We start from the raw sequence: 57,671 nt of genomic DNA on the forward strand, positions 1-57,671 counted from the left end.
AGGGCAGGTTCACCAACGCTATTGTCTTCCCACTGAGATTTTCGTGAACCTGCCCCTACAGAATGCCATCGGTTATTAATTCCCTTTTGCACTTCAACCGGTAATTGCTCAAACCTCTGTTGATAATCATCTCTAGACAGAGATAACCCCATTCCCCCATTCCCCCATTCCCCCATTCCACTACCCAACCGGATCTCATTCCCTTCCCAGTCATTCGTCACCCCTGCGGTTAAGCGACTTATGAGATCTTCTGGCGTTTCTGGAATATCCTGTAACTCGTATCCTGCGGTTTTCAGAGCTGCCAGAATTTCCACACAACTGGCGGGAGTATCTAAGCCGACACCATTAGCTAGCCGTCCGTCACGGGTGGGATAATTGGCGAGAATAACAGCAATTTTGCGATCTTGGGCAGGTTTTTGCCGCAGTTTCACCCAATTGGCAGCTAAGTCAGCGACAAAGTTAATCCGGTTGGCAACGGGTTCATATTGCACGACATCGGTTTGCAGTTGCTGATTATAGGTTTGTGCGGCTTTGAAAGAAATGGCGCGGGTGATGATTCTCCCATCTACTTCTGGTAGGGCAATATTCATCGCCACATCTCTGGGTAGGAGTCCTCGGTTGCCGTCTTGCCATTGCTCGACGGTGGAGCTACTGAGGATCGCTTGTAGGGTGGGAACATTGAGGGTGGAGAAAAATGAAGGGGTTGAGTCCTTACTTTGTAGGGAATGGATCGCGAAGCTGGTAGTATTGAGCAGAACTTGGATGGGTTTGTTGTCTGGGGGTTGGAAAAGCTGTAGAATTTCCTCTTGACATTGGCGATCGCGCAAAGAAGAGACAAAAACCGGTACTGGCATTAACTGGCGATCTATCAAAGCATGACATAGCGCCTCTATTGGAGCCGTATTTCCGGCACAATAATGGGCACGATAGAAGAGAATCCCCACGTTTGGCCAATTTTGCCCTAAACCTTGTTCTAGGGGCAACACGCCCACTTTAGGAACAGGTTGAGGTTCAGCAATATTTTCGCCTTCCCACAGAAAGCTTCGTGAACCCATATCTGCGTGGGAAATAAGGGCGGGTTCACCAGTTTTCTGGTTTCCATTCCAAGATCTCGGTGAACCCGCCCCTACGAAATCTCTCCCTACAGAACTGGCTAAAAACAATAATCCATTACGAATATTTTCCACTCCCCCTTCATTCCAATAGCGCCATAATCGATTAACCTGTTCCAAAGACACCGTGGAATGGCTCATTAGCTCCACATCGGGGGAATCATCTCCAGGCATCACCACCAAAGCAATGCCCTGATTTTGGGCTAATTCTTTCACTACTTCCAAACCATAAGACCAATATGCCCTTCCGCCCAACAGACGAACCAGAATCACTTGGGCGTGCTGCAATACTCGTTCGGCATAGTCATCAATCGACAGTTGCTGTACCAAGTGTAAGAGACTGGCGACCCGAATCTGAGGAAACTGGGCAGGAAGATGGGGAACCGTTGCGGCTAAAGTTTGAATATCTGTATCTGCTGCGCTGAGAATAACGATAGGGGCTGAAGTTTGTTCGAGGATAACCACCCCTTCGTCTTGGGGGTTCCATCCTCCGGGAGTTGCGGCGATTCGATGCATCGTGAGTCTAAACCTAATATTACGCTAAAGAGTCAAAACCTAAAAGTTTCCCAACGTTTCAGGGGGGTGGGGATCAAAAACAGAATACGATAAGTAAACCGGAGAATGGCAAGCCCTCTGAGCAAGAGACAGGAGTAGGATTCATTACTTGTGGAGTCCCATATTCCTCTGTTATCTGCCGTATCTTCATGTATCCTGAGAACCCTCCTGTCAAGCAATAGTAATGCTACCTCATCGAATTTTAGATTACAAGACCTTTAAGCAGCTTTATGTCTTGTTACAGGGTAAGGCCGATACTTTGGGAGAGGCTGCGATCTGTATCACTGAGAAGATTTTAGAGCAAACGGAGTCTTCTTGGAATTATGGGCGATCGCAGTTTTTAGTTTTAGTGTCTCCAGCATTGAGGGTGCTGTTAATTGGTACGCCCCTAGGTCAATCCTCCGTGCATGAATTGCCTTACCTTCAAGTTGAGTTGACTTTTGATACTCAACCGATTGCTGTCTTTCTTAAACAATTGGTGCGGGAACTATCTAATCCTTCGTTAGCCACTCAAGCTTTAAAGAAAGTGATTCGCACGCCTCAAGTTAATTCCGCTTATTTACAAGGGGAGTTGATGCTGCAAATTTTAAGCCGCATTGAAGAGTCGGAATCCGGATTCCAAGAGGGTTTTGCCGGTACTTTTATGCATCCAGCCAGGCAAGAGAGACTTTTTTATCAAATTATTGCCCAAATGCAACAGGGGGTTGAGTTACCGACGATTTTATCTACGGCTATGGAGGAATGGCGTAGTTTATTACAAGTCGATCGACTTTTAATTTATCAATTTGATGTCTTTCCCAACACAGAGGAGAGTTCTATTCCTTTCCCTCAAAATTGGGGATACATCACCTATGAAGCCAAGGGGGGGAACTCCATCACTCCAGTTCTTCATTTAACGGAAGAAAAGTCGTGTTTTGCCCATGGATGTCAAGGAAGGGAAAAATATAAGCAAGGATGGATGGCGGTAATTTCAGATGTGGAGATTAGTTATCGAGATTCGCCTTGTTTATTAGATTTATTACGCCATTATCATGTCCGAGCTAAGTTGGTGATTCCTATTTTGGTGCGTAAACAAATTTGGGGATTAATGATTGCCCATCAGTGCCACTATCCTCGACGCTGGTTGGAATGGGAAAAACATACTCTGAAACGCTTGGCTGATTATTTGGCGATCGCGATCGATCGATCCCAAACTCAAAAAGATATCAGTCTAATTAGTGTAGACTCTGAATCCGTTAGTGAAGAGTCTGAGAAATCCTTATCCGATCTACAGTCCGATCTCTTGAAAAGTCAGATTCAAAATCGGATTAAAAGTGAGTTTTTGGCAGCCATCAGTCATGAACTGCGAACCCCTTTAACCTATATTATTGGGATGTCTGCGACGTTGTTGAGATTGGCGTTTTCCCCGGATAGTGATGGACATAAATTAAGCATAGAGAAACAAAGAGTCTATTTGCAAAAAATTCAGGATAGTGGCAGAAATTTATTAGAATCGATTAATAATTTACTGGATTTGTCTCAATTAGAAGCTGGGAAAACAGTTCTCAACATTCGCAAGTTTTCATTAATAAACTTAGCTCGTAACTGCAAGAAGTCACTCAAAAGTTTGGCTGAAGAAAAGGAGATAAATTTGGTCATTAACATCGATGAATTGGAGGGTGAAGATACATTTTTTGCCGATCAGTACAGAGTTCAGCAAATTCTACTCAATTTAATGAACAATGCCCTTAAATTTACGCCAGAAGGAGGAGAAGTTATATTAACAATTTGGCGGGAAGAAGATCGGGCTATTTTCCAAGTCGAAGATACAGGGATTGGGATTAAAAAAAATGCTTTTTCTTTCTTGTTTGAAAAGTTCCAGCAATTGGAAACTGCCTATGAACGTCAATATCCGGGTATGGGATTAGGATTAGCGCTCACTCGCCAATTGGTAGAACTTCATGGAGGACTGATTGAAGTGGATTCAACTTTGGGTGTTGGGTCGATATTTACGGTGAGTTTGCCCTCTCAACCCCAAGGTACAGTGACCTTAAAGTCTTCTGGACATACGCCATTAAATCCCTGGGCAACTACTATCCCTCTAGGACGTTTGGTTTTAATTCAAGACAATGAACAAATGGCTTGGGAAATTTGTGATTTACTCACAGCAGCAGGATATCAAGCGATTTGGTTATTAGATGGCTCAACGGTCACTCAACAAATTGAAGTGTTGCGTCCTTTGGCAATTATTACAGAAACTCAATTGCCCGATATGAGTGTTCAAGAGTTAATTACGATTTTGCGAAATTCGACAACGACCTATAAAATTAAGGTGGTAGCGATCGCCGATTCCTCTGAACAACAAGAGTTATCTCAAGATCCCCTTACCGAACCCGATGTGTATCTGAATAAACCCTTACAACTCGAAGAACTTCTGCAAACCCTTAGCCGAATCCTCATGCCAAAGTAATGCAGCCACTCAATAGATTACCCCTACACGGATTAATTGTCTCTTGCCAAGCGCCAGTCTCCTCACCTCTCCATGACCCTTCGGCGATCGCCGCTATGGCTAAAGCTGCCCTCAATCAAGGAGCCACCGCAGTTCGTATTGATACCCCAGCCCATATCCGAGCAGTCCGAGAACAGACAGATGCGCCGATTATTGGGCTGTGGAAGCGCCAATTCCCCGATTCTGAGGTGTATATTACACCCCAGTTTTCCCAAGCCGTAGAACTGGCGCAAGCGGGTGCAGATTGGATTGCGATAGATGCGACGAACCGACCTCGCCCAGGAAATGAAACGCTACACGCCCTGATTGCTCAAATTCATCAGCAGTTAAATAAACCCGTGTTCGCAGATGTCGATACACTCGAGTCGGCAAACGTTGCTTTTGATGCCGGAGCCGATCTTCTGGCAACGACTCTCTACGGATATACCCCCGAAACCCGTCACCTCACCCCCCCAGGTTACGATCTCTTAGAGCAACTGGTGCAAAACTTCAGTTGTCCCATGGTTTGTGAAGGGGGCATCAGTTCCCCAGAAATGGCACAGAAAGCGCTAGATTTAGGGGCGATCGCCGTCGTAGTGGGGACAGATATTACAGGAATTGATCAGAAGGTTAAATCTTATCAACAAATTTTGTCTACGGCTAAATCCGTGAGATATCCTGAATAAAGTCGTCAATTGACTTGAATAATTATGGCCATTTCTCTAGCGAAAGGACAAAAGGTTTCTCTGGAAAAAGCATCCCCAGGGATTGAAGCGGCTTTTATTGGCTTAGGATGGGATATTAAAGCCACCGATACGGGTGTGGATTTTGACCTCGATGCCTCAGTTTTTCTCTTAGGGGAAAATGAAAAGTTGGTTTCCGACAAACATCTAATCTTTTACAATAACAAAAAAAGTTTAGATGGGGCAGTAGAATATATGGGGGATAACCGCACGGGTGCGGGTGAAGGAGATGATGAAGTTATTATTATTGACTTGCGAAAAATTGCCCCAGAGGTCATGAAATTGGTCTTTACCGTGACCATTTATGAAGCAGAACAACGCAAACAAAATTTTGGCCAGGTGAGTAATGCTTATGTTCGCTTGGTCAATGTGAAGACGAAGGAAGAAGCGATACGCTATGACTTAGATGAAGATTATTCCATTGAAACGGCGATGATTATTACAGAGTTGTATCGCAAAGATGGAGAGTGGCGGATGAATGCCGTAGGTGCGGGCTATGGAGGCGGATTACAAGCTCTTTTAGACCGCTATAGTTAATTAGAAAAGGGCTAGGGGCAGGTTTCAAACCTGCCCTTACTTATTACTTATCGATTTACTTATCGATCAAGACCTTCGCCACAATCAAAAATGGCTGGCTTCTTCACTCCGTGTTCCCTCATCCTCCCATCCCCCATCTTCCCATACCAGGGTGATATGGTGGGTAAAGGATCTCTATTGTCCTTCCCCTATGGTCTGGAAATTCTGTGGTCGTTTAATCAAGCCGCTGGTTTATCATCTTTCCCTGCGGACGCTACTAACGGTTCCCTTCATTCTGCAATTGGGAGTAGTGACAGTCGTGATTACAGGATTATCTTTCCGCAGCGGAAAAGAAGCCGTCGATGTTTTGGTCAAGCAATTGGGACGAGAAACGAGCGATCGCATTGCCCAAGTTTTAGCGATGGAATTGGCTCAACCCCATTCTGTGTATCAAACGATTCAAGGAGCTATTGACACCGATCAAATTGATATCGAAGATTTTGAGCAACTGCAATGCTATTTTCAACGGTTAGTCAAGCAAGATAATGGGGTAGACTATTTACTCTTTGGTCGTCCCACTGGTGAAGTCTTAGCCGTTCAGCAACTAGCCAATGGGGAAACCGTGGTTAAAGTGCGGGAAGGGAGTATTCCAGAGCGAAAAACCTATCGCTTAGATCGGATGTGCGATCGCCAAGAACTTTTAAGCACCCAACCCTATGATGCTCGGCTCAAAAATTGGTATAAAACGGCCGTTGAGAAACGAAAGCCCACTTGGAGTGGGATTTCTATTTCGTCCTACCCCTATCTCAACACAGGGGAATATTTTCTCTATGCTAAACCCGTTACCCCTGTGGCACGATCCACCGGTGAAATTCTAGGCGTATTAGGCGCAGAAATATCATTAACCTATATTAATGAATTACTCAAAAGTTTAAAAGTGAGTCCATCGGGAATCGCATTTATTGTCGATCGATCGGGAGCCGTTGTTTCCTCTTCAACGGACGAACTTCTGTATCAATTTGACCAAGATAAACCCAAAAGAGTGCAGGCAATTCACAGTACGAATCCTCTGATTAAAGACACCAGTCAGTATCTTCTCCATCGATTTGACAATTGGGAAAACCTCTCCAGTCAAAAACAGTTACTTTTTGATCGTCATTCTCAAAATCACTTAGTTCATATTGCCCCATTAACCGATAATCACGGTTTGGATTGGTTAGTGATTGTGGTGATTCCCATATCGGACTTTATGGGCCCCATTTATACCAATCTATCTCATACACTGATCCTCTGTTTAAGCGCATTATTAGTCGCTAGTTTAATCGGCAGTATCACCGCACAGCGTGTAATTAATCCGATTAAGAAACTCAGTGAATCTGCTAAAGCTGTGGCTCAAGGAGAATGGTATAACCGGGTAACTTTGCGGCGATTTGATGAGTTGCGAGAATTGGCCGATTCCTTTAATCGAATGGCCGATCAAATTCAACTGTCATTTTCTGATTTAGAGACCAAAAATCAAGAATTAGAACGGATCGATCGGCTCAAAGATGAATTTTTAGCCAACACATCCTATGAACTCAGAACTCCCTTAAATGGAATGATTGGTTTAGCCGAATCGATCTTAGAGACCGCATCTGTAAAATTATGCGAACACACTCAGTTTAATTTATCTTTGATTGTTTCTAGTGGTCGTAGACTCGTCAATTTAGTCAATAATATTTTAGATTTATCAAGGCTGAACTACGATGAATTGACGCTCAACTGTAAGGCAGTTGAGTTACGAGCGATCGCCGAGGTTACTTTAACCCAATGCTATCCCTTGATTGGGACTAAAAATATTAAAATCAAGAACCAAATCCCCTCCGATATCCCCCTAGTCTGCGCTGATGAAAAACGACTGGAGCAAATTTTTTATGAACTCATTAATAATGCAATCAAGTTTACTGATTTTGGATGTATAGTCTTAATTGCTACTCGCGTTGACGATTATTTAGAGATTACAGTTCAAGATAGTGGTATGGGAATTTCTGAAGATAAAATCGATCGTATCTTCAAGCCTTTTGAACAAGAAAATGAACAGATCGCGCAGATGTATGGTGGTCTAGGATTAGGTTTAGCGTTAACAAAACGTTTAATTGAATTACATGGGGGAGAGTTACACGTTGTCTCTACCCTAGGATTAGGCTCAAGTTTTATTTTCACTTTACCTATTACTGATAACGTAAATTTTAAGGAGTCAAAATCTCAAGAGGAAAGAATATCCGACCTCACTCAGGTTTCCTCAATGGCACAAATCTGGCAACCCACAGATTGTCAGAATGAAAAGCACAAAATTTTGATCGTTGATGACGAACTGACCGATCTTCAATTTTATACGAGCTATCTAAATTCAGGAGATTATGGAATTATTTCAGCTCAAAGTGGCGAAGAGGCTTTAGATCTTTTAGCCCAAGGATTAATCCCAGATTTAATGGTTGTCGATGTTATGATGCCTCGAATGACTGGATACGAAGTTACTCGCCAAGTTCGCCTCACTCAAAGTCCCACAGAGTTACCGATTATTTTGTTAAGTACAAACAATCAAGTGACTGATTTAGTGATGGGCTTAGAGTTGGGGGCAAATGACTATTTGACTAAACCCGTATCTAAGGATGGATTTTTGGCGCGAGTCAAAATGCATTTAAATCTGAAATCTCTAAAGTTGGAAAACTTGCGGTTAGCCACAGAAGTCGAAATTACCAGTCGCCTGCAAAAAATCCTGTTGCCTAACACGGAATCTCTCCCTGTTATTGAAGATTTGGAAATTGCCGGTTTTATGGAAACAGCCGATGAAGTCGGAGGAGATTACTATGATGTTTTCTTACAAGATAAAGGCATCATTGTCAGTATTGGTGATGTGACGGGACATGGACTCGAAAGCGGTGTTTTAGCGATTATGGTACAAACGGCAATTCGGTGTTTGAGTTATAGCCAGTTTGCCGATATAAAGGATTTCTTTACGATTTTAAATCGGACTATTTTAGAGAATATCGAGCGCATGAACTCTGATAAACACTTAACGTTGTCCCTTCTAGAATACAATGAGGGCGTTTTAAGGTTGAGTGGACAACATGAATCGTTAATTATAGTGCGCTCAATGGGTGAAGTAGAATGTATTGATACTCTGGATTTAGGCTTTCCTATTGGGTTAGATCGGAATGTGGGGACGTTCTTTCATCAACTGGAATTAGCTCTAAATCCTGGAGATGTGGCTGTATTGTATACGGATGGAATTACGGAAGCGGAAAATCTCGATAAGGTACATTATGGAATCGATCGCCTCTGTACCATCATTAAGAGCGATCGCCATCAGAGCGCCGATGAGATTAAAACCGCTATTATCGCTGACCTCAAGCACTACATTGGCACACAAAAGATTTATGATGATATCACTCTCATCATCCTCAAACGCAAAGCAATAGCGCTCTCAGAAGGGTAATGGGTTAATTCATTTATATTAAATTTAATACATTAAAACAATGAAAAAAGTAGAAAAAATCCCTGATATCCCCCATAATGCTGCCCTAAGCTATCCTTGGACAGCCCGCTATGCCAAGTTTTTGGCGTTAGTTCTGCTCTATGGCGCAACCGTTCACATAGGCAATATGGCTGGGTTGACAGGGACTCCCTGGTTATCGACTCCCCTACTCTGGCGTGGCATGGATGTGGCTCTGTTAAGTTTTGATATCGTAGCGGCGATCGCCCTCTGGCGAGGTTTAGGCTGGTCAGTGTGGCTCGTATTTTGTGGGATTCTTGTACTACAATTCTTACCGTATACGATCTGGCGATCGCAGTTTATCCTCCAGCCTGAAGATGCCCAAACCTTGAACGGACTATTGGGAACTGAAGCCTTGCTCTTGGGGATACAGCGCTTTGCGCTGTAACGGAGTACAGTATCATTGAGATCAGTCATTGCGAATGGAACGAAGTGGAATGAAGCAATCGCAAAATCCCCCAATCTTGGCGATTGCTTCCCTGCGGTCGCAATGACAACTCACATCTATGATCAACAATGTACCTCATAGCAGCGCGAAGCGCTGTATTTGCCCTGTTGCTGTGGTTGAAGAAATAGAGTTGTCTAAATGCTAAAAGAACTTGACATAGATATTTGGGTTGCTCAACAACCCCTCCGATATCTTGGACTCAGCGTCGGAACGAAAATGACCGTGATTCGATTGGAAAATCGAGAATTAGTCGTGATTTCTCCCATTGAAGTCAGCGATACACTCGTCAGTCAGCTTGGCGAACTGGGAGTAGTTAAACATATGATTGCGCCAAACCTGTATCACCATTTATTTGCAGCTAATTTTAAATCTCTTTATCCCCAAGCGACATTTTGGGCGGCACCTGGTTTAACCTTGAAAAAACCAGAATTGCCTATCGATCGCACTATTGAGGGAGATAGGGGTGAGTTATTCCCTGGGTTAGAGTTTATCTTTTTCAAGGGCTTTAGGATTTTGGGTTTAAACGGAGTTGATGAACTCAATGAATGTGTCTTTTTTCATTCGTCCAGCCGAACTCTAATTTTGACAGATACAGCATTTCACTTTGACGAAAGCTTTCCACTACTGACGCAATTTGTAGCTAGAATCATTGGTGGATATAAACAATTGAGTCCATCTTTACTAGAGCGCATTGCCACAACCGACATAGAAGGAGTTAGATCAGTGGTGAAACAAATTTTACAATGGGACTTTGAGCGAGTCATTATGGCTCATGGCAGTGTTGTTGAGCGAGATGGCAAAGAGAAATTTAAGCAAGGTTATGAGCAATTTTTAAGGGGTTTATAAAATAGGATGAGTTGTCTAACGGCGATCGCGCACAGAAAACACGCTAGTTTCCTTAAAAGTGGTAGAATTTAGTTCGGATCTTGGTCGAATCCAAGGAGGGGCAATGGATATCCCAGACATTGAGTTAGAAGAATTAGAAGCTGAAGTCAGCCATGAGATCGTGCAAGAAATCCGGAATTTTTCATCAGACAATCCTAACGTTCGAGAACAAGCGATAGATAAAGTTTTTTACCGCATGTATCATCAGGGAGATCTACATTACCAAGTCAATTTTGTTATTCCATTTTTTATTAGACAAATTTATAAAGAGACAGATACAGAAGTCCTTTATAGAATTCTTTGTTGTATTGCTTCGATTGCTACATCCCATAATTTATCAGATTGTGATTATATCGATAACTCCGAAGAATACGATTGGAGCTATCTACGATGGGTTAATTCTGTTCGCCAACCCATTTATAAAGCTTTGGATTTTTATATTGGCTTGCTCGAACACGACCTACCAAAGATGAGAATAATTGCTGCCGATATTCTCGCAGCTTGTAAACCCCAATCTACCAAAGTATGCACAAAATTTTACGATCGCCTGAGAGAAGAACCGGAACCGAATATCAGAGCATCACTTCTCTTACTACTAGCGATATTAGATCGAGAAACCCCTCTAGATGGGGCATTCTGCGAAGAAATATTACAATCTGATGACGCAGAAATTGTCAAACTGGCTGTTGCAATTTCACTCATGTATGTGGCTGGAGAAAATCCATCACAGGAACTGTTAGAACAATTCATAGAGCTTGGCGATCGTCCCGATTTATTATTGCAGTTAACTGATTACTATGACGATCGCTATTCAGACGGACATGGATTGTTTGCGAGATTCTTTGAGCGATTGAGCGATCGTGCTTTAGAACAATTAATGCCCATTTTAACCTATCGATGGGCTTTTTTAGAATCTTACGATTTTTGCGATCTATTGTTTGAGATTATCGTTTTTCCAGAAGGTGTAATGAAACCAGGAACAGCAGTCAGCGATCTTACGAAGAGTCAACAATTTCTTTTGCGGGCGATCGCTGATAATAATGAAGCATGGGAATCAGGATTTACTATACACAGTGATCCTCAATCTTCACTTACATACATTGGAATAAAGGAAAAACCACAACGAGATAAGTTAATTCGATTTCTCAGTGGCGAAGCTCTCTAAGACAATCTCAATTTATCCCTATTTTTTTCAGGAGTTGTAAATACTATGGAAGAATTTTTGCAAGCAACTGACGCGATCGACTGGCAAAATCCAGAAGTTATGGACTGCGCTACAAAAATCACGTTGGAATGTACAACCGTATTAGAAAAAGCTCAAGTTTGTTTCGAGTGGGTGCGAGATGAAATCTTTCACAGTGTTGATTATCAAATGAATCCTGTGACTTGTCGTGCGTCTGATGTTCTGAGATACAAAACAGGATATTGCTACGCTAAGAGCCATTTACTCGCTGCGCTTCTTCGAGCCAATCAAATCCCGGCAGGCTTTTGTTATCAACGATTGAGTATTGACGATCGCGGCGCACCCTACAGCTTACATGGTTTCAATGCTATTTACTTGCCAGAAATCGGTTGGTATCGGGTCGATGCTAGAGGGAACAAGGAAGGAGTCAATGCTCAATTTTCTCCTCCCCAGGAATGTTTAGCATTTAAGATTCAGTTACCTGAAGAAGCCGATTTTCAGGTCATTCTCCCCGATCCACTGCCTGTTGTTGTAGAAGCTCTACAGTCATACAGAACCTGGGATTCAATGCTGGAGAATCTTCCCGATCTTTCGATAGGAATGCTTCCTGATTCAGATCAAGAGAATCTTAAGCAGTACCAATCGACTCAATACTCGCTATAACATAGCGCTTGACGTTGCCATGGGAGGAGAGGGAGATAGGAGAATCGCCAAGCTCTCCATCCCTCTATTCTACTAACTGGTCATCTGTTGAATCAAGGTCAACACCGCAGTCCGAGAGAGCTTTTCTTCTCCTGCTTGCAATACGTCTAAGGTTGCATGAGCTAGAGCCAGAGGAATCTTACAAAACTCCAATGCTGGTCCAGGAGGCAAAGCTTCCGTATACTGATTGGCTAACTCTAAATTACGACGGGCATAGGCTTGCATCTGAGAAATGGTCCAATCTTGGGGAAAAAAATCTACTCCACGGTGGAGATCCTCGTGGTGATTGCGGAGAATATTCACGGCTTGCAACCCTCGTCCAAAGGCGATCGCCTCAGTCCGATTCGTCTGCGTGCCATCATACCATGCCCACAGATCCGAAAGCATCAAGCCCACAGCCCCAGCGACACTAAAGGTATAACAGTCTAAATCCCGCTCAGTCAGGACATTCCAGTTACACTCAGCCCAAGAAGCCATCCGGTTCGCCATCGCTGCGGTAGCATCCCAAATGCGGGGAGAAATATCTTGGGGTGCTAAGGTTGCCCACTCATATAATCGCAAACTCACCTCTGGAATCTCGGACTCATACCTGCCCCAATTCAAGCGAGCTTGTGCCAATGTGCCATTATTGACCCCAGACTGTAATCCCCAACTCATCTGACGCAAAATCTGGCTTTTTACCTCATTGTCCAGAGTTGGATGATCCTCAACCTCATCAATGGCACGCATACATAAATAGGCAGAAGCCACTGCTTCTTGTAGATTAGGAGGAAGACGGATAATCGGAATATAAAATGTCCGACTCGTTTCTTCCAAAATCTCTAAGGCACTTTTAAGGGCGCTCATCCATTCAACTCCTCACATTTGCTTGTTACTAGCTTATAATTCATCAAGAGCAGACAAGCAAGTTTTTTAGATCGGTTTTAGGGTAAATGGGGAGAGCAGAGGATCGGGAGTACCGGTTAACTGATGGGCAAACCGGAGGGCGATCGCCAGCAAGCAGTAAGTCACGATTCTTAACTCCTTTCTTCTCTGCTATACAACAATCAAAGTGGAGGAGATTACCCCCACTCGATTGAGTTCTTCTACTATGGATTATACGCTCAGGAATAGGTCGGGAGTTAAGGCACTCACATTGGTTTGTTCCACCACTGCTAGGATTTGATTTCCAAATGAAAGAGTAACATTGGCTCCAGTTTGGGTAATTTGTAACTGTTGGACGGTTAACCCTCCAGCTAACCCAATCCGATCGCCTGTGCCAAAATCAGCGATGCGATCGGTTCCACGACCATTCTGTAGCACAAAGACATCACTCCCGACTCCACTGACGAGACTATCATTACCGATATCTCCATAGAGGAGATCATCGCCAGTACCACCGAGGAGAGTATCGCTGTCTCGACCTCCACGCAGAGTATCGTTACCCACACCGCCATCTAAGTAATCCGCGCCTTGATTGCCCAATAACCGATCGTTACCGGCATCTCCACGTAGACCATCATTACCTAAATTACCGATAAGGATATCGTCATTTTGACCGCCCCGTATTTGATCGTCACCTCGTCCGCCATAGGCCAAGTCGTTACCCGGCCCTCCATTGATGTTGTCATTACCGCTACCGCCAAAGAGTTGGTCATTACCCCCATTTCCTTGCAACAGGTCGTTACCGCGATCGCCACTTACCAGATCGTTCCCATCACCACCGCTGGCAGCATCATCGCCTTGACCGCCAAAAATAACATCATTCCCAGCATCACCACTGACAATATCACGGCCTTGATTACCAATTAATAGATCGTCTCCAACATCTCCATTGACGTTATCATCTCCACCACCAGCAACAACGATATCCGGGCCCCCTCTAGCATTGAACGTCTCATTCTGGTTGTCTCCCAGAAGAAGATCAAACGTATTGATTCCCGTGATAGTTACGCTGGCTAAATTGGGCGAGGGGAAAGGAGGAGGATTATCCAAAGCTGCCACTACAGCAGCAACCTGTTCCGCATTCAGACTAATTTCAACCGTTCCATTCCCAGGAGTCGGGGTTGGCGTTGGGGTGGGAGTCGGCGTTGGGGTGGGAGTCGGCGTAGGAGTCGGCGTTGGCGTTGGTGCAGACGCTCCTAGATTGAGACCAACAATTACAGGGTCGTGATCGGAGTTACGGAAGGGAACTGACCCATCAAAAATGCCAGTATTCCGACCAAAGTCAGTATTGTAGTCAATCGCATCCGGTTCATCTGCATTCACATGCCACTCCGTCGTTCCCGTCACTTGCGGGAGCAAGCTGGAGTTTGCCAAAGCATAGTCTAGGGTTCCCGTTTGTCCGTCGAAGACAAACGAATAGGCATCAGAGCCAATAAACTGTTGCGCTAAATCTGTATATCCTGCATTTTTCAGATTAGTAATCGCATCTTCTTGAGCATAGGCATTGAGATCGCCCAAAATCAAGAAATCACTATCGCCACTATTGGTGGGGTCAGTGTTCAGCCAATTGGCCAGAGCAGTAGCCGCATCAGCACGGGTATCAGACCAGAAGCCTTGACCATCCAATTGGTCAAAATCTGGATTACTGGTATCCGTCAGACCAGAACTGCCCTTAGACTTGAAGTGATTGACAACGGCGGTAAAGCTTTCCCCAGAAGCGGTTTCAGTGAAAGTTTGGGCTAAAGCGGCACGGTTGCGGTTCTGTCCAGAATTGTTCGGGTCGAGGAAAGCGGCTGTATTTAAGATATTGCTACTACCAGAGAGAGAAACTGCACTGGGTTTATAAATGAATCCTACCGCGATCGCATCATCCCCCACAAACTGAGTGCCCGGATTCACCCAATTATAAGTTCCAGCACCAACCGAGTTATTTAACTCATTCACCAGATTTTCGATAGCATTACCACTACTTCCTGCCAGGAAGTCATTTTCCACCTCCACTAACCCAACAATATCAGCATCTAAAGTGCTTAAAGCCGTAACCAGTTTTTCCGTTTGCCGCGTAAACTCTGTGGCATTATCTGCGCCACGAGGGTTATTACCATTAGCAGTGGTGTTGCTGCCTTCATCTACGGTAGTGAAGTAATTGAGAACATTGAAACCAGAAACTTTTAGGCTACCGCCAACAGCATCAGGCGTTACCGGTCGGGCGTTGGTCGATACGAACGTTGGTGCAACCGTGGGGTGAATGCGATAGTTTTCGTCACCAGAACCACCACTGCCTCGACTATAGCTCACAACTCCAGTCAAATTAGTTACGGTATCTCCCATGCGGAAGCCATCAGCAGTGGAGAGACTACCATCAGGAAAGATAATAGGGTCAGGATTCTGGACCGTTTGACCGTCATCAATAACAATATTGCGCCGGGCAATATCTTGCTGATGAGCGGTAAATCCTGCTACATCAGGACTGTTATTTTGGGTGAATTGTTTTAAGCGTCCCCCTTGGGACACTCTCAGCTCTCCGAAGCGATCGAGCTGAAACATTTCCGTTACACTCAAGGTATCGGTAAAGCGGACTAACATCCCTTCGTATGGTTCAAGATCCGGGATCAGTTCGCCATCGCTATTGGTTACCGTTGCGGCAACGGGAAGGGAGATATCCGTCGCGGTAGGCAGAGCATTTCCAGAAGAAACAACCGTAACATTGCTAACGCTAGTTAGCTCCGTGAGACCAAAGAATTCCTCAACTTCTCCAGTCACTTGCACTTTATCGCCCACCTGGACATTAACCGCAGGACTGAAACCATCAAAGACAAAAATTCCTTCTGAGGTGGCGGCATTTCCGTCCGCATCGGCATCTTCTTCTTGGACAAAAAAGCCATTGAGATCCCCATTGGTTCCGACTCCAGTTCCATCTTGGAAGTCGCCAACAACAATACCTTCAATAGTTACGGTATTGCCATCAAGGGCACTAGCAGCGCTGCTTCCCTGGATGTCGTGAATCAGAGTAGTAGAAGGAGTTGGAGTCGGAGATGGTGAGCCACTAACAGTAAAGCTTCCGGAGAAGGTTTGAGCAGCGCTCTGACTGCCCGTCCAGTTGGCAGAATTATTGATAGCGGCGAGTAAGTCAGCCTGAGTCCCGGATGTCGTGCCTACATACCGGGCATTATCGATTTCAGTCAAGGCTACAGCATTCGTGCCGTTAGTGAGTCCTTGAGGTTCTGCGGAGGTATTACTATTGGTGGCATCAGCTTGCCATACTCCTGCCCCTTCGTTGTTCAGAGCGGCGATAAAGGTAGATGCTCCCTGATAGGCGAGGATCTGATCTCCATCAGCGCTTAGTGCAGGTGTGGTTCCAGAGACTGTCCCAGAAGATGCTGTGGTTCCAGTAATGGTTACCACTGTTCCGGCAGTGATGCCGCCAGCGGGGGGAGTCCAGGTAATCGTGTTTTCATTAGCACGAAAAGTATTGCTCGCTTGCCAACCGTTATCGGTGAAGAGGATAGATTCGCTGTCAGCAATATCGACGAGAGCAACGAAGGCGAAGTTGTCTGGGTTATCGGCGTTGTATTGGACAAATGCGATGTCCCCTGGATTGAGTGCCATTGTTTTTTTGCTGTGCTTAGTTTGCTGTGATTGAGTAGATGGGTAAACGAATAGGGATCGCACTCTGGAGAAGTTCCGAAGGCGATTAATCCCAGCTTGACTTCTTAATTGTTTTTCTCTTAACTTGCGTCAGTACCCAAGACTAGGAGGAAGCCACACAGCTTTTTACAGTACGGTGCGATCGTTTATATTTCATAAAGCTCTGGTCAAGTGTTGCTGAAGACGAGATAAACTTTAGGTAAAGAATATCCCTTTTCTGTCACTTTACTTTTAACTTGAGGGGCTATATGGCGCTTTGCGCTTTGCGCTAGGGAATGGGGAATAGGGAATAGTACGATTCGTTCGCTAGAAACTAGACTAACTCGTTAGTTTAGGGGATTAGTGGCAAGGTTAACTACCTATGGGTTGATTGAAGATCGCTATCAACCCAGAAAAAATAGCAGAACCTTGACAGCTCAATCATCATGTAGATGCGATCCTTTATCAAGTCCTACCCTTTCTTGGAGTACAAGGATTTCTTGCTGCTGTAGAGGTGGTAACTCTCTGGTAGTGAGCGAGGAAAAAAGGCGGTATCTAATAGCCCGATTTGAAAACCCGTTGAGCAGGAGCTGATGGATAACTCCCATGAAGATGTGTCGGAAGCGTCGTCAATTCCAACCAGCCAAAGGGCTGATAGGCTGGAAACAAAAAGTTAACGGAAAGGGGTAAATAGATTTATTCCGCTATTTACAAGAAGACTAATCTTTCCCGGCGTACAGGATCATCCTAAAAGTTCAACTGATGGTGATTGGGAACGAAGTAACCCGCATCGGTTCTGTATAAAACAGTAGGAAAGCATCCGTAAGCCGATGGGGGAAAGGGTGTCTCTAGAAGCCAATGCCTTGAGTCATATCAAGGATATGCCCACAAGAGACGGATAATCAAGAAGTCTGGGGAGTCAGTAGCGATATTATGCTATGAACCCACTCATAAGTGAGGTATGGATGTAGTCGCCAAAACCGACCAGACAAGGAAAATCCAGAGTTTCTGCTGATGACAACAGCTTGATTATTCAGGAGCCGTGTGCGACTTTCATCGCACGCACGGTTTTGGAGCAGAGGGCAAGAAGGCGACTTCTTGCCCTCTGCTGTAACGGGAATAGAGAGATGTGGGGAGGTGGAGAATAGAATAAGTCTACTTTAAAGGTCTCCCTATCCCCCTATCTCCCCATCCCTAAAGGGCAGCAACTTGGATTTCAACAGTTGCGGTTACTTCAGGGTGCAGTTTAATTTCGGCACTATAGAATCCGAGTCTGCTGATTTCCGGTAGGGTAATGCCACGACGGTCTACTTCTTGGGCAGTCGTTTCCAGGATAACTTCAGCGACTTCTCGGTCAGTAACTGTTCCAAAAATAGCTTCTCCTTCGCCGACTTGTTTGCGAATAGTGAAGCGACCGATGGTTTCCAGGGCAGTTTTTCGGGCTTCAGCCTGACGTTTTTCTTCGAGTAGCCGTTGACGTTCTTTTTCTTTACGAATTTCGACTTGTTTGAGGATACCTGGGGTGGCACGCAGGGCTATACCGTGGGGAATGAGATAGTTACGGGCATAACCACGGGCAACATCTACCACATCCCCGGATTTGCCGAGTTTGCTTACATCTTTGTTTAATACAATTTGTACTCTTTTGCTCATGATGAGTTGGCTGTTCTCTAGTGAGTTAAGTTGGATCAAAGTCTTTCATTATATCCGACTTTGGGGGCGATCGCAATTCCTGTACTGATCCTTGATTGTTCAAAGCTCTAAAACAGGTCTTTTTTACCGCGAATGCGACTAAAGGTTTGCACGGGATCGGTGCTGTCAGCAGCCGCTTGTAAACTGGGTTTATCCCAACGCAGGAAGGGGTTGGTGAGTTTTTCCAGACCCAAGAAGGAGGGGACGGTGGGTTGGTTGTTTTGTCTGGCTTCCTTGACGCTGGCAAATCTCTCTTGTAATTTGGGGTTATCTCCATCTACCGTTAGGGCAAATTTGAGGTTGCTGAGGGTGTATTCGTGGGCGCACCAAATTTGGGTATTATCGGGAAGATTTCTTAATTTACTCAGAGAATTAACCATCTGGGCTGGGGTTCCCTCGAAGAGGCGACCACATCCACCGGCAAATAGGGTGTCTCCACAGAACAGATTTCCGGGTTCACGGGTATCTTTTGGAGAGAAGTAGTAGGCAATATGCGCTTTGGTATGACCGGGGACAAAGAAGATTTGTGCCTCTTGGCCTAAAATGGTGAGGCGATCGCCGTCTTCAAGAAAAAAGTGTTGTCCTGGAATTCTCCCCCGGTCTACAGCCCCCCCATAAACTTGCAGTTGGGGAAATCTCTCCATTAACTGTTGATTGCCTCCTATATGATCGCTATGATGATGGGTGTTAAGGATGGCGATTAGGTCTGCACCGAGCGGCGCTAGGCACTCTAAGACGGGCTGCGGTTGGGCGGGATCGACGACAGCAGCTTGGTTGAGGTGGCGATCGTGTAAAACAAAGATATAGTTATCGGAAAGAGCAGGAAGTCGGTAAACTTGCATAGGATCTTGAGGGTATACTTAAATGAACTTCAGAATTTTCCTCTTCTCTCCTATTGTAAGGGTAAGATGTGAGGTAAAGTTTTGATCCCCTAGAAAAGCCATCAAGATGACCCTTCCCCATGAGTAGCCTAAAACGTTATCACGCGATCGCCAACTAGACAAACCCTTTATGTCCCGTTCTCCATCTAACCAACCGAACTTGGTCGCCCATCAAGTGGTTAAAGGCATTCTTGAGAGAGGTCAACTGACACCGAAAGAATACTTGATTATCAGTTCTGCCCTGATCTCGAATATGAAACTGAATCAGGAGATGAAACAGGAGATTAACCGGATATTGGATGCTCTACAAACTGGACGGTTGAAATTAGTGGATTCTTGAGAGATAGAAAAAATGATACCAAAGATAGCTGTATTGATTCCGATCTATTGGGGCGATCGCCTGTGATGGAGACTACATCTAATGCCTTAAAAATTTCTATACTCGTCAGCGATCTTTCGCAAGCAGGTGCCGGTCGTTGGGGAGGAGCTGTCCGCACCTTTTTATTGGCCCAAGCATTAACTGAATTGGGGCATAACGTAGAAATTCTGGGCTTTAGTTTCGGTGAACCGCCAAATACCTCTGAGTCCAAGTATCCCATCGTTTGTGTACCTGGTGTCAACTATCCAGGTTTTTTCCGCTCTGCCCAAACCTTACTCAAAGCCATTCAAGGAGATATTCTGTATGCCCTAAGACCAAAACCTACCAGTTTTGGTTTAGCCTTACTCAAAAGAATGCAACGTCGTTGCTCCGTAATTGTAGATATTGATGATTGGGAATTAAGTTGGCACGGGGGAGACCAATGGCGCTATCCTCCCAGCTTAAAACAGTTTGGCCGCGATATTCTCAAGCCACAGGGAGCGCTGAGAATGCCCGATCATCCCCTCTATCTAAAATGGATGGAAAATCAAGTTTCTCTAGCTGATGCAGTAACGGTTCATACCCGATTTTTGCAGGAGCGTTTTGGTGGAGTTTATGTCCCCAATGGTAAAGATACAACCTTGTTTAATCCCCAGAATTATAATCCCGAAGTTTCCAGAGAGCGCTACGGACTTTCAGACTATCGAGTGCTAATGTTTCCCGGAGCGCCAAGACCCTACAAAGGCATTGAAGATGTTTTACTGGCTTTAGATAAACTCGATCAACCGGATTTGAGAGTCGTTATTATTGGAGGTAGTCCTTATGATAATTACGATCGCTATTTGCAAGAGAAATGGGGACGGTGGATTATTCAGATTCCCAAACTGCCTTATGAGAAAATGCCAGAGGTGGTGTCTGCGGCCCATGTAGTAGTCGTTCCCCAACGGAATACACCGGCAGCCTTAGCCCAATTCCCGCTAAAATTGACCGATGCGATGGCTATGTCCAAGCCAGTTTTAGCGTCTAATGTGGGGGATTTACCAGAGATTTTAGGAGGAACTGGTTATTTAGTCGATCCAGAGTCTCCCGATCAAATTGCCGATCGGATTGAGTCTATTTTCAAGGATCTAGATTTAGCCAATGAACAAGGCCAAAAAAGCCGCAAAAGATGTATGGAAAACTATAATATTGAAGCCATGTCAAAAGAATTAAAAACTCTTATTGACAATCTTCGTAAACATAAAACTATATAACATTGAGATCAGGTCAAGAGGTACAGTATGTCATCTAGAGAATTTCTATTTAAGTATTTAAAAAAATATCCCATCCCCTTAATTAGCAACATTATCCTAGGATTCTCTGGAGCCATTTTTAATGGGGTCAATACTGCCCTGATTATTCCAGTTGTTCTTCAGATTGTGGGACAAGAAGTTGAACTAAAAGGTGCGCCTCCTGCGCTAAAATTTATCTTTGCACCCTTTCAAGGTATTCCTGAACCGTACCGACTAGGAGTAATGTTAGCCGCTATTGTATTGACGATTATATTGAAGGAAGGGGTAAATTATTTGCGTGCTATTGTGGCAGCCGCATTCAAGCGAAGAATGACCAATTGTATGAAGATTGATATTATGTCAACTCTTCTAGAAACAGATATTGATTTTTATAGTAAGAATAAGTTGGGTGATATCACGAAACGTTTAGGGGGAGATACAACACAAACAACAACCGCAATTAATTCATATGTGGATTTGACCATCTACCTAATCACCTCGTTTTTTTTCTTGTCTTTCCTCGTTTCTTTGTCCTGGCAATTGACCGTTATTTCAACTCTAATGATCGTTATGGTTGCCGTGGTTAACCAAGGTGTGGTCAAACGTTCTAAGCAGTTGGGAAAAGAAGTATCAAATCAGCAAAGGATGTACTCGATTAAGGTGTTGGAAGTTTTAGGTGGAATTCGATTAGTTAAGTCAGTTGGAAATGAGCAGCAAGAGTTTGGTTTAATTAAGAGGATGATGCTTAAGCTGGAGAAATTTAACTTCTTAGCGCAAAGTAATAGTGCCCTAATTAAGCCCTTAAGCGAAATTACGAATATATTTACAGTGATTTCTATTTTACTGGTCGGCCGTGCGTTTTTCTCCAGTCAATTGGAAAATTTGTCAGCGATTTTACTCACATATTTGTTTGTTTTATTTCGGATGATGCCGGTGGTCAATTCGATCAATGGTGTCCGAAATACTTTGGCTAAAGCGTCAGCGAGTGTGGATTTTGCCTATGATATCTGGCGGCGTGATAATAAGCCGATTATGACTCAAGGAATTGTTCCGTTTAATGGGTTTCAGGATAAGATTCATTTCAAAGAGATATCATTTGCTTATCCCGGTCATAATCATTTGGTCATTAAGAAAGCTGATTTAGTCTTGCCTAGAGGGAAGAGTTTGGCGTTGGTGGGTTCGTCAGGAGCAGGAAAATCAACATTTGCAGATTTGTTGCCCAGATTTTACGATCCGACGGAAGGTTCTATTTTGATCGATGGCCGTGATATTCGTGAGTTTGAGCTGCGTAGTTTGCGAAAATCTATGGGGATTGTTAGTCAAACAACGTTTCTGTTTAATGATACAGTGAGAAATAATATTATTTATGCTCGTCCAGATGCTACGGAGGATGAGATGGTAACGGCGGCGAAACAGGCGAATGCTTATGATTTTATTATGCAATTGCCAAAACAATGGGAAACGGAGGTGGGCGATCGCGGTGTGATGCTTTCTGGAGGACAACGCCAACGGTTGGCGATCGCCAGAGCGCTGCTACAAGATCCGGATATCTTGATCCTAGATGAAGCAACGAGTGCGCTCGATACAGTGTCTGAGCGTATTGTCCAAGAGGCGATCGATCATCTGAGTCGCGATCGGACTACATTAGTCATTGCTCACCGTCTCTCCACCATTCAGAACGCCGATCAAATTGCTGTTTTAGATAAAGGTCAAGTGATGGAAGTCGGGACTCATCAGGAATTATTAGAAAAAAAAGGATTATATCATCGTCTGCATTCAATGCAATTTTCAGAAACAGAAGCATCAGAAACTACTGGACAGAAAAGGATTGACTATCAAACCCTATCAAAAGCATCTTACGAAGCTAGAACTCAACTCAATTCGATGATTGGTTCTTTACGATTATTAGCCGATGAGATTGTCGATACTCCAGAAGAACAATTAGAATTGACCGAAGAAGCCTATCGTTCAGCCATCAACTTACTCAGAACCTTTGAAGTATTTGAAAATAAGCTACGTTAAATTAAAACGGCACAACAAGAACACAACAAATTATGACCTTGATTTAAAGGCTAAACAACAGACTCCAACAAACTAATGTACTGTTGTGCTGCATCCGTCCAAGTCCAAAGAGATAGTTTTTCTTGTATTTTTTCTCGATTCAACTTACTCTTAGGATGATGAACAAATTTTTCTATACACGCAGCTAAAGCTTCTGCATCTCCTCGAGGGAAAAACTCAACTTGATCAAAACACTGATACAGTTTAACTTGCTCTTGAAATACCTCTAAATCTGAAGCAATAACCGGTAAACCTCTTGAAATTGCTTCCGAGAGAGCCAGACCAAAACCCTCATATTGTGACGGTATAATCACACAAGAGCAATGCTGATACCAATATTCTACCTGTTCATATTCTCCATAACCCAAACCGTTAAAATACTGCTCAATTAAATCTCTATTGTCTGAATAGACTTGATGGCATTGATTTAAATAATTAGAATATTCTTGAGTACTACTTTGCTGGGACAGGCTTAAACGCCCATTGACTAAAGCATCTGTTTCCTTACCGGTAAGTACAACCTGGAACTGAAGTTTTTTCTGAGCAACTTTTATCCCGCTTCTCAGTAACGTTAAGTGATCCTTATAAATTCCAAATGAAGAAGGAAAGTAAAATGTAATTCGATCGCTAGAGTTAACAGTTGTCTCTCTATCACTTTCCATCTTACGAATGGCAACCCCAGCATTAGGAATGGGTTTAATTTTGGATGAAAAACCAGGAAAAGTTGATATTATATCAGTCTTTGTCTTTTCAGAAACCGTAAAAACAAGATCGGATTTTTTCAGCCATGCTAACAAACTTTGATCGTACTCTCTCACATAATCTTCTGGATAGGTCATGGGGGCAAACCGCCAAAATACATCATGAGCGATCATTCCCAAAGGGATTTTGAGGTTAGGTGGCGTTAATCGATTGGTTAAAACATATAAACAATGGGTCGCTTGATACTTTTCAATTAATCCATTGAGTGCATTATGCTTGGACTGCTTGTTTCTAACTTTCTTTATTTTTTTCTCCAGTTGTTTGATTTTAAATATCTTTGATCCTGAAATTAAAATTCTTAAAAAAGATAAAAGTATATTCTTTGGCGGGACAAAAGATTCGTAAACTATGATCTCAGAAGAGGGTAGTATTTTTTGAAAATAATGAATATCTTTTTTAGGTAAAACTATAATAACTTTTTCTATTTTCTTAGAAAATTCTTCAATAAGAGAGATAATTACTCGCTCGACACCACCCGATCGATAATATTCAATGGGGATAATTAGTTTCATCTTAGTTGAGTGAGCCATATCTACAAAAAAATCCAATATTAAACTTAATTATACTGATTTTTTAACCAAATAGGTGCAACTTTTCCCCAGGTCTCTTCTTGAGCTAACTGCTGAAACTGTTCGCGAATTAACTGCAATTTTTCCGGGTCTTCCCGCATTAACTCAATTACTTTATAGGCTACTGCTTCTTGCGTTTCCTGAGATTCTGGATCTCCAGAAACCTTTATACCATAAGATTTTTCACCTAAAGCGGCTAAATCAGTCATGACTGGAATACAACCAACCATTGCTGATTCACGCACAGAAATACAATCAATTTCTGGATAGGTACAACCATAATAATGAATCAATGATTTTGCTTTTTCCTCTAGAATCTTATCTTGAGAAACACGACCGCGATCAAACACACCAGGCTGATTCATCAGATCGATCATTTTTTTTCTCCACTCAGAGTGTTTCGGGTGATTATCTCGCTTTGTAAACCCATAGAATAAGTGAAGTTCTGCTTCAGGAATTTCTTGTTTAATAATCGGCCACCCGTAAGTTAGCATATACTCTAATCCTCGATAGTAGCGCGAGCCATAGATTAATTTGTAGGGGGTTTTAGGTGTATTGTATAATGGGCTAATATCTTCACTCACTCCATTGTTGATGACGACAAATTTATCATCATTAAACTGGGGCAATAGTTGGCGTTGATAATGACTCTTAGAAAATATTTTATCAAAAGGTTCTAATCGTTCTGTTGTAAAGGCTTTAGCCGGGCCTAGAGTATCATGCCAATCTAACCAAAGGTTCTTGGCATTAATGGGATGCTGGAGTAAGGTAGAATGTCTCCAAATAATCACGGTATCAAAGCGATCGCACCAATTGAATTTATAATAGTTGACATATTCTACTCCATCATAAAGTCCCTCTTGATCGCCACAATTGCTATACACCGTGACTTGATATCCTAACTTCACCCATTCTCTGGCCAGATAAATAACAGCCGCATGAGAACCACTTGCACCAGTTTTCAAGCTATTTGGAGTTAATCCTTCATGGTGGTTCCCGGTATAATAAACGATTGAATGAGGAGACCATGTTTTAGCCATTATCTTCTTATAAAGAGTCTGAAGATTAGGGAGTCTTTGCTTAACCCATGCTTTGATTTTTTTCATTGGCCGTACTTTATGTCATGGAGATAGTGAAGATTTCTTTATTTTCTGTCTCTAGTCTAAACAGGTGGTCTATGATGAGCATGGATAATTAAGGGATGATCGAAACAGTCAATCACTTCGGAGAGTCTAACCAAAACTGGGTAATATTACAACTATATCATAACGGATGTATTCAAGTATGGGTTTCATGAACATCTATCAAAAAACGCTTGGGAAGGTAAAGTCACAAATAAAACTTATAAACCAGGGCTTAAAATCTAAACTATGGCCAGATAAGTCTATTGTATACTATACGGGAGATACTGATTATCAATGGTCTCCAGAAAGTCTAAAAACGGGATTAGGAGGTGCAGATGCCCGCATTGTCTATTTATCTCGTGAATGGATTAAATTAGGTTATTCTGTTACTGTCTATAATAATTGTGGATCTCAACAAGGATTGTATGATGGAGTCCAGTATTATCACCACACCCAATTTAATCCTTGCGATTCTTTTGATACGTTAATTATGTGGCAGTTTGCCTGGCGAATTAAATTCCCGATCAAAGCAAAACGGGTTTGGCTCGATTTAGGTTCTGTTCTATTGCCAGAAGAAGTGACCTATGAAAAACTAAAAGGCTATGATAAGGTATTCTGTAAAAATTTCTTCCATCGATCCTTATTACCAGAAATTCCAGATCGCCAAATTGCGATTATCCCCAATGGATTCGATCCCTCCTTCCTTAAATTTTGTGGACAAATCAAAGATCCCGATAAAATTATCTACGCATCTAATTATATCCGAGGTCTAGAAAGAATGTTAGAATTTGGCTGGCCCTTGATTCACCAAGAAATTCCTGAAGCCAAACTTCATATTTACTACGGTTGGCCGAGACAAATTAAAGAAGATTGGAAACAGAAAATGGAAACATTGATGCAACAACCGAGCGTAATTGAACATGGAAAGGTAGGTCGCGAACAGCTTATGGCCGAGAAAGCTACTTCTAATATTAATTATTATGGATGTACCTTTGAAGAGCTTGATTGTAATACAGTGCGAGAATCTGCCCTAGTGGGTGCTGTCCCTGTAACTACCGATTATGCCGGACTGAAAGATAAAGAATATTGTGTTAAAGTACCAGGGAATCCTTACACGAAAGAAACCCAAGAAGCAGTAGCTTGGAAAATTATAGAGCTGATGCGAAATCCTTCAGAACTGCAAGAGATCCGCGAACGGTTTTCCAATCTCGTTAAAAATGAGACTTGGGAACAGGTGGCCCAACTCTGGTTAAATGAACAATAGAAATTTAGAGATAAAACCATGACCCTACCTAACTTTTTATTGATTGGCGCAGCTAAATCAGGAACATCTTCTTTATATTACTACCTTAAGCAGCATCCACAAGTCTATATGCCAGCGTCTAGAGATCAAAAAGAACCTGATTTTTTTACTCTAGAAGGAGAAGATATTAATCGTATTGGTCCCAATGGCACTCATGCGATGACGAATGCTATTACTGATTTGGAAAGCTATCAGGAGTTGTTTGCAGGGGTAACCCATGAGAAAGCGATAGGAGAAGCATCTACGTCATATATTTACAGTGAAAAAGCAGCTCAAAGAATTCATCATTATATTCCTGATGCCAAGTTAATTGCAATTCTCCGACAGCCAGCAGAACGGGCGTTTTCACATTTTTTATTTTCTTTGAGTAATGGAAGAGAACCGGTTCCAGATTTTGCTAAAACTCTGAAAGAAGAAGAGGATAGGATTGCCAAAAATTGGAGCTTTCAATGGCATCATAAACGCCGGGGATTTTACTATGTTCAGTTAAAGCAGTACTTCGATATTTTCGATGCGAAGCAGATTCGAGTGTATCTCTATGACGATTTGATTGAAGATCCAACTGGACTGATGAAAGAGGTTTTTCAATTTTTAGAAGTAGAGGATAACTTTTTTCCTAATGTGAGCAAGAAACATAACCCTACTCGTGTTCCCAAAAATCAGACAGTGAATACTCTGCTGAATAGACCTAATCCTGTTAAAACAGTGGTGAAAACTTTATTACCGATGAAGTTTCGTAAAAGCATTGCTGATAGGCTGAAACAGCAAAATTTAGGGAAGCCTAAATTATCTCCCAAGCTACGCAAGGAACTGACAGAAGAGTATCGGGAGGATATTCTGAAGCTTCAAGAGTTGATTGGACGAGATTTATCGAAGTGGTTGGAGGGTTGAGGAGTTAGCGAACATGAGCAATTATGATAACTTACCTCCCATCTATTTTTACCTTCCTCAAGCAGACTGGCTAGAAGATATGCCAAATAATGCTAAGAGTTATTGGGAAGAGTTTGGTCGTGGAATTTACTGTTGGACTTTGCAAACTTATTTACATCTTAAGTCCGATGGCTTTCCTTGTAGCTTAGTAGGATCGATTCCAGATGAAGGTATTGTGTTAGCTCATCGGGATTCGTTTAAGTATGAATTGAGACCAACCCCCAAAGTCTTGATGGTCTGTATGAAAGCCGATCAAGCAGCTCATCCTTATGCACAAATGCATGTGGTTCAAAATCCACAGGAGACTGAAGTGGTTAAAAATAGCCATTATATTCCGCTTTGGTCTCAACCTGGATTAATTCCTCGCGATCGCGATCGCGACGATCGCTTTGAAAATATCGCTTATTTTGGCATCAGTTATAACCTGGCTCCAGAATTAAAAGATCCCTCCTGGTCTCAAACCCTTGCAGAGATGGGGTTAGAATGGAATATTGTACCCAAAGAGCGATGGCATGATTACAGTGATGTAGATGCTGTAATTGCAGTCCGTACCTTTGAAGCAACCGAAAGCTATCTGTGGAAACCGGCAACTAAACTCTACAACTCTTGGCGTGCAGAGGTTCCCGTCATTTTGGGAGCTGAATCAGCGTTTCAAGCAGAACGGCGCAGTGAACTCGACTATATTGAGGTTAAATCTCTAGAGGATGCGATCGCTGCCATTAAGACATTGAAAGATAATCCACAGTTGCGGAAGGAGATGATCGCCAATGGTTGCGATCGCGCTCAAAGGACCAGCATTGAAACCATTCTCTCCTCTTGGAAAACCTTCCTCACTGATATTGCCACACCTGCCTATCAACGTTGGATAGAATCCCCTAATCTGTTCAAATGGATGTACATTCAACAACACTATTGGTTGATTAAAGCAGAAGCGATGAAGAAACGGTTACAGTCTTTAACTTTCTAATCCCATGCATAGGGTTGATTGAATTCACCCGCAATAGAATTGAAAATTTCTAGTTTTTCTTCTCGCAGCTCTTTTTTCCATCTTAAATCCAATTTGATTCCTAAATCAATCTTTTCATAATACTCACCATGAGTCTCTTTCACCTTATCTAACATTTCTTGCTGTTGATAACGCCTCACTAGGGAGTAGGTTCCATCATTCCCTGAAATATCATGATGATCGTATTTCCAATATTCAATCATATCCGGCGTAAACTCTATCTCCAGAAACTCACAAATCTTCTGGACTGTTACGTGAGGATCGCTTGCTAACTGTTCATAAGCCACTTCAATTTTCTTCCCTCGGTCAAAAGATTCGTAAAACTCCTGCCTCCGTTTTGTTTTGTTCATCCAATTTTGAGTGAAAGTAGCCATATCTCTTTGAGGATATTTCCTTAGATATGAATTGACAATAGCGCGGCCATCTCTGACTAAATTTAACAAATAGGCTTCAACTTCACCTGTTTTAAACTCTTTGGCTTTCGTCTTTCTATCGACCCAAACCCAATATTTACTGGCATCAATAATAACTTCTTTACCCAATTGCGCCAACATGAAGGTGTACGGCTTAAACACTCGATCTTTCCCTAAGAACTCACGAATATTTTTCTCTAACTTTAGGGGGATATAGGGAGTGACTCGGGTATCACCTAATCCAATGGATAACTGTTTTAAACCTGAGTTACCAAATGTTCGATCCCAAAACTCAGAATTACAGTTCACACAATCAAGATACAATCCTTTTCTGTAGCGATTAGGTAGATTACCTAATTCTCCAGCCGAAAAGCATTGAGGATGACTCCCTAAGATAAGAGCAAGTAGACTTGAACCACAGTGACCGGCTCCAATAATAAATAAAACTTTTCTCTTACTCATTTTTTAACTCATCATTTTTCATCAACACCAATTCACTAATCCCACTCATAGGGCTTATTAAAATCTCCAGCAATAGCATTAAATATTTGCAAGTTTTCTGGAGATAATTCATTTTTCCAACGCAAATCTAATTTTATTCTGAATTCCGGATCTTGATAATAATCGCCATGACTATCTAGGTTTCGTGAGATTTGTCCTCTATACTTAGCAATTAAAGCACTTGTGCCCCGACTTCCCACAATATGATGATGATCGTGCTTCCAATATTCAACCATATCTGGACTAAATTCAAGGTTTAGCCAATCACAGAGCGATTTGACAACTTCTTGGGGATTACTTACTAATTCTTCATAGCGAACAGTTACTTTCTTATTCTCTGGAAACTGATTATAAAACTCGTGGTATTCCTTTAAAAGCGTAACCCATCTGTTACTTATTTCTTCTACTGTATCTTTTTTTAGTCGTAGATAAGAATTCAGCACGGCTCGACCATCACGAACGTTATACACTAAATAAGCGTCAATCTCCTGCTGTCTAAATTCTCTCGCTTTAAGTTTATTCGATATCCAATGAACTGTTTTACTAGAATCAGTTAGAATGTCAGCTTTTGTTTTAGAAAAGAGTATAGTGTAGGGATTCAGTATTTGATCGTTACCTAGCCATTCTCGAACCGTTCTCTCCACTTTCAAAGGGATATACTGATGTAATCGGTGATCTGATAATCCAGAGGCTAACTGCCTTAATTCCGTTTCAGTGAACTTATCTTGCCAAAAGGTGCTACCTGGTGAAGCCCAAGCCCAGTTTTGTTGCGTTTTTCCTAGAATTTCAGGTAATTTACTAATTTCACCTAATGAGAAAGCTTTAGGATGGCTGCCAAGCATTAGTTCCACTAGGGTTGATCCTGAGCGACCAATGCCCATTATGAAGATAACTTTCTTTTTCATGAATTGGTATACGACATTCTTATATTAAATGGTGTCATAAATTTAGACAATTGTCAAGAAGTGACCCCTCATTAAGATCTTTCAAAATGACTCTAGTTAATAGTTGTCAAAACTATCTTCGATGAGTAACAATAAACAAAAGAAACCAGACAGACTTAATGTTTTGGTAGCCCGATCTCTAGTATGTCCTTGTGTATTCAATCCTATGACTCATGGAATCTATACATCTGCTAATGATGTGGTTTACGATCAACTGGTTGCACTGCTGAACAGTATAGAAGTCAATGTTGGTGCTGATACACCCGTCTGTGTTATTGCTTATGACGATCGCCTGGATCGCGTCAAAGCAGAAATTAGTCGAAGAAAAAATGTAGAATTACTCAACAATCCAGAGATCTTTGCTCCTTGGGAAGAATTTTCCTACGAGGTCTGGAAAGCGCATCCTAATGTACTACAACAGTGGGAAGCCCAGGGCATTCAGGGGGTGCGTCGTATCGGAATGAACCGTCGCTACTGTGCGTTTGACCCAAATAGTCCGTTTGAAAAATTTGTCTATTTTGATGCTGATGTATTGGTTCTCAACTCCCTAGATTTCGTCTTTGAGGAACTTAATCATCATGATTTCGTTGTCTATGATTTCCAGTATAAAGACCCCTCTCATATTTATAATTTAGAGAGTTCTAAACTATTTCAAATCTTCCCCCAAGAACGAATTCGTCAAGAGATTTTCTGTGCTGGATTTTATGGATCTAAACGAGGATTATTATCGATTGAGCAAAGAAATGAGCTGGTTGCTCACCTGCAAGCTGGAGAAGCCGAGATTTTATACCCATCAGCCCCTAATCAATCTGTTCTCAATTATATGACCATGCGATCGGGTTTGGACATTTACAACTTTTCCCTACACCTGCCGCAAGAACAGACCACCGGATGTTCCGTAACTTCTCCTCACTTTAAGGAACGGGATCATTTGCTCTATGATAAAGAGACACAGTTAACGTACCTCCACTATATTGGGCTTTCTTCCAAGATATTTACTCGTCTGTGTGCTGGGGAAAACTTAGACTTTCCTTATCGAGACTTATTCTTACACTATCGTTATTTGCACGAACCTGAAAATCGACCACAGTTTGTTGGTAAACCTAAACCCTATAACCCCCCTCCCACATTTATGGAGAAAGTATTGCGTAAATTAGGAATTAAAAAATCTAGGAAATAATTATGAACCAAGGAATTTATATTGTCGCGAATAATAAAGTGAAAGAGAATGCGATCGCCCTCTTAAACAGTATTCGCATGTACGATCCTGGTGTCACTATTTACATGATACCTTTCAATGAGGATTATCAGGAAACTGCTCAAATCCTGGCAGAAAAACATAATGTTCGCATTTTTCCTGATTTAAATCTCGTAGAAGAATTTACAATAAAAATTTCTGAAATATTCGATCGCGATTTTCTGGCATTACCCAATAAAATGCGAAAGCTCGTCGCCTGGTTCGGCCCCCTAGATGACTTTCTGTATATCGATACTGATATAATTGTCTTTGAAAAGATGTCTGATATCCTATCTTACCTATCAGAATATGGGTTTATTTGTTGTGATTATCATCACTCCGGTCGAGGATTAAATGATATTTTCTCGCCCTTAATTAAAGACCACAAGATCTTTACCGGTGAAGAACTACAGGATGTGTTCAATAGTGGGTTTTGGGCCTCTAAAAAAACCGCTATTTCTCAAGAGCAGATGTATAAACTCCTGAAAGACTGTAGCCAACATCGAGAATACTTTGATTTTTCCTCCCAAGTCACTGACCAACCTATTCTCAACTACCTGGTTCTCAAATCAATTGCCAAACGTTTAAACTTAGTGAAGCAACCAGAAGGAGTACCGGGAAGTTGGGCCGGATCGGCACATTTTGAAGAAAAAGACCATATTTTATATGATAAAGGGAAGCGATTAATGTATCTTCATTGGGCGGGAAGTCCCATGAGACAGGGTGGTCCTTATAGAGAGTTATGGAGATACTACCGTTATCTCGGCGATCCCAATCCTCCGGCTGATCCTCCAGCGCCTAAAGCTGAACCGCAATGGAGACAGAAACTGAGAAACCTTAAGAAAACTATCCTCAGTTAGTTCATCTCCTATAATTGTGCAGGAATAAGAACAAAAAATTATCTTGGTAATGACTAAAGTAATTGTAACTGGCGTAGCCGGTTTTATTGGTTCTACCTTAGCTGAAACCTTACTCAATCAAGCTCAAGAAGTCATTGGTGTCGATCAATTTAACAATTATTATGACCCAATGCTGAAACGCCGGAATGTTAGTCGTTTTGAAAATCATCCTCAGTTTACCCTTATAGAAGGAGATATTCAAACCTTAGATTGGAATTCCTTATTCACTGATGTAGAAGTAGTTTATCACCAAGCAGCGCAAGCAGGAGTGCGTGCGAGCTGGGGGCAAGGGTTTCGCTCCTATACGGAACGGAATATCAATGCGACTCAGATTATGCTGGAAGCAGCGAAAAATTCCACGACGTTGAAGCGGTTTGTTTATGCTTCGACCTCATCAGTGTATGGAAACGCGGAAACCTTTCCGACTTCAGAACTCATTCCTCCCCAACCGGTTTCTCCCTATGGGATCACAAAATTGGCGGCGGAACGATTATGTGTCTTATATCACCAAAACTTTCAGGTTCCGTTTACGGCTCTACGGTATTTTACGGTATATGGTCCCCGTCAACGGCCGGATATGGCGTTCCATAAATTTTACAAAGCAGTGTTGGAAGACCGGGCGATTGATGTCTATGGAGATGGTCAACAAACAAGGGATTTCACCTTTATTCAAGATGCTGTAGCTGCGAATATAGGGGCTGCAACCGCTCCTGATGCAGTTGGAGAGATTTTTAATATTGGTGGAGGGAGTCGGGTCGTACTGATGGATGTGCTCGATACGATGGAAAAAATTGTTGGTCAGCCTATCCGTAGAAACCACATCGATCGCGCCATGGGCGATGCTCGTCATACCAGCGCTGAGGTTTCCAAAGCCAAGGAATTGCTGGGATACCAGCCCCAAGTGTCTTTAGAAGAAGGCTTAACTCAGGAGTGGGAATGGGTGAAGGAACTTTATAGTTGATCGAGGTAAGGGGCCCCTAGCCCCTTGTCTTCTCATAAAATGAGGTTTATGAATTCAGGAAATCCTGTTGGTTGGCATTTTTCTGATATCCATTAACCAAGTTTTTCTCCACTAATAATAAATACGGGATCGACGGCGGCAAAAACTTGATACATGCCTCGTTTTTCCAAACGATTAACCCCAGATTGAACTACTTCTATATGTCTCACTTGTAGCTGGGCAAACCCTTCAGATAAAGCGTATAAACTTTCTAACGATCCGGCGGTTGCCACAATCCGTCCTTCTGGGAGTAACAAATTCCAGACGGCTTCTAAAATCTGTTTAACTGACCGTCCGCCTTCCATACAAACTCGATGGGGACGCAGGGGAATATTTTCTAAACATTCGGGGGCATTCCCTTCAATAATTTCTACATTATTAACTTCAAAGCGATCGCAGTTTCGACGAATTAATCTGGCTACCTCGTCATCTCGCTCGACGGCAAAAATCTGTCCTTCAGGACACAACAGCCCCGTTTCCACGGGAATTGTACCGGTTCCTGCACCAATGTCCCACAAAATTGAATCCTTACGCAATCGCAGAGCAGAAATCAATAATAATCGGATCTCCCGTTTACTTAAGGGAATACCAGGTAACCTCTCAAATAGATCGTCGGGGATACCAGGAGAAACAAAGGGCCAAAGGGACATAAAGGGTGATCCTACCATCAGAGAGAAAGCTAGAGCAAATTTTATCGTACTGGATTCTCCCCTCTTTACTATTGCCTAACAACTTTTAAAGTTTTCAGGGTGGGATCGCTACACCCGGAGATCGTCCCTCCTAGGGATAGGACTTGTTGTAGATAATCCAAGGCTGACATATTAATCATTTCACCCGGCATGATTGCGGGAATGCCAGGAGGATAGGGACAAATGATTTCTGCACAAATACGCTCATCTGTTTGTTCTAAAGGTAAGGTTTCTGTTTGAGAGAAAAAGGCTTGACGAGGAGAAAGGGTAGGACTAATTAAAAATGAAGATGGATGGACAAATAAACATTCTTCTTGCCATCGTTGTAATACGGTGGGATCGGAGGAACACTCATGAGTCCCTTGGGTTGGGCAAATTTGGGCTAATCCTTGGACTAATTGATCGATATCAGCCTGAGTGTTGCCCAGACTAATAATAAAGGTTAAAGACTGGGCAGAGGGTAATTCAGCAATAACCCCGTGGCGATCGTGTAACAGTCGATCGGCTTGATAGCCGGTTAAGCCGCAAGAGGTGACTTTAACATTTAAGCGAGTGGGATCTAAAGCAAGAAACCCCTTGCTGATTTTGGTCTCTAAAACTTTTAATTGAGGAATGGTTTTTAGGCTTTGTTGTGCCCGTTCTGCTAACTGTAAGGTTTGAGAAATCAAGCTCTCTCCTTGGAGAGCCATTTGCTGACGAGCAGCATCTAAAGAGGCGAGCAGTAAATAACTGGGGCTGGTTGATTGGAGCAGTTGGAGCGATCGCCGAATGGCTTCCGGCTCAATCCGCGCCCCTTTCAGATGAAGCATTGAGGCTTGTGTCATCGCTCCTAAAACCTTATGACTCGATTGAATCGCTACATCCGCGCCACAAGATAGGGCCGAAGGAGGTAAATCTGGATGGAAGTGAAAATGGGGGCCATGGGCTTCATCTACAATCAAGGGAATATGAGAGTCATGGCATAACTGAGCGATCGCCTCCACATCTCCACAAACCCCCTGATACGTTGGATAAACCATCATCACTGCCTTCGCATCGGGATGTTGGGTCAACGCCTTCTGGATCGACATCGGCGTAACACTATTGACCATATCCCAATCCGGATCGTACTCCGGATTAACAAAAATCGGCATCGCTCCAGAGAGAATTAATCCAGAAATTGCCGAACTATGAATATTTCGGGGTAAAATGATCTTCTCGCCACTGGTGCAAGTTGCCAAAATCGCAGCCATTACACCGACTGTCGAACCATTGACCAAAAACCAGGTTCGATCGGCACCAAACGCTTGAGCTGCCAAATCTTGGGCTTCTCGGATTGTCCCATCTGGAGCATATAAATTATCCAGATCCGGCAATTCCGATAAATCCGCTTGAAAGACCAAACTCCCAAATAAATCAGCCAAAGGGCGAGAAATACCAACTCCCCGCTTATGGCCAGGAGTATAAAACGGAGCGTGAGGGTGGGTCACATAGTGGCGAAGCGCATCTAAAATGGGGGTTTTGGCTTGAGACACTTTGGTAAATCCTATAACTTTCAATCAACCCAGTTGGCGATCGGTACACACTTAAATCAACTTAACAACCTGAAACTTCATTAACAAACTCCACTAATGCTCAGAGCTGGAATTGTTGGACTGCCCAATGTGGGCAAATCAACGTTATTTAACGCCTTAGTCGCCAATGCTAAAGCACAAGCGGCTAATTTTCCATTTTGTACAATTGAACCCAATGTTGGGGTGGTTGCCGTCCCTGACGAACGCCTGTCCGTATTGGCTAAAATTTCCCAATCGGAACAAATCGTTCCCACGCGGATTGAATTTGTTGATATTGCTGGTTTAGTCCAAGGAGCCAGTCAAGGTGAAGGCCTGGGTAACCAGTTTTTAGCCAATATTCGAGAAGTAGATGCCATTGTGCATGTGGTTCGATGCTTTGAAAATGATGATATCATTCATGTTTCCGGTTCTGTCGATCCGAGTCGGGATATTGAGGTGATTAATCTAGAGTTGGCCCTAGCTGACTTGAGTCAAGTTGAACGGCGATTAGACCGCGCTCGTAAGCAAGCCAGAGGTAATAAGGACGGCCTGGTCGAAGTGAGTGCCCTGGAAAAACTACTTCCTGTCTTGAATGAAGGAAAATCTGCCCGTTTAGCGTCTTTGAATGAGGAAGAACTCGACAGCATTCAAGGTTTGGGTCTGTTAACGGCTAAACCGATTATTTATGCAGCGAATGTATCTGAAGATGATTTAGCCGAAGGTAATGAATGGGTAGAGGTGGTCAAACAAATGGCGGCCCAAGAAACGGCCCAAGTAGTGACCATTTCCGCCCAGGTGGAGTCAGAGTTAATCGAATTGCCACCAGAAGACCGGGACGATTTTCTGGCCAGTTTGGGCGTAGAGGAGGGGGGTCTACAATCGTTGATTCGTGCCACCTATACCCTGTTGGGATTACGTACCTATTTAACCACTGGGCCCAAGGAAACCCGCGCTTGGACTATTCAAGCAGGGATGAGTGCTCCCCAAGCTGCGGGCGTAATTCATTCCGATTTTGAGCGGGGATTTATTCGGGCTGAAACTATTGCGTACCAGGATTTAGTCAGTAATGGTTCTATGAATGCAGCCAAGGAAAAAGGGCTGGTACGCAGCGAGGGTAAAGAGTATGTGGTGCAAGAAGGGGATGTGATGTTATTCCGGTTTAATGTTTAAAGTGGGGAGTGAGGCGTGCGGAAATTAGCTCAGGGGGGTTGAACAAATCTTCTAAGATAGATCGAATGTATGCTTGTTTTGCATGTTCCCTGTTTTTAAAGATGACAAAATCCAATTCTAGCGATCGCCAGCCCCCCGAGTCTAAACCGGAACCCAAGCCAGAACTCTCCTTAACTCCCCCTAAAGTTCAACGGCCCAAACCCCCGGAAATTGTTCAAAGACCTCGAAGACCTCAAACTACGCCCTCAGCGAAACCCGAGGCGACACCTGAGGTGAAACCCGAGGCGAAACCCGAACGAGCCTCTAAAGTCCCTAAACCCCGTAAAGTTCAGGATGCTCCCCGATTGCCAAAAATGGAACAACCAGAACCCGTACCCGAATATGGAGGACGCAAAGCAGGCGATCGGATTGTTCTGCCCTATAGCGGTAAAAGTGTGGAGATTAGCCACTTTTATGAAACCGCCGGCCACTGGTATGCGGCCTTTGAAGTGGGCTGTGTTCGGGCTGATTTATTAGAAAAATCTTCTTAACCCTTGACAGATGATCGAAATGTGATAAACTGTGGTTGGTGGTGAGGAGTAAAGTGAAAGGAAAACGCGCTTGGGGTCGAAACACGGCCAGACTCCCAGGCGCTTTTCCTTTTTCTTGAAGAATTTAACTAACAGGAAAAATATCTTAAGTCTGGGTAGGTTAAGCAGATCGATCCATTAAAATCCAGGGTGACGACAATGGATTAATGATATTGGTGGCGATCGCACTATGACCGAAACAACTCAAACCCTACCCCCTAACTTAGATAAAATTGTCAAACGCTTCCAACGCTCTCAAGACCCAAAGCGTCGCATCGAGCAACTCATTGACTACGCCAAGAAATTACCTCCCTTTCCAGACACAGATAAAGTCGAAGAAAATAAAGTCCCGGGTTGTGTCTCCCAAGTCTATGTCACGGCGACCCTAGAAGACGGGAAACTACACTATCAAGCCGATTCTGATGCCCAGTTGACCAAAGGCTTAGTGGCATTACTCGTCAGAGGATTAGATGGATTAAGCCCTGAAGAAGTCGCCACTCTCTCTGGGGACTTCATCCAAGAGACGGGATTATGTGTAAACTTAACGCCGTCTCGGGCTAATGGGTTTTACAATATCTTTGAGACGATGAAAAAAAAGGCGATCGTCGCTTCTATGAACAACTAAACCCTCCACAACACTGTTAGTTTGGGTAGCACGCTCTACCCTCGTTTCCCTATTCCTTATGCCCTATGAATACCCGTATTGGAATTGTAACCGCCTCAGACCGAGCCAGCGCAGGAGTCTATGAAGACCTCTCTGGAAAAGCCATTATCGACCGACTCGAAGCATATCTCACCAGTCCCTGGGAATCCGTCTATGAGGTCATCCCAGACGACTATGACACCATTAAAACCACCCTTATTTCCCTCATTGACGATCGCCACTGCTCCCTCGTTGTCACCACTGGAGGCACCGGACCCGCTCCCAGGGACGTAACCCCGGAAGCCACGGAAGAAGTCTGCAACAAAATGCTACCAGGCTTTGGGGAACTCATGCGTTCCGTATCCCTGCAATATGTTCCCACAGCTATTTTATCGCGACAAACCGCAGGCATTCGCGGCAGCGCTTTAATTGTTAATCTTCCCGGTAAACCGAAATCCATTCGCGAATGTTTAGATGCTGTATTTCCCGCCATTCCCTACTGTTTAGACTTAATTGGCGCACCCTATCTAGAGTGTAATTCGGACGTGATTCAAGTCTTTCGACCGAAGAAAAAGTAATATCAAATTCGATTAAGGTTGAGACACAACAGTTTATCTACAACAACGATACAGCGCTTTGCGCTGTCACGGAGTACAGTATCATTGAGATCAGTCATTGCGAAGGTCACGCAAGTGGAATGAAGCAATCGCAAAATCTCGCAATCTTGGCGATTGCTTCCCTGCGGTCGCAATGACAATTCTAACCCATAGATTAAATTCTGTACCTTATAACAGCGCAAAGCGCTGTATCTGTAGGGGCGAACGGCCGTTCGCCCCTACAAGGATGTTCTATTCTTAATTAGAATAACTATAATATCAAATTCGGCTAAACATTTGTCATTGCGACCTCCTCCGAAGCAATCGCCAAGATTACCGAGATGATCGAGATTGCTTCGTTTCGCTGGCGCTCCACTCGCAATGACATAGTGTAGGATTTGATATTAATTGTTCATTGTTCATTGTTCATTGTTAATTAATTTCCTCCCATTTTCCTTGTAGAGTAAATCCTGCCCAATAAAACGGCGCTTTCCATTGAGTCTCGGTTTGCATCTCCAGTTGTGCCTCTTGCAAGGCTTTTGTGGGCGATAATTGTTCTTGCCACATCAGACGATAAAAACGAGTCATCATTTCTGCGGTGGCGGCATCATCAACATTCCATAAACTGACGAGTACCCTAGGCGTACCCGCATACATAAACCCTCGGGTTAATCCGATTAAGCCTTCTCCTTGAATTTCTTTCCCTAGTCCCGTTTGGCAAGCACTGAGAACCACCAAATCAGCAGATAAATCTAAGTTGTAAATGTCGTGGAGGCGCAAAAATCCATTGCTGGGATTACCTTGTTCGTCGATTAAGGACAGCACTAACCCCGACAGTTCGGGATTGACGCTGTTGAGAATGCCGTGGGTGGCAAAATGCACCGTACGATACTGGTTTAATGGAGTATGGGTGGCAAAAGCGTAGTTGGCTTCAAAGTCAAAGGCTTGAATCCGTTGGGATTCCGGGATAAGGGAGGCGATCGCCTCAGCTTCTTGCCGAGTACCGGGCAGTCGTTGGAGTTGAACGCCTATATCTGTGGTGGCACGGGGAAGTAAGGACACAGAATTAGATGTTGAGGAAGAAGGATGATTCTCTAACCGTTCGTCATCTCGACTAAACACTGGATCGGCAATGATCGCCAATGCTTGAGGTGCGCTTTGGCGTTGGGAAAAATCTTGACGCAAAATGGCTAGGGTAGATAGGGAAGGAAGATGGACGAGTTCATAAGCTTCGACTAACGAACTCAAGTTGTTTTCTCTAGCATGGGGATTGGGGAGAGCGCTGAAGGGAATGTAGTGTAAGGCTCCATCAGCAACGATCGCCAGACGTTTTTTATCGCTGTGTTCTCTGAGAGGTTGGAGAATCAAGGAATTTAATGCTTCACCAGAGGCGATCGCTTTTTGGGGTTGGCGACGAGAGAGAGGATGGATGATATCGCTACGAAATTGTCTAGCTTTTTGCTCAATTTCTTGGCGAGACGGAAGAATATAAGAGGTTAAACTCTCTTGGGTAATTGCCCAGAGAAAACTACGTTCTTCACCTAAAGCATATTGTAGGACTAAGGTATCGCGATCGAGGATATTTTGCTGAATCTCTTCTAAAGTCACAGGTTCAGGTTGAGTCAGCGCGGCATAGCTCGGACTTACTTCTCTGATTTTCCTTTGTAGAGCCTTGTATTGATTCAGGAGATATTGCCGTTCTTGTTTGAGGTTAACAACTTGTTCTTGAGTAAATTCTTCCTGATATAGGGCAACTTCCCGTCGCTCGAGGGCATCTAATTGTTGCTGTAAGAGGCGTTCCTGAAGCACTAAATCCGGATCGACTCCTTTGCGAATATCGGTATTCGCTTCCGCAAGAAGTTCTAGGAGGCTTCTAGCGCGAGAGCGTTCGTTAATATTAAGCGCTTGCGCATCGTAGTCTTTGGTTGGATTTTGTTGATGCAACTCCATTAACAAGTTGATGTAGAACTCGTAATAGAGCTGTTTAGCAGCAAAAAAGGTTTGTCGTTCTTCCGGGGAATTTTTTCGAGCGCGTACTTCTTCGATGAGGGCGATCGCCGCTTCAATGCGATTCAAAGCCATGCTAAGGTTTCCGCGCTGGCGTTCTATTCGTGCCATTCCCAAGAGTATATCTGCCTCAGTTTCCGGAACAGGATCTAATTTCAGAGCAGTGTTGAACGCATCCCAGGCTTGCTCTAAATTGCCTAACTGAGCATGAACCTTGCCTAATTCAACATAAAGGAAATCATATCGTCTATCAGCAACAATTAATGACTGGTTAAAGAACCTCAAAGCTGGTTCTAAATTCCCCAATTCAAAGTGAAGTTGACCGATTTTTCGCAGACTCGCACCTAGTTTCCATCGCAAACCCCTTTCGTCAAAAAGAGTTAGAGAGTCTTCATAAAACTCCAGCGCTTTTTCTCTCTCTTTCAATTGCTCGTAAACTGTCCCTAAATCCTCCAAGGTTTCTCCTTCTCTCCTGCCATTTCCCAGGTTGCGGTAAATTTGCAACGCTTGCTCATAGGAGGCGAGCGCTTTTTCTCGTTCTCCTAATTCTAGATAAATACCTCCCAGTTTTGACCATACTCCCGCTTCTTTGTGAGGATTGTTAATAAGTTGAGTCAACCGCAAGGCTTCGCGATAAAACTCAAAAGCTTCCGGATAGTCTCCCGAACGAAAATAGAGATTGGCTATCCAAGTTAAGGTATTGACCTCTCCTTCGGGGAAATTACGTTCTTGATAAATTCTTCTAGCTTGCACAAAAAAATCTAACGCCTGTTCGATATCTCCCAGTTCTACATAATCTTCTCCCACACGCATCAAGCCCGTTACTGCTTCATCGGTGCCAATTTTTTGATACTGTTGTCGATAGATATTAAAGGCTTCCCATGCCTTCTGTGGATTGCCAATTTGATAGCAAAGCTTCCCAATTTCTCGAAAAACTTCGGCACTTTTCATCTGTTTAGATTCAAGGAATTCTTGGGCAGAACTGACGGAGCGATCGCAAAACTCTATGGCTTTTTTTTGTTCTCCCGAATAAGCATAAATTCGACCGATCCGGAGAAACATATCCAGGGTTCGTTCTTCTCGAAACGATGCATCGGGTTCTTGTTCGTAAAGTTTCAAGGCTTGGTTATAAGAGACTAAAGCGTTCTCCAAATCTCCCAGAGTCATGTACGTTATTCCCGTCCGGTACAACGTCCAGGCTTCCCCAGAACGATCTCGATTGTCTTGGTAAACTTGCCGCGCTTGAGAAAATAGAAGGATAGCTTCCGGTACCTGCTCTAACTCGTAATGCAGTTCAGCCATCCGTCTCAGATTTACGGCTTCTTTTTTATAGTCTCCTAACTGTTGATAAATGGGAGTTGCTTGCTGGTAAAACTCTAACGCACTTTCCTGTTCTCCGAATTTGATATAGTCATCACCAATTTCAATTAATGTTCTCGCTTCTCGCTCTAAATTTCCTTTTTCTCGGTAAACCTGTGCTGCTTGCTTGAAGGACTCTCGTGCAGGGTAATAATTGCCGAGTTCGTAGTCGATTTTGGCAATTGTTCTCAGATGAAAGACTTCACTGATGCTGTCTCCTAATTCGCGGTCGATCGCAACTCTTTGGCGATAAAAATCTAAGGCTTTTTCCTTCTCTTCCAACTCATTTTCGTAGAGGGACGCAATGCGGTAAAGGGTTCTGGCTTCTCCAGCGCGATCGCCAAGATTCCGATAAAGGTTTAACATGCGATCGAGGGCTTCTAATCCCTGCTCCCACTCTCCGAATCGATGGAGATGGAGGGTGGCAATTTTATCTAAAATCTGGGCTTCTCCCTCTCTATCACCAGCCTGTTGATAGATTTGAACGGCTTGATTTAAGAAGGTTAGCATTTTGTCCTGCTGTTGGCGATCGCCGAACGCTATGGCGATCGCCAACAGAAATGTCGCTTCCCCTTGCAGATCGTTGACCGCTTGATACACTTCTCGTGCTTTGTTATACTGCTCCAAGGCGGCGGCTGGTTCTTCTAAGCGATCGTAAATTTGACCTAATTTGCCAAAAACTATGGGTTGGCGATATTGGAAATCTAATGCTTTATTTGGATCTCCAAGTTGAGTATAAAACTGACTTGTTTCTTTCAACGTCTTCAGTTCTTGGGAATAGTACTCTAGTGCTTTAGCCGTTTCTCCCAGATCGCTAGAGATATTCCCTAAATGATTCAACATTTCCCCTTGCTTAACCCCATTTCCCAGATTTTCGTAAATGGCTAAGGCTTGTTGATAAAACACTAATCCCTGTTGCAGATTATCTGAGGCAAGATAGCGATCGCCTAAAATTTCCAAGGTTAAGGCTTCGCCATCGAAATCGTCTATCTCACGAGCCAGACTCAAAGCTTGCTGGTGAAACTCTAACGCTCTGGCTTGATTCTCCTCCCACCAATAGCGAACCATTATATTTAAGAGCCGAACGTCCTGTTGTTTTGCCCAATGGCTATCTTCTGAAGACAATGCACCAATGTCTTGATAAATGGCTCGAGAGCGATCGAATACGTCCAATCCAGCTTGCTCGTCAAACCATTCAAATAAGCACAATTGAGTTAAATTGCTCAGAACAACCGCTTCGCCTTGGCGATCGCCAATCTCTTCATAAATAGTCAACGCTTGCTGGAACAATTCGTATCGTTCGCTGGTATCGGTTTTCGATTCTGCCAGCCAGTTGAGCAACTGTGCTTCCCCCTGTCGCGAGGCAAAGGTTGCGGTTTGAGGCGATTGATTGAACGCTTCATAAATGGCTAAGGCTTGATGAAAGAATTGGGTAGCTTGATCCGAGTCCCTGGCACGGTGTTGGTTTAAAGTTTCCGAGTGACGAGAGGTAACTGATGTAAAACCGCGATCGCTCGCAAATTGCCATTCTTTCTGCCATCGATCGGCATCCGTGTGGTGAAGTCTCCCTAGTTGACCTAAAATAAAGGCTTCTTGGAGGCGTTCGCCTCTGGCGGGGCTTCGCCTATCGCCAAGCTGTTGAGCCAAAGCTAAAGCATCACGGTAACGCTCCCGCGCTGGGGTAGTGGCTCCCCAATATTGGTAAATCAAGCCAAGTTTAATTAAAGCTGCCGCTTCCTGCTCGGAATTCCCCGCCCTGTGCCATCGGTAACGGAGTTCTTCCCACTGGGCGATCGCCGGCAATTGAGCCGTCAAGGTTTGCTGCCCTCTTAAGCGATCGCCTTTCTCCACCAAGTCTTGAGCCAAAACGAGACAACAATTCTGGGTGAGAATAGATTCTGGGTTAGGTTTCGGGGCGATCGCCACCGATTCAGTTGTCACCAGCACTGTTAACCAGAAGGCAAAGCAAAGACGATTCATGGTAGTTACCCGTTTGTCCGCAAACCATAGATCTCTTGCATAAATGGGCAGAAAATAAGAATTTACCAAATCAAGTTAAAATTTAAACTGAAACCGGGCAAAACATCTTCTCCGGATAAGGTCGTTGGATTGTCTAATGTTTCTTTTTCTTGTCCCTGACGATAAATTTCAACTTGACAGTTTTTCGGGTTAATCAGCCAACCTAACCGAGTACCATTATCCATATATTCGAGCATTTTATTTTGTAGCAGTGTTAAGGAATCGCTAGGCGATCGCAGCTCGATGACAAAATCGGGACACAAGGGCGGGAACTTGTCTTTCTGCTCTGCGCTTAAGGCTTCCCATTTAGCTAAAGGTATCCAAGAGGCATCGGGAGAGAGATCGCTACCGTCTGCAAGGTGAAAGCAAGTGGAAGAATCAAAGACTATTCCTAATTGGCTTTGTCGGTTCCATAAATTGAGTTCAACATTAATATCGGAATTCCGTCTTCCTGTTTCTCCTCCTGTCGGTGGCATAATAACTAAGTCTCCTCGAGCCGTTCGTTCTAATTTTAAGTCGCGGTTGGCAGCACAAAGTTGATAAAATTGTTCCTCGGTAATTGAGGCGCTTTCTGGATTGTTTAAAATGAATGTGGTCATGGTTTGATCTCCTTATTGACATCCTCACCCGTCTGTCTGAAGCCATGGTAATTCAATTTTAGCTCGATCGTGCGCTGGCTAGTCGTTCGATACAGCAGAGCGATCGCAGTCCAGTTCGAGAATGGGCTAATAGGATATAGTGAAGCTAGAGTGCGATCGCCACTATCCTCCAAAACTATGAATAACCCATCAAAGATGTCCAACCATCAAAAACTCGCTCTACTTCAAGAAATTGAGCAAATTCCAGAAGAAGATATCCCCGGTTTGCTAGAACTGGTTCGTTGCCTTCGTCAACAGACTGTTCAAACCAATCCCGTGCAGAATTGGAATGATGCGATGGTTCGTCTTAATAGTGGCGATCGTCAAGACAAACAACTCAAACAGCAAAGATTACAAGAGATGTTTGCCTCTTGGTCTGAGTTGGATGACGAATGCGAACAAAAAGAATCCTTAAAACTCATTGAATCTCTACAAAGAACATCCATTTAATGGCTGAAGTTATTATCTTAGATTCTGCATTCTAGCAGCTCAAGCCCTTTCGTTAGAAAATTATGGCCATGAGGTACTCGTTGCGACAAGTAACGTAAAGCATTTATCTCTCTTTGTCAAAGCAGGGGTATGGGAGAGTATTTAATGCGATCGATCATCTCAGGAATGGGCCAATAGGATATAGTGCAGATAGAGCGCTATGTGTTAATCAACCGTTGTACTTCAATCTCCACATCCGCACACGCAATCGGCGATCGCGTCCCTGTTGTTAAAATAGTTTCCGTGGCATAGATTCCCTTTTGAAGATCGGTATAGACGTGAAGTTGATTCTTTTGGAGATTCACAACCCAGTATTCTGGTATTCCCGATTCAGCGTAGATTTGTTTTTTCGTCGTTAGGTCTTGAGTTAGGGTAGTGTTAGCAAATTCAATAATCCAGAAAATATCCCTCGGATAGGGATGGTGTTCTAAGTAGACTCGTCCCAGAGGTTTAACGATCGCAAGATCTGGAATAGGTTCGGAATTATTATTAAGGGTGATGGGGTGTGCTTCGCGAACTTTGGCACGGTTGCCTAACAAACTGCGCAGATAATCTCCAACTTCGCTGTTGTAGTAAGCGTGGGTTTCTCCTTCTGGTGGCATAACAATAAGTTCTCCGCGTATGAGTTCTAGCGGTTTATCGTTGAATACACCTGCGCGGATGGCATGGTGATAGCGATCGATTGTCCATTTATAGGTGGTAAGGGTCATAAAATCACTTTAATCTTTAATCAAAGGATTGCCGATCTCCATGATAGAACACACTCTAGATAGCCAACCAGTAGTAATTCTATTACTCACAAGAGGTATCCCTTCCACCCGAGCCGTACGTTCTTCAGCATGGCTAATTGTTTTTAATTGGATGGGCGATAATTTTTGGTGGGGGTAGAGTTTATCAAAAATTGCCGCGATCGAGATCGCCGATTTATCAGAAGTTCTACTATCTTCTAACAAGCGCTCGGCTTTTGCCGTGAAGTCGCGATCGATTAATAGGGCTGTGGCAACAAGTTGCGGTGCAACCCAACTGCCGTGTTTGATTCGAGACCACAGTAACTCTAAATAGAGTTCAACATCATCCAGCAGTAGAAGAATTACACAAGCGACTAAATGAGTTCGCCAATTTATATCCTCAAAAAGAATGATTAAGTCATCTAATATTTGGTAGTCTGGGTATTGGGAAATTAGTCCCTTAATTTGCGCGATCGCATGGTCTATTTCTATATCTGTAGCATTAAATTTGAGAAGCATGAGATAATCGATTTTCCAAGATAATTTCGTCTCGCCATCACCTTCTGTTATTTCAAAAACAAAAGTATGACAAACTGGATCTTTCCTTATTTCTCTTCCCACTCTTTCTTTTCTTTCTCTTTCCTCTCTTGCTTCTCTTTCTCTCTTATTTTGAGTGCGCTTATTCATGTTTTGACGATCCACTAAAATTTAATATCCTTTATTAAATTTTAAAAAAAAATACTGGCGATCAAGTTTTTTACTGGTCTATTATAATCGTCTTAGTGCAACTATACCAGCGCCTCTTTTCAGATTTCATAGAGCTATAGTTCTTGCATACCTCCATTATCTTTAGTTACTGCCAAGATAAACCAAGTCCCTCGGCTGGCTAATGCTCCTTTATTGACTGTTAAGTGTTGAGTTCTCAACCAACTGGGGATAAACTTTTGGGTAATGCAATCCGGTTTAAACCCAGCTTCAGTAGTCAACGCTGCCAGATCCTGAATTTTCATCGCGCTCCAATAGGGTTCATTGTTATTCGCTGTTTCCCAATCAAATAAGAAAGCTTGATAGGGAGTGAGATAGGAATAGGGAGGAGATTCTAGGTGAACCATCATACCACCGGGACGCAGGAGGCGATCGCACTCTTTCAACACGCGTCGAATGGCCGAAACCGGGATTTCGTGGAATAAAATGTGACTGACGATTAAATCAAAGGAACCATCCGCAAACGTCATAGACTCCGCATTTTGTTGATGGAAATGAACCCTGCGGTTTAAAGCTTCTGCTCGACCATGACCATACCGCAATAAGGGAGCGCTCAGATCTACCCCATGTACTTCTGCTTCTGGATAAGCCTCCACATAGGGTAGGGTACTGTGACCAACCGAACAGCCTAAATCAAGAATATTCTGGGGTTGAAACTGGGGATATTCGTCTTTCAGATAGTGATGAATGAGGCTCTGTCCTAAGTCATCATTCAAGGAACCCAACCATCCTAACCCATAAAGATAAACGCCATGGTCATAAATAGCGCCTGCGGTAACATCATCTTCTTGGTCTTCCGTATGATATCCCCCAGGCATACAGTGAATATCCACCTGGGTTTGATGGGAAGGCATGGTAAAGTTGGGGTCTAGAGTCAAAGAACCCAAGGAGGGATGTTTGGGTTTAGACCGCTCAATCAATTCTGGCAGTTGTCGCTCAACGCTCATACTGACCGACTGCCACAGCATTTCCTGATTCAGCCGTTTTAAGGCACCCATCCACTGATAGCGTGGTTGTTTTTTCATGAGGCGACGAATTTCCCAAGGCTGAGGATTGGGGTTCTGGGCGGTTAATTCTGGCTCTATTTCTTGCTCGTACAGGGTTTTGATGCTAGGAAAGATCTTGTGCTGCAAATAGCCTTTGAAGCTCATGACAAATTCTTGACGTGCCCTTTCATCATGGGTTGCTTTCGGTAAAACAGGATGTTGATATTCTGAAGTCATCATGGCTGTTGAGTTCCGCATTCGTGAATTAGAGTGGCTTGATTTTAGCGCAAATTTGTAGATCGAGGGAATCCAGAAAGGTTTAGATGGCGGTTCAACTCAAACTACGAAGCTAAGTCTCTCCATTCTCACCCAATAAGGCATCTAAATCTCGATATCCACTGACAATACGCACAATAAAAATACCCTCATCATGAGGATAGTAGAATATAATGTAATCTGCTACCAAAAATCCTCTTAAATTCGGTCTAATCTTGTCATACCGCTTACCCATATTTGGAAAACCAGCAACTAATGTACATTTTTGCCGAATAGCATCAAAGAGATTGCTGGTATAGGAAGGATTATGTTGAGCAATATAATCACAAATTTCATTAAGGTCTCTGATGGCATCTTCTGAAAATTGATAAGTTGCCATTATCTCAATCCGAACTCATCTCGCAATCTGTCTTGTAATCGCTCAAAAACTAATTCTCCATCGGTTACATTCCCCTCCAAAATCTGCTGAGTTGCACTATCAATTTTTTGGCGTAATTCTTCTAGTTGACTATTGATTTCATTTTGCTCTTCAGCTAAAATAATCACCTCAACCCTTTGACCGGGTGCAAAGGGTAGATCGGATAAAACTAACTGTTCCGGATTGTCAATCGTTACATATTTCTTGTAAGCATTCATGATTTGAATATCCCGATCGTGGCACTACGATGATTGGCTGTTGAGTTGGACAGTCGTGAATCAGAGTGGCTTGATTTTAGCGTAAGATTCTTAATTACCCAGGTTTTGCCTAGAGTTGATCGAGTATTTTTTCTAAGGCAGGATAGTTGATTTTGGCGTTGTGACGGGCATCAACGGGGATTTTAGATACAATTTTGATTTCATCAATTTGGGCAAATTCCAGGGCTGATTTGAGCTGGGAGAATTGATGTTCATCAGCCGGGTGTAGGGGATTTAATTCTAAAATTAGCCAGCGTTGGTTGTGATACTTAACTAGGGCAGCGCGTTGGATCGCCGGGAATTGATGGGCGATCGCCTCTACACTTAAAGGATAGAGTATCCCTTTATCGTCCTCAATCTTGGCACGGGTGCGGCCGAGCAGCCATAAATTCCCCTCAGTGTCCAAATAACCCGCATCTCCAGTACGATGCCAAGGGGTATCCCCAACGCGAAATTTGGTTTCTAAATCCCCAACACCGTTGACATAACCGGGTAAAACATGGTCTCCACTGACCACAATTTCCCCGGCGGTTAGGGGCGGTAAGGTATACTCAGCAAAGGCTTCAGGAGTCAGGGGCGCAATGGGTGTTCCCCAGGAGTCGGGGATAATTTTGAGGTTGATTTCCGGTATAGGATAACCTGCGTATAGTCCACCAAGAGAGCAAGGAGTCGAAGTCCGGTTACTGAGCGAAGTCGAAGTATGGGCGATGGGTTCGGCTTCCGTGGAGCCATACATGGGAATAACTCGGGCACTTTTGGCACATTTTTGCAGGCGATCGCACAATTGAGGAAAAACCGGAGCGCCCCCTGTAAAAATACGCTGGAAGCTTTCCAACCCAATCTCGTGCTGTTCGCCATAACTCACCAAACGCTCCAAAAATGCCGGAGAAGCAGCCGTACTGATGGGTTGATGGGTTTGAATTTGCCGCAAAATGGGAGCAGGATTAACCAATCCCGGTTTTCTTAAGTCTCCCGCAGGAATAAGGCTAGTCACTCCAGAAGCCAGATTCGCCAAAATAAAGATCGGCAGGGTTGTCAAATCGATCGCTCCGCGTTGATGATGCAGATGATGCGCTAACACTTGATGCTGGGTGAGCAGAAAACTATGGGTACGCAAAGCCGCTTTCGGTTTCCCCGTGCTACCACTGGTAAACGTTAACAAGGCAGCCGTTTCAGCCGTCGCTGGATACACAGTTGGTGAAGGAGGATAACTCCGCCAACGCTGCCAATTTTTAAGCCCCGGAAGAAAAATATTGGGAACCAATTTCAGAGGTATCCGCCGTAGAGCTGGAGATTTTAACAGCAGCAAACTGGCTTTTGGCGTTGCCAACAGTCCTTGAGGGGGGGCTATCTCACAACATTGTTCCAGATGAGTTTGACCAGCGCTAGGATCGAGAAACATGGCAATCATGCCCAGTTTGAACAGCGCCAGTAAGGCAATGTACAGATCGATAGACATGGGCAAGAATACGAGAAGGCGCTCCCCTGCTTTTAACCCCAACTCTTGCAAATAAGCCGCCGCACGACTTGAAGCTATATCCAATTCAGAAAAAGAAATCGACTGTTTCTGGGCAATAATGGCCGGACAATTCCCAGACTGACTACACTGTTCTTGAAGACGATAGGTAATATTCACCATTACTCCTCCTGTAACCATTGGGGAGGGTTAACAATAAGCTGTGCAGCGCGATCGTGATCCAAGGGTTTGGCAAAAAAGTACCCTTGAGCCATTTCACAGCCTAGAACTTGTAACTGTTTAATTTGCTCTATGGTTTCCACTCCTTCAGCCGTTACATCCATACCTAATTGATGAGCTAGGGTAATAATCGCTTCGACAATTTTCAGATTATCTTCATTTTCATCTAAGTCGCGAATAAACGAGCGGTCAATTTTCAAGGTATCCACTTTTAAGCGCTGAAGATAGCTTAGAGAAGAATAACCCGTGCCAAAATCATCTAAACACACGCGAATTTGGCGGTCTTGAAACTTTTCGATTAGTATCTCTGATTGATCGTTTTCCATAATCACACTTTCCGTGATTTCCAGTTTGATTAAGTTTCCATCAATTTCCACCCCTTGCAAGACTTTATCGAGTTGCTCAATTAAGTCCGCCTGTAAGAATTGCTTGGTTGACAAATTAATGCTGATGGCAATCGGAAAATAGTTGAGATACCGCTCTTGCCAAATCCTTAGTTGTTGACAAGCCTCCTTTAAAATCCAACGACCGATGGGCACAATTAAGCCCGTTTCTTCTGCTGCCGGAATGAACTCATTGGGTGGAATAAATCCCCGTTCCGGATGTTGCCAACGCACCAGGGCTTCAAACCCCGATATTTTTCCCGTTTTCAAGGAAACAATGGGTTGATATTGTAAATAAAATTCATTGCGTTTTAGAGCTTGTCGTAAATCCATTTCTAGGCGTAGCAAGGATACGGCATTAGCGTGCATAGCTGAGTCAAAAATCTTATAGCTCCCTTGCCTTGACGCTTTTGCCCGGTACATCGCCGTTTCTGCATCTCGGAGAATCTCTTGAGGAGGGCGTTCTTCTCCCATATAGAAGGTAATCCCAGTACTAATATTTAAATATACTGTATGTTGATCGACATCGAAGGGAGCGAGAAATTCTTGATGAATTTGTTTGGCAATTCCAGTTACTTCTTCTAAGTTACGAATTTCTTCGAGTAAGATCGCAAACTCATCACCGCCTAAATGGGCTAACGTATCGATCAGACGGGTTAAGTTTTCCAATCGACGAGCCATGGCAACAATCAATTGATCCCCGATCGCGTGACCTAAAGAGTCATTGATGACTTTAAAGCGATCGCCATCAATAAACAAGACAGCAAATCGATAATCAGGTTGATGGTTTTGCCGGCTGACGGCATCTTCTAACCGCTCTAAAAATAATGTCCGATTCGGCAATCCCGTCAAGTTACTATAATAGGCTTGATGATGGAGGCGTTTCTGAACTTTGTGACGTTCAATAATTTCTTTTTTCAGTTCTTGATTGGCTTCCTCTAGTCGTGCTGTCCGCTCTTGTACCCGTCGTTCTAGTTCCAAGTTGAGTTGTTCAACTTGGGCTTGGGCAGCTTGGCGATCGCGGATTTCTTGCTGCAAACAAGCTTGTTGTTGTTTAATCTTTTTGCTTAAGCTCTGGATTTTAAGCTGGGTTTTTAATCGAATAATCGTTTCCGGTTCATTATAGCCACTAAAAATACAATCAAAAATCCCCATAGAGACCAATGTTTCTGATTGAATCGTTAGCCGATGATCGGCAATTAAAACGACCGGAATTTCACAGGTTTTGATATTTTGTTTCAGGTTTAAACAAAGATCGCGATCTTCCGATTGAATCTCGCTCACTTTAAGAATAATCAAATCTGGCTGAGTGGATCGGGCAATCATTAGCGCCATCAGAGGATTAGGAATATGGCGCAGCGTATATCCTTCTTGACTGAATCGGTGAGCTAAATCCTCAAATCCTTGGGATTGGCGATCGACCAGTAAGATATTTCCGAGGGGCAAAGATAATTGAATCTGATCCATTCGTTCATTGGCAGATGCATACGATCTAGACACGAAAGAAGACGAGAACAACATTCAGGAGCGGTTGTACGAGTGAAGGCTAGATTATGGAGCCAGCGATCGCCACAGTTATCCAAGAGTAATTTTATCTCTCTTGAAGGGAGTATCTGAGAAAAGTCAACTTAAGTTCAGGTTTCCCCTATTGTAAAACACACTGGATTCTCCTGAAGCGACTATTTTATGTCCTCAGCCTGGTTATGCACCCAACCATTGATAATCTTATATCCCCATTGAGGATGAGCGGCTGCCAGTCGTTGAGCGGCTTCTGGTTCGGCGATCGCGCACAAGTCAAGCAGCTTTTGATATCCTTCTTGTTTTTCCAGCTCTCGACGCTCCTGAGCCTGTTTTTGACGCTGCTCAGGGCCGATCTGAGGTCTTCCTGGAAGTAGAGAATCGATTTGATGTAACGGTTCCATGGGGAATGGGGGATGGGGAGATAGGGAGATAGGGGGATAGGGAGATAGGGAGATAGGGAGATAGGGGGATAGGGAGATAGGGAGGTTTGATCGTATTATTAAAAGTTAACTTTTGAAAAAAGGATAAAATCCTCTCTCCACCAGACTTTGAGCGATCGCCAAAAATGACGCATGAAACCCCACTGCTCCCTGAGCGGAGTCGAAGGGAGCATCCTTAATTCCCCTAAAAGGGCAACGAGGGTTGCACTTGATTATCAATAATCTCATATCCCCATTCGGGATGTTGCTGGAGTTGCTGTTTAACCCAACTGCGCCCCAGGGGACTTTGATAGGCTTTTTGCAATTGTTCTAGGGAGGGGGGAGCGTCTCGATCGCCAGAAGGTTCAGATTCAAGTAAGGCGCTCGGGGCAGAAATTTGTAATAATTTCTCCATCACCTGTTCTTTGGTAATTTCGGGTCGTTGAGTAAACGAAGGAGGTAAATAGGGCGTGGTTAAGCCTTGTTGTTTGGCTTTCAGCGCTCGATCGGCGAGGCGATCGCACTTTCGCAGAAATCCTGCCCATAAATCTTGAGCCAATACCGGTTTTCTTAAGTCAGCTCGCGCTCTAGAAACAGCGACTTCTAGGGGTTCTCCCTTCTGGACATAATATTGAATTCGTTCTTCTTCAAAGGCAGGATAAGGCACTCCCGCCTCAATTTCCCAATCCCGTTTGACTTGCTGACTCGACCCCAAGGGGCGATCGCTGATAAACTCCTCCCAAAAGGGTGAAATCATGCCTTTGGTGAGTCCATCGACAATCTTAAACATCCATCCCGATGGATTATCTAAGCCTTTTTGTTTGGCATACTCCAGAAGTTGGGACTGAAAGGCTTCAAATTGTTCTTGAGAAGTCCAAGGGCCGGTAAATTGGTAATGGGGAGTGACGTTAACTGCGATCGGCTGGCGTTTTGCCGGAAAATAGGGGTCAGCAGGAGGCGAAGAAGCACGCATTTCTCCGCCCTGAAGAGCCATTTCTAGCTGTTCCAGATTGAGGCGCATATCAACTACACCCCCTCTACCTGGTACAAGACGCTCTTCGAGTAATCCTTTTTGGGCTAACTGTTGGCGAGCAAGTTGCTGTTCTGCCTCCGTTAAGCCCGTTTGAGCCGTGATGTCTTGGCCATTCATTCTGATCCAGTTGCGAGAGCGATCGCCCTGTTGCTGTAGAATATGCCAAGTCAAAATACCAGCCACCACCCCACCCGTAGCCGCCGCCACTTGGGGATAATAGACTTTCGGATCTCCTAAATTTTGACAAAATTGGGCAAAATTCATTAATAGGTAATAGGTAATTTCTGCGTCCCCCATTTCCCCATTCCCCCATCAGGGAGAGGGTGTTTTTTGCAATTCCGGCTTTTCTTCATCCAGAATTGCCCCTTCTACTGGGCAAACCTCTAAACAAATTCCACAATCAATACAAGTGTCGAAGTCAATCCAAAACCAATCCGTTCCTTTCGTATTTTTACCCGGACCGGGGTGAATGCAAGCCACGGGACACGCTTCTACACAGTCGGCGACTCCTTCACAAATATTAGTAACAATGGTATGAGGCATGGTGTTTCTGTCGATCGGGTAAGGTTCATCAATAGGGTTGAGTCGGGCAATACCTTCATCAATCTTTAGAAGGCAAGGGGCGGGTTGCCCCTTGTTAAGCCTAGTGAAGGTATTCTAGGGGCAAAACATTTTTCGCCCCTACGCTAGGAAATCGATTCAATCTGGGGGTTACCTTGGGCATCTATCCAAGCAATTTGGGGAATCCGCCGCTCTTTGGCATAGTTTCTAACTGCTTCTTGAGTTTCCCATTCTAGTAAGTTTACCTGGACTCGAATGCTGGACGTTTGAGAGCGCAAGGTTTCGGCATAGGTGAATGCAGCGCCCAAAGCTTGATGGGTTAAGGGAACTACGAGACAGTCGCTGGCGGGAATTTCTGTCGGCAGGCGATCGCCCCCTTGAAGCACCTGTTGCAAGGCTTCGATATTCAAACAAAAGCCAATACCGGGCAAGCTCTCATGTTGGGGATGATACACAGCTACCAGTCGATCGTAGCGTCCCCCTTGACCGAGGATTTTTACCTCTGTACCCTGGCGACTGGCGACTTCAAAGACAATGCCACTGTAATAATCAAAGGTGCGAATTAAGCTCAAATCCACAATAATTGGTAAAGGGGGTTGATTGGGGCGACTCTCTTGTAGCAGGTCGATTAAGGTTTTTAAGTTTTCTAATTTACTCTGTTCTTCTGGAGTCAGATCGAGGGCAGTTAAGTTCTGGAAAACTTGGGCGGGTTCCCCCCGAAGGTTGAAAAGCAGTTGTGCCCGTTGCTGTAAGTCTTCAGGGAGATCGAGCTGTTGTAAGGCAATATAATCTAGACTGGCGATCGCCTCTCGGATCGGTTTTTGATATTCTGCTGGGAATGAGGACAACAGAGACTGGGTTAATCCGGCTTCTCCAATCACCCAAACCCATTGATCTAAACTGAATTCTAGGGCTTGTAGGCAATCAGCCAGTAATAATAAAATCTCAGCATCAGCCACTACTCCACCAGCACCCAACAATTCTACTCCAGCTTGATAGAATTCCTGCTGCTGACCATAGTCTCCTTTCGGCGATCGCACGAAAACATTAGCACTATAATAAAATCGTTTCGGATTAGTCACCCGGTTAAAATATTTACGAGTTGCCGCAGTGCGGGCAATGGAGGCCGTCACTTCCGGCCTCAAACCTAACTCTTCTTGACCCTGCTGAAGTTGAATCACGGTAGAGCGATTAATCGCGCCTCCTGCCATCAATGTATCCAATCTCTCCAACGTTGAGGTAATAATCCGATGGTAACCCCACTGATGAAACACTTGATACAGACGGTCTTCAATCCAGTTTTTTTGGGCAACGTCTAGGGGAAGTAGATCCCTAGCCCCTGGAGCAGACTGATAAACCATTACTTTTTCTTTCCACCACCAATCGTAATCCCGAATATCTTAATCCCTTGACTGGCTTTTTGATCGGTTTTGCCCGCATCCGTGCGTTTTTTCATCAACGCTTCTAGTTTTTTCTGGGATTCTAGAGCTTCCGCATGTTTGGGATCGCCTTCGAGAGCTTTGTTGATATGGACTTTAGCCATAGTTTTCTGCCGTTGTTTGAGGTAAATCAGACCCATTAAGCTATGGCAATCACTATTGGTTGGTTCTAACTTGAGAGCATCCCGCAATTCTAGGATTGCTTTTGGGAAGTTCCCTTTTTCAACCAGTTCCTTCGCTCGCCCATAATAGCCGTCAATCGGTGATTTTTTCTCAGGCTTCGGTGCAGGAGGAGGCGGTGGGTTTTCGGGTTTAGGAGGAGGAGTCGCGGCTTTCGGTTGACTTGCTGCTTTTGCGCCTGAACTCCCTACCTGCATCAGGTAAACCATATTCAGCTCGCTAATTTCCCCAGTAATTTTACTGAAGTCATCTAAGGATTGGTATTGTTGAGTTGCCAAATCTTCCATTGCTTTTTTATACTCAACTTCCACGTCCTTCGCTTGGGCCAGTTTTTTCGCTGCCTCACTTTGTAAGGTTTCACCCCTGTTTTGCTGAGTAGCTTGTTGGCCTTTGAGGCGCAACATTACCATATATTCTTTGTATTCTTTCTCCTGGGAAAGTTTTTCATAGGCTGGGTTTACCAGTTTGGAGAGGATTTGGCTAGCTTGCTGTTTTTCTTCTGGGGTTCCCGTGGAACTACTGTCTGGATGGAGGTTTTTTGCAATGCGCATATAGCGCTTGCGAATTTGCCGACTGTCTGCCTGGAGAGGAACTCCTAGGATGGCGTGAAAGTCGGTGAAGTCAAGTTGAAACAGACCTTGATTAATGTTAAAAGACATACTCGCTGTTTGACTGTGCCAAGGGATGATTTATCATTTTAGTGTACTCTTAGCTAATTGTTATAAATTCTCTCCATTGAGGGGGAAAAGGGGAAATTTGCGAGAGGACTTGAATCATGGGGTCATGCAGATGACCATTGGTGGCTAAAATCCGACCGGTTGTTATATCGAATCTGCTGCCATCATAGGCGCTCACTTTCCCTCCCGCTTCTTTGACCAGAACCATACCAGCGGTGATATCCCAGGGAGACAGCCCCCTTTCCCAGTAGCCATCTAAACGTCCACAGGCAACGTAGGCCAGGTCAATAGCGGCGGAACCTCCCCGGCGGACTCCTTGGGTAAGATGGGTAAAATGGCAGAATTGGGCATAGTTATTATCGTCAGTTTCTCGGCGATCGTAGGCAAAGCCTGTAACGAGAAGGCTATCGGCTAAGGTTGGAGTTGTGGAAACGGCGATCGCCTGGCGGTTTAGCGTCGCTCCTAAGCCTTGTGCGGCGCGAAAGAGTTCTTGACGGGATGGATCGAAGACTACCCCTACTTGGGGCACTCCATCGATTAATAAGCCTATGGAAACGGAGAAATTGGGATAGCCATGGGAGTAGTTGGTTGTCCCATCAAGGGGATCGATCGCCCACAGATATCGACTTTGGCGATCGCCCAATTTTCCCGACTCTTCCGCTAAAATACTATGGTCGGGAAAATGACGCTGCAATATCTCTAAAATCACCGCTTCCGAAGCCTTATCTGCTTCCGTAACAATATCTCCCGGCCGGCCTTTTTCCTGGATATCTGTTAATTTTCCTTGGTAAGACATCACCACTGCACCACCAGCTAAAGCAGCTTCCGTGGCAATCTCTAGATAGGTTTGTAAATTGTCAGTCATGGATGATGAGTAATGGGTAATGGGTAATGGGGCGATTTTTTCGCTCCTACTGTTGATAACGAAACTCACTAGGAGTCAAGCGCATAGGGCTTTCTGGATTCCAAATAC

The 57,671-nt window shown here is 43.8% G+C and carries 48 protein-coding genes and 1 pseudogene (1 of these 49 running past the window's edge); 22 read left to right on the forward strand and 27 right to left on the reverse strand.

Going from position 1 to position 57,671, the window contains the following annotated elements:
• The coding region (locus tag AC3A14_RS05690) for a cobaltochelatase subunit CobN (RefSeq protein ID WP_487778932.1) at nucleotides 1-1,628 on the reverse strand (1,628 nt) is incomplete at its 3' end.
• A 223-nt stretch (nucleotides 1,629-1,851) separates the two neighbouring features.
• Between AC3A14_RS05690 and AC3A14_RS05695 the strand changes: the two genes are divergently transcribed.
• The 8 genes from AC3A14_RS05695 to AC3A14_RS05730 all read left to right on the forward strand — a co-directional run bounded on the left by AC3A14_RS05695 (nucleotide 1,852) and on the right by AC3A14_RS05730 (nucleotide 12,107).
• Complete coding sequence (locus AC3A14_RS05695; protein WP_318735716.1) at nucleotides 1,852-4,116, forward strand: hybrid sensor histidine kinase/response regulator; 2,265 nt, start codon at nucleotides 1,852-1,854, stop codon at nucleotides 4,114-4,116.
• Complete coding sequence (locus AC3A14_RS05700; protein WP_318700372.1) at nucleotides 4,116-4,820, forward strand: N-acetylmannosamine-6-phosphate 2-epimerase; 705 nt, start codon at nucleotides 4,116-4,118, stop codon at nucleotides 4,818-4,820. The genes AC3A14_RS05695 and AC3A14_RS05700 overlap by 1 nt, the downstream gene beginning before the upstream one ends.
• Before the next feature lie 24 nt (nucleotides 4,821-4,844).
• Entirely contained in the window at nucleotides 4,845-5,414 is a 570-nt protein-coding gene (locus AC3A14_RS05705) for a TerD family protein (RefSeq protein ID WP_271941109.1), read from the forward strand.
• Between the two features lie 190 nt (nucleotides 5,415-5,604).
• Nucleotides 5,605-8,871 (forward strand): SpoIIE family protein phosphatase, encoded by a 3,267-nt coding sequence (locus AC3A14_RS05710; RefSeq protein WP_318735718.1) that lies wholly within the window; start codon nucleotides 5,605-5,607, stop codon nucleotides 8,869-8,871.
• A gap of 40 nt (nucleotides 8,872-8,911) precedes the next feature.
• Complete coding sequence (locus tag AC3A14_RS05715; RefSeq protein ID WP_318735721.1) at nucleotides 8,912-9,316, forward strand: hypothetical protein; 405 nt, start codon at nucleotides 8,912-8,914, stop codon at nucleotides 9,314-9,316.
• A 198-nt stretch (nucleotides 9,317-9,514) separates the two neighbouring features.
• On the forward strand, nucleotides 9,515-10,222 hold the full coding sequence (locus tag AC3A14_RS05720) for a DUF4336 domain-containing protein (RefSeq protein WP_318732162.1): 708 nt from the start codon (nucleotides 9,515-9,517) through the stop codon (nucleotides 10,220-10,222).
• Between the two features lie 103 nt (nucleotides 10,223-10,325).
• Nucleotides 10,326-11,426, forward strand: a complete 1,101-nt coding sequence (locus AC3A14_RS05725) for a hypothetical protein (protein WP_318732161.1) — start codon at nucleotides 10,326-10,328, stop codon at nucleotides 11,424-11,426.
• Nucleotides 11,427-11,471: 45 nt separating this feature from the next.
• Nucleotides 11,472-12,107: a transglutaminase-like domain-containing protein gene (locus AC3A14_RS05730; protein WP_318719906.1), complete on the forward strand. Its 636-nt coding sequence runs from the start codon at nucleotides 11,472-11,474 to the stop codon at nucleotides 12,105-12,107.
• Nucleotides 12,108-12,179: 72 nt separating this feature from the next.
• Here the strand turns inward: AC3A14_RS05730 and AC3A14_RS05735 are convergent, their stop codons facing one another.
• The 4 genes from AC3A14_RS05735 to gloB all read right to left on the reverse strand — a co-directional run bounded on the left by AC3A14_RS05735 (nucleotide 12,180) and on the right by gloB (nucleotide 19,231).
• Nucleotides 12,180-12,992 (reverse strand): phytoene/squalene synthase family protein, encoded by an 813-nt coding sequence (locus tag AC3A14_RS05735; RefSeq protein ID WP_318719907.1) that lies wholly within the window; start codon nucleotides 12,990-12,992, stop codon nucleotides 12,180-12,182.
• A gap of 249 nt (nucleotides 12,993-13,241) precedes the next feature.
• Complete coding sequence (locus AC3A14_RS05740) at nucleotides 13,242-16,679, reverse strand: ExeM/NucH family extracellular endonuclease (protein WP_318732160.1); 3,438 nt, start codon at nucleotides 16,677-16,679, stop codon at nucleotides 13,242-13,244.
• 1,212 nt (nucleotides 16,680-17,891) lie between these two features.
• Nucleotides 17,892-18,350, reverse strand: a complete 459-nt coding sequence (gene rplI, locus AC3A14_RS05745; protein WP_318700279.1) for a 50S ribosomal protein L9 — start codon at nucleotides 18,348-18,350, stop codon at nucleotides 17,892-17,894.
• Between the two features lie 107 nt (nucleotides 18,351-18,457).
• Complete coding sequence (gene gloB / locus AC3A14_RS05750; protein WP_318732159.1) at nucleotides 18,458-19,231, reverse strand: hydroxyacylglutathione hydrolase; 774 nt, start codon at nucleotides 19,229-19,231, stop codon at nucleotides 18,458-18,460.
• 169 nt (nucleotides 19,232-19,400) lie between these two features.
• Between gloB and AC3A14_RS05755 the strand changes: the two genes are divergently transcribed.
• From AC3A14_RS05755 to AC3A14_RS05765, 3 genes are all read left to right on the forward strand, one after another.
• A complete protein-coding gene (locus AC3A14_RS05755; protein WP_318732158.1) occupies nucleotides 19,401-19,610 on the forward strand; it encodes a hypothetical protein in 210 nt (69 codons plus the stop codon).
• A 65-nt stretch (nucleotides 19,611-19,675) separates the two neighbouring features.
• Nucleotides 19,676-20,881 (forward strand): glycosyltransferase family 4 protein, encoded by a 1,206-nt coding sequence (locus AC3A14_RS05760; RefSeq protein ID WP_413039214.1) that lies wholly within the window; start codon nucleotides 19,676-19,678, stop codon nucleotides 20,879-20,881.
• A 27-nt stretch (nucleotides 20,882-20,908) separates the two neighbouring features.
• Nucleotides 20,909-22,921, forward strand: coding sequence for an ABC transporter ATP-binding protein (locus AC3A14_RS05765; protein ID WP_318732156.1), 2,013 nt, complete (start codon nucleotides 20,909-20,911; stop codon nucleotides 22,919-22,921).
• Between the two features lie 50 nt (nucleotides 22,922-22,971).
• On the opposite strand, the gene AC3A14_RS05770 is transcribed toward AC3A14_RS05765, so the two are convergent.
• Nucleotides 22,972-24,234 (reverse strand): glycosyltransferase, encoded by a 1,263-nt coding sequence (locus tag AC3A14_RS05770; RefSeq protein ID WP_487778933.1) that lies wholly within the window; start codon nucleotides 24,232-24,234, stop codon nucleotides 22,972-22,974.
• A gap of 44 nt (nucleotides 24,235-24,278) precedes the next feature.
• Nucleotides 24,279-25,331 carry a glycosyltransferase family protein gene (locus tag AC3A14_RS05775; protein WP_318732154.1) on the reverse strand — a complete coding sequence of 351 codons (1,053 nt, stop codon included), beginning with the start codon at nucleotides 25,329-25,331 and terminating at the stop codon, nucleotides 24,279-24,281.
• Nucleotides 25,332-25,584: 253 nt separating this feature from the next.
• Between AC3A14_RS05775 and AC3A14_RS05780 the strand changes: the two genes are divergently transcribed.
• Genes AC3A14_RS05780 through AC3A14_RS05790 form a run of 3 tightly spaced genes read left to right on the forward strand, consistent with a single transcriptional unit; the run spans nucleotide 25,585 to nucleotide 28,615 of the window.
• The gene (locus AC3A14_RS05780) at nucleotides 25,585-26,679 is read left to right on the forward strand and encodes a glycosyltransferase family protein (RefSeq protein WP_318732153.1); all 1,095 of its coding nucleotides are present in this window, start codon (nucleotides 25,585-25,587) and stop codon (nucleotides 26,677-26,679) included.
• A gap of 39 nt (nucleotides 26,680-26,718) precedes the next feature.
• Complete coding sequence (locus AC3A14_RS05785) at nucleotides 26,719-27,609, forward strand: sulfotransferase (protein ID WP_487778934.1); 891 nt, start codon at nucleotides 26,719-26,721, stop codon at nucleotides 27,607-27,609.
• Between the two features lie 13 nt (nucleotides 27,610-27,622).
• Nucleotides 27,623-28,615, forward strand: coding sequence for a hypothetical protein (locus tag AC3A14_RS05790; protein ID WP_318732151.1), 993 nt, complete (start codon nucleotides 27,623-27,625; stop codon nucleotides 28,613-28,615).
• Here AC3A14_RS05790 and AC3A14_RS05795 read toward each other — a convergent pair.
• Nucleotides 28,612-29,529, reverse strand: coding sequence for a sulfotransferase family protein (locus AC3A14_RS05795; RefSeq protein ID WP_318732150.1), 918 nt, complete (start codon nucleotides 29,527-29,529; stop codon nucleotides 28,612-28,614). The genes AC3A14_RS05790 and AC3A14_RS05795 overlap by 4 nt on opposite strands.
• 35 nt (nucleotides 29,530-29,564) lie before the next feature.
• A complete protein-coding gene (locus AC3A14_RS05800) occupies nucleotides 29,565-30,473 on the reverse strand; it encodes a sulfotransferase family protein (protein ID WP_487778935.1) in 909 nt (302 codons plus the stop codon).
• Nucleotides 30,474-30,678: 205 nt separating this feature from the next.
• On the opposite strand from AC3A14_RS05800, the gene AC3A14_RS05805 reads away from it, so the two are divergent.
• From AC3A14_RS05805 to AC3A14_RS05815, 3 genes are read left to right on the forward strand one after another with little or no spacing between them, the layout of a single operon-like run.
• On the forward strand, nucleotides 30,679-31,692 hold the full coding sequence (locus AC3A14_RS05805) for an Npun_R2821/Npun_R2822 family protein (protein ID WP_318732148.1): 1,014 nt from the start codon (nucleotides 30,679-30,681) through the stop codon (nucleotides 31,690-31,692).
• 2 nt (nucleotides 31,693-31,694) lie between these two features.
• A complete protein-coding gene (locus AC3A14_RS05810) occupies nucleotides 31,695-32,609 on the forward strand; it encodes an Npun_R2821/Npun_R2822 family protein (protein WP_318732147.1) in 915 nt (304 codons plus the stop codon).
• A gap of 49 nt (nucleotides 32,610-32,658) precedes the next feature.
• Nucleotides 32,659-33,609: an NAD-dependent epimerase/dehydratase family protein gene (locus AC3A14_RS05815; protein WP_318732146.1), complete on the forward strand. Its 951-nt coding sequence runs from the start codon at nucleotides 32,659-32,661 to the stop codon at nucleotides 33,607-33,609.
• A gap of 92 nt (nucleotides 33,610-33,701) precedes the next feature.
• Here the strand turns inward: AC3A14_RS05815 and cbiT are convergent, their stop codons facing one another.
• On the reverse strand, nucleotides 33,702-34,298 hold the full coding sequence (cbiT, locus tag AC3A14_RS05820) for a precorrin-6Y C5,15-methyltransferase subunit CbiT (protein WP_318732145.1): 597 nt from the start codon (nucleotides 34,296-34,298) through the stop codon (nucleotides 33,702-33,704).
• Nucleotides 34,299-34,366: 68 nt separating this feature from the next.
• Nucleotides 34,367-35,851, reverse strand: coding sequence for an aminotransferase class I/II-fold pyridoxal phosphate-dependent enzyme (locus AC3A14_RS05825; RefSeq protein WP_318732144.1), 1,485 nt, complete (start codon nucleotides 35,849-35,851; stop codon nucleotides 34,367-34,369).
• Between the two features lie 96 nt (nucleotides 35,852-35,947).
• Between AC3A14_RS05825 and ychF the strand changes: the two genes are divergently transcribed.
• The 4 genes from ychF (at nucleotide 35,948) to mog (ending at nucleotide 38,829) form a co-directional block, all read left to right on the forward strand.
• Nucleotides 35,948-37,039, forward strand: coding sequence for a redox-regulated ATPase YchF (ychF, locus tag AC3A14_RS05830; RefSeq protein ID WP_318700262.1), 1,092 nt, complete (start codon nucleotides 35,948-35,950; stop codon nucleotides 37,037-37,039).
• Between the two features lie 101 nt (nucleotides 37,040-37,140).
• Entirely contained in the window at nucleotides 37,141-37,569 is a 429-nt protein-coding gene (locus AC3A14_RS05835) for a hypothetical protein (RefSeq protein WP_318719909.1), read from the forward strand.
• Between the two features lie 229 nt (nucleotides 37,570-37,798).
• Nucleotides 37,799-38,233 (forward strand): SufE family protein, encoded by a 435-nt coding sequence (locus AC3A14_RS05840; RefSeq protein ID WP_318700260.1) that lies wholly within the window; start codon nucleotides 37,799-37,801, stop codon nucleotides 38,231-38,233.
• A 65-nt stretch (nucleotides 38,234-38,298) separates the two neighbouring features.
• Nucleotides 38,299-38,829 (forward strand): molybdopterin adenylyltransferase, encoded by a 531-nt coding sequence (gene mog, locus AC3A14_RS05845; protein WP_318700259.1) that lies wholly within the window; start codon nucleotides 38,299-38,301, stop codon nucleotides 38,827-38,829.
• A 450-nt stretch (nucleotides 38,830-39,279) separates the two neighbouring features.
• On the opposite strand, the gene AC3A14_RS05850 is transcribed toward mog, so the two are convergent.
• Nucleotides 39,280-44,193: a tetratricopeptide repeat protein gene (locus tag AC3A14_RS05850; protein WP_487778936.1), complete on the reverse strand. Its 4,914-nt coding sequence runs from the start codon at nucleotides 44,191-44,193 to the stop codon at nucleotides 39,280-39,282.
• Between the two features lie 62 nt (nucleotides 44,194-44,255).
• Entirely contained in the window at nucleotides 44,256-44,831 is a 576-nt protein-coding gene (locus AC3A14_RS05855) for a Uma2 family endonuclease (protein ID WP_318732142.1), read from the reverse strand.
• Nucleotides 44,832-45,008: 177 nt separating this feature from the next.
• On the opposite strand from AC3A14_RS05855, the gene AC3A14_RS05860 reads away from it, so the two are divergent.
• A complete protein-coding gene (locus AC3A14_RS05860; protein ID WP_487778937.1) occupies nucleotides 45,009-45,320 on the forward strand; it encodes a hypothetical protein in 312 nt (103 codons plus the stop codon).
• 197 nt (nucleotides 45,321-45,517) lie between these two features.
• Here AC3A14_RS05860 and AC3A14_RS05865 read toward each other — a convergent pair whose 3' ends face one another.
• The 14 genes and pseudogenes from AC3A14_RS05865 to AC3A14_RS05930 all read right to left on the reverse strand — a co-directional run.
• Nucleotides 45,518-46,069, reverse strand: coding sequence for a Uma2 family endonuclease (locus AC3A14_RS05865; RefSeq protein WP_318700255.1), 552 nt, complete (start codon nucleotides 46,067-46,069; stop codon nucleotides 45,518-45,520).
• Between the two features lie 9 nt (nucleotides 46,070-46,078).
• Nucleotides 46,079-46,606: a hypothetical protein gene (locus AC3A14_RS05870; RefSeq protein ID WP_318700254.1), complete on the reverse strand. Its 528-nt coding sequence runs from the start codon at nucleotides 46,604-46,606 to the stop codon at nucleotides 46,079-46,081.
• Between the two features lie 302 nt (nucleotides 46,607-46,908).
• Entirely contained in the window at nucleotides 46,909-48,078 is a 1,170-nt protein-coding gene (locus AC3A14_RS05875; RefSeq protein WP_318732140.1) for a class I SAM-dependent methyltransferase, read from the reverse strand.
• Nucleotides 48,079-48,187: 109 nt separating this feature from the next.
• On the reverse strand, nucleotides 48,188-48,493 hold the full coding sequence (locus AC3A14_RS05880; protein WP_318732139.1) for a type II toxin-antitoxin system RelE/ParE family toxin: 306 nt from the start codon (nucleotides 48,491-48,493) through the stop codon (nucleotides 48,188-48,190).
• On the reverse strand, nucleotides 48,493-48,750 hold the full coding sequence (locus AC3A14_RS05885; protein WP_318732138.1) for a hypothetical protein: 258 nt from the start codon (nucleotides 48,748-48,750) through the stop codon (nucleotides 48,493-48,495). Before AC3A14_RS05885 ends, AC3A14_RS05880 begins: the two co-directional genes overlap by 1 nt.
• Nucleotides 48,751-48,859: 109 nt before the next feature.
• Nucleotides 48,860-50,446: an AMP-binding protein gene (locus tag AC3A14_RS05890; protein WP_318719911.1), complete on the reverse strand. Its 1,587-nt coding sequence runs from the start codon at nucleotides 50,444-50,446 to the stop codon at nucleotides 48,860-48,862.
• Nucleotides 50,428-52,335, reverse strand: coding sequence for a GGDEF/EAL domain-containing response regulator (locus AC3A14_RS05895; protein ID WP_318732137.1), 1,908 nt, complete (start codon nucleotides 52,333-52,335; stop codon nucleotides 50,428-50,430). The genes AC3A14_RS05890 and AC3A14_RS05895 overlap by 19 nt, the downstream gene beginning before the upstream one ends.
• Before the next feature lie 212 nt (nucleotides 52,336-52,547).
• On the reverse strand, nucleotides 52,548-52,790 hold the full coding sequence (locus AC3A14_RS05900; protein WP_318700250.1) for a hypothetical protein: 243 nt from the start codon (nucleotides 52,788-52,790) through the stop codon (nucleotides 52,548-52,550).
• A gap of 223 nt (nucleotides 52,791-53,013) precedes the next feature.
• The gene (locus AC3A14_RS05905; RefSeq protein WP_318732136.1) at nucleotides 53,014-54,138 is read right to left on the reverse strand and encodes a hypothetical protein; all 1,125 of its coding nucleotides are present in this window, start codon (nucleotides 54,136-54,138) and stop codon (nucleotides 53,014-53,016) included.
• Nucleotides 54,139-54,153: 15 nt separating this feature from the next.
• Nucleotides 54,154-54,384 carry a ferredoxin family protein gene (locus AC3A14_RS05910; protein ID WP_318700248.1) on the reverse strand — a complete coding sequence of 77 codons (231 nt, stop codon included), beginning with the start codon at nucleotides 54,382-54,384 and terminating at the stop codon, nucleotides 54,154-54,156.
• Nucleotides 54,385-54,527: 143 nt separating this feature from the next.
• Nucleotides 54,528-55,763 carry an ATP phosphoribosyltransferase regulatory subunit gene (locus tag AC3A14_RS05915; RefSeq protein WP_318732135.1) on the reverse strand — a complete coding sequence of 412 codons (1,236 nt, stop codon included), beginning with the start codon at nucleotides 55,761-55,763 and terminating at the stop codon, nucleotides 54,528-54,530.
• Nucleotides 55,763-56,680: a J domain-containing protein gene (locus AC3A14_RS05920; protein ID WP_318732134.1), complete on the reverse strand. Its 918-nt coding sequence runs from the start codon at nucleotides 56,678-56,680 to the stop codon at nucleotides 55,763-55,765. The genes AC3A14_RS05915 and AC3A14_RS05920 overlap by 1 nt, the downstream gene beginning before the upstream one ends.
• Before the next feature lie 49 nt (nucleotides 56,681-56,729).
• The gene (locus tag AC3A14_RS05925) at nucleotides 56,730-57,563 is read right to left on the reverse strand and encodes an inositol monophosphatase family protein (protein WP_318732133.1); all 834 of its coding nucleotides are present in this window, start codon (nucleotides 57,561-57,563) and stop codon (nucleotides 56,730-56,732) included.
• Nucleotides 57,564-57,609: 46 nt separating this feature from the next.
• A pseudogene (locus AC3A14_RS05930) lies at nucleotides 57,610-57,671 on the reverse strand (thermonuclease family protein); it runs 421 nt beyond the window's last position.

The organism is Roseofilum sp., assembly GCF_982964205.1.

What these genes read in the sequence shown, in the direction of transcription:
- cbiT (WP_318732145.1), bottom strand. Translation starts at nt 34,298, where the DNA reads ATGTCCCTTTGGCCCTTTGTTTCTCCTGGTATCCCCGACGATCTATTT.
- AC3A14_RS05760 (WP_413039214.1), top strand. Translation starts at nt 19,676, where the DNA reads ATGGAGACTACATCTAATGCCTTAAAAATTTCTATACTCGTCAGCGAT.
- AC3A14_RS05810 (WP_318732147.1), top strand. Translation starts at nt 31,695, where the DNA reads ATGAACCAAGGAATTTATATTGTCGCGAATAATAAAGTGAAAGAGAAT.
- AC3A14_RS05695 (WP_318735716.1), top strand. Translation starts at nt 1,852, where the DNA reads ATGCTACCTCATCGAATTTTAGATTACAAGACCTTTAAGCAGCTTTAT.
- AC3A14_RS05860 (WP_487778937.1), top strand. Translation starts at nt 45,009, where the DNA reads ATGAATAACCCATCAAAGATGTCCAACCATCAAAAACTCGCTCTACTT.
- AC3A14_RS05700 (WP_318700372.1), top strand. Translation starts at nt 4,116, where the DNA reads ATGCAGCCACTCAATAGATTACCCCTACACGGATTAATTGTCTCTTGC.
- mog (WP_318700259.1), top strand. Translation starts at nt 38,299, where the DNA reads ATGAATACCCGTATTGGAATTGTAACCGCCTCAGACCGAGCCAGCGCA.
- AC3A14_RS05885 (WP_318732138.1), bottom strand. Translation starts at nt 48,750, where the DNA reads ATGAATGCTTACAAGAAATATGTAACGATTGACAATCCGGAACAGTTA.
- AC3A14_RS05735 (WP_318719907.1), bottom strand. Translation starts at nt 12,992, where the DNA reads ATGAGCGCCCTTAAAAGTGCCTTAGAGATTTTGGAAGAAACGAGTCGG.
- AC3A14_RS05910 (WP_318700248.1), bottom strand. Translation starts at nt 54,384, where the DNA reads ATGCCTCATACCATTGTTACTAATATTTGTGAAGGAGTCGCCGACTGT.
- AC3A14_RS05775 (WP_318732154.1), bottom strand. Translation starts at nt 25,331, where the DNA reads ATGGCTAAAACATGGTCTCCTCATTCAATCGTTTATTATACCGGGAAC.
- rplI (WP_318700279.1), bottom strand. Translation starts at nt 18,350, where the DNA reads ATGAGCAAAAGAGTACAAATTGTATTAAACAAAGATGTAAGCAAACTC.
- ychF (WP_318700262.1), top strand. Translation starts at nt 35,948, where the DNA reads ATGCTCAGAGCTGGAATTGTTGGACTGCCCAATGTGGGCAAATCAACG.
- AC3A14_RS05740 (WP_318732160.1), bottom strand. Translation starts at nt 16,679, where the DNA reads ATGGCACTCAATCCAGGGGACATCGCATTTGTCCAATACAACGCCGAT.
- AC3A14_RS05870 (WP_318700254.1), bottom strand. Translation starts at nt 46,606, where the DNA reads ATGCTTCTCAAATTTAATGCTACAGATATAGAAATAGACCATGCGATC.
- AC3A14_RS05715 (WP_318735721.1), top strand. Translation starts at nt 8,912, where the DNA reads ATGAAAAAAGTAGAAAAAATCCCTGATATCCCCCATAATGCTGCCCTA.
- AC3A14_RS05795 (WP_318732150.1), bottom strand. Translation starts at nt 29,529, where the DNA reads ATGAGTAAGAGAAAAGTTTTATTTATTATTGGAGCCGGTCACTGTGGT.
- AC3A14_RS05905 (WP_318732136.1), bottom strand. Translation starts at nt 54,138, where the DNA reads ATGGGGGACGCAGAAATTACCTATTACCTATTAATGAATTTTGCCCAA.
- AC3A14_RS05855 (WP_318732142.1), bottom strand. Translation starts at nt 44,831, where the DNA reads ATGACCACATTCATTTTAAACAATCCAGAAAGCGCCTCAATTACCGAG.
- AC3A14_RS05890 (WP_318719911.1), bottom strand. Translation starts at nt 50,446, where the DNA reads ATGGTTACAGGAGGAGTAATGGTGAATATTACCTATCGTCTTCAAGAA.
- AC3A14_RS05895 (WP_318732137.1), bottom strand. Translation starts at nt 52,335, where the DNA reads ATGGATCAGATTCAATTATCTTTGCCCCTCGGAAATATCTTACTGGTC.
- AC3A14_RS05815 (WP_318732146.1), top strand. Translation starts at nt 32,659, where the DNA reads ATGACTAAAGTAATTGTAACTGGCGTAGCCGGTTTTATTGGTTCTACC.
- AC3A14_RS05865 (WP_318700255.1), bottom strand. Translation starts at nt 46,069, where the DNA reads ATGACCCTTACCACCTATAAATGGACAATCGATCGCTATCACCATGCC.
- AC3A14_RS05705 (WP_271941109.1), top strand. Translation starts at nt 4,845, where the DNA reads ATGGCCATTTCTCTAGCGAAAGGACAAAAGGTTTCTCTGGAAAAAGCA.
- gloB (WP_318732159.1), bottom strand. Translation starts at nt 19,231, where the DNA reads ATGCAAGTTTACCGACTTCCTGCTCTTTCCGATAACTATATCTTTGTT.
- AC3A14_RS05835 (WP_318719909.1), top strand. Translation starts at nt 37,141, where the DNA reads ATGACAAAATCCAATTCTAGCGATCGCCAGCCCCCCGAGTCTAAACCG.
- AC3A14_RS05805 (WP_318732148.1), top strand. Translation starts at nt 30,679, where the DNA reads ATGACTCATGGAATCTATACATCTGCTAATGATGTGGTTTACGATCAA.
- AC3A14_RS05880 (WP_318732139.1), bottom strand. Translation starts at nt 48,493, where the DNA reads ATGGCAACTTATCAATTTTCAGAAGATGCCATCAGAGACCTTAATGAA.
- AC3A14_RS05765 (WP_318732156.1), top strand. Translation starts at nt 20,909, where the DNA reads ATGTCATCTAGAGAATTTCTATTTAAGTATTTAAAAAAATATCCCATC.
- AC3A14_RS05770 (WP_487778933.1), bottom strand. Translation starts at nt 24,234, where the DNA reads ATGAAACTAATTATCCCCATTGAATATTATCGATCGGGTGGTGTCGAG.
- AC3A14_RS05720 (WP_318732162.1), top strand. Translation starts at nt 9,515, where the DNA reads ATGCTAAAAGAACTTGACATAGATATTTGGGTTGCTCAACAACCCCTC.
- AC3A14_RS05920 (WP_318732134.1), bottom strand. Translation starts at nt 56,680, where the DNA reads ATGTCTTTTAACATTAATCAAGGTCTGTTTCAACTTGACTTCACCGAC.
- AC3A14_RS05850 (WP_487778936.1), bottom strand. Translation starts at nt 44,193, where the DNA reads ATGAATCGTCTTTGCTTTGCCTTCTGGTTAACAGTGCTGGTGACAACT.
- AC3A14_RS05800 (WP_487778935.1), bottom strand. Translation starts at nt 30,473, where the DNA reads ATGAAAAAGAAAGTTATCTTCATAATGGGCATTGGTCGCTCAGGATCA.
- AC3A14_RS05725 (WP_318732161.1), top strand. Translation starts at nt 10,326, where the DNA reads ATGGATATCCCAGACATTGAGTTAGAAGAATTAGAAGCTGAAGTCAGC.
- AC3A14_RS05780 (WP_318732153.1), top strand. Translation starts at nt 25,585, where the DNA reads ATGAACATCTATCAAAAAACGCTTGGGAAGGTAAAGTCACAAATAAAA.
- AC3A14_RS05790 (WP_318732151.1), top strand. Translation starts at nt 27,623, where the DNA reads ATGAGCAATTATGATAACTTACCTCCCATCTATTTTTACCTTCCTCAA.
- AC3A14_RS05730 (WP_318719906.1), top strand. Translation starts at nt 11,472, where the DNA reads ATGGAAGAATTTTTGCAAGCAACTGACGCGATCGACTGGCAAAATCCA.
- AC3A14_RS05915 (WP_318732135.1), bottom strand. Translation starts at nt 55,763, where the DNA reads ATGGTTTATCAGTCTGCTCCAGGGGCTAGGGATCTACTTCCCCTAGAC.
- AC3A14_RS05925 (WP_318732133.1), bottom strand. Translation starts at nt 57,563, where the DNA reads ATGACTGACAATTTACAAACCTATCTAGAGATTGCCACGGAAGCTGCT.
- AC3A14_RS05875 (WP_318732140.1), bottom strand. Translation starts at nt 48,078, where the DNA reads ATGATGACTTCAGAATATCAACATCCTGTTTTACCGAAAGCAACCCAT.
- AC3A14_RS05755 (WP_318732158.1), top strand. Translation starts at nt 19,401, where the DNA reads ATGTCCCGTTCTCCATCTAACCAACCGAACTTGGTCGCCCATCAAGTG.
- AC3A14_RS05710 (WP_318735718.1), top strand. Translation starts at nt 5,605, where the DNA reads ATGGTCTGGAAATTCTGTGGTCGTTTAATCAAGCCGCTGGTTTATCAT.
- AC3A14_RS05840 (WP_318700260.1), top strand. Translation starts at nt 37,799, where the DNA reads ATGACCGAAACAACTCAAACCCTACCCCCTAACTTAGATAAAATTGTC.
- AC3A14_RS05900 (WP_318700250.1), bottom strand. Translation starts at nt 52,790, where the DNA reads ATGGAACCGTTACATCAAATCGATTCTCTACTTCCAGGAAGACCTCAG.